This is a genomic window from Candidatus Pantoea deserta, from assembly GCF_003813865.1.
GTDB lineage: Bacteria > Pseudomonadota > Gammaproteobacteria > Enterobacterales > Enterobacteriaceae > Pantoea > Pantoea deserta.
Genome location: NZ_RMVG01000007.1, coordinates 1 through 56763, shown reverse-complemented (window position 1 = coordinate 56763; position 56763 = coordinate 1). Strand labels below are relative to the sequence as shown.

Below are 56763 nucleotides of genomic sequence, written 5' to 3'. Positions count from 1 at the left end.
CTGAGGAGAACAATGATGCCAGCCCAATTTTATCAGCAGATCCGCCAGCAGCTGGATACGGCGCATCAGAAAGGCCTGTTCAAGGAAGAGCGTATCATTACCTCCGCTCAGCGCGCCGACATTGACGTCGGTCAGGGCGAACACCTTATTAATTTCTGCGCTAACAACTACTTAGGTCTGGCTAACCATCCGGCTTTGATTCAGGCCGCCAAAGAGGGTATGGATTCGCACGGCTTCGGTATGGCCTCGGTGCGCTTTATCTGCGGCACGCAGGATACGCATAAGCAGCTGGAGAAAAAGCTGGCGGCCTTTCTCGGTATGGAAGACGCCATCCTCTACTCCTCATGTTTTGACGCTAACGGCGGCCTGTTTGAAACGCTGCTGGAGGCGGAAGACGCCGTTATTTCCGACGCGCTGAACCACGCCTCGATTATTGACGGCGTGCGGTTGTGCAAGGCTCAGCGCTATCGCTATGCCAACAACGATATGCAGGCGCTGCGCGCCTGTCTGGTGGAGGCGCGGGAAAAAGGCGCGCGCCATCTTCTTATCGCCACCGATGGCGTCTTTTCCATGGACGGCGTGATCGCTAATCTGCGCGCCATCTGCGATCTCGCCGATGAATTTGACGCGCTGGTAATGGTGGACGACTCACATGCGGTAGGTTTTGTCGGCAACTCCGGACGCGGCACCCACGAATATTGCGAGGTGATGGGCCGTGTCGACATTATCACCGGTACGCTGGGCAAAGCGCTGGGCGGCGCATCCGGCGGTTACACCGCCGCGCGCGCGGAGGTCATTGAGTGGTTACGCCAGCGCTCCCGTCCCTATCTCTTTTCCAATTCGCTGGCGCCCGCCATCGTTGCCGCCTCTCTTCGCGTGCTCGATCTGCTGAGCGAAGGCGATGGACTGCGCCAGCGCCTGTGGGATAACGCACGCTTTTTCCGCGAGAAGATGACGGCAGCCGGATTTACCCTGGCCGGCGCCGATCACGCCATCATTCCCGTGATGCTGGGCGAAGCCAGCGTGGCGCAGGAATTTGCGCGTCGGCTTCAGCAAGAAGGCATTTACGTTACCGGCTTTTTCTACCCCGTCGTACCGCGCGGTCAGGCGCGCATCCGCACGCAGATTTCGGCGGCGCATACCCTACAGCAGCTGGAACGCGCGGTCGCCGCCTTTACCCGCATCGGCCAACAGCTTGGCGTCATTACCTGAGGAGTCCCGAATGAAAGCCTTAGCCAAACTTCACGCCAGGGAAGGCATCTGGATGGTGACCGACGCGCCGATCCCGGAGCCAGGCCACAATGATTTACTGATTAAAATCCGCAAAACCGCTATCTGCGGCACCGATATCCATATCTACAACTGGGATGACTGGTCGCGCAAGACGATTCCGGTGCCGATGATTACCGGACATGAATACGTAGGCGAAGTGGTGGCGATCGGTCAGGAGGTGCGCGGCTTTACTATCGGCGATCGCGTCTCTGGCGAGGGGCATATCACCTGCGGCCACTGCCGTAACTGCCGCGCCGGACGCACTCATTTATGCCGCAACGCCCTTGGCGTCGGCGTTAATCGCCAGGGCTGCTTTGCCGAATATCTGGTGATCCCGGCGTTTAACGCCTTCCGCATTCCCGATAATATTTCCGACGAGCTTGCCGCCATTTTTGATCCCTTCGGCAACGCGGTGCACACCGCGCTGTCGTTCGACCTGGTGGGCGAAGATGTGCTGATTTCCGGCGCAGGCCCGATCGGCATTATGGCCGCCGCGGTCTGTAAGCACGCCGGCGCGCGCAACGTCGTCATCACCGACATCAACGATTATCGCCTTGAACTGGCGCGTTCGATGGGTGTGACCCGTGCGGTAAACGTGTCGCAGCAAGATCTGCGCGGCGTCATGAACGAGCTGGGCATGACAGAGGGTTTCGATGTGGGGCTGGAGATGTCCGGCGCGCCGCCGGCGTTCCGCACGCTGCTGGAGGTGATGAATCACGGCGGTCGAATTGCGCTGCTGGGTATTCCGCCGGGCGAAATGGCGATTGACTGGAATCAGGTGATTTTCAAAGGCCTGTTTATCAAAGGCATCTATGGACGCGAAATGTTTGAAACCTGGTACAAGATGGCCGCGCTTATTCAGTCAGGACTCGATCTCACACCGATTATTACGCACCGCTATCATATCGACGATTTTCAGCAGGGCTTCGACCAGATGCGTTCCGGACTTTCAGGGAAAGTGGTGCTGAGCTGGGACGAAAAGCCGGCATAACGACGGCAATAAACGGCTGCGCGGGCTATCAGCGCCACGGCAGAGATGGCTTCGCCTGCCCCTGCCGTCCGCTTCTCAGACTGCGCTGCCGTCTGCAAAATCTGTCGCTGTCAGCGCCAGATACTGCTCGCACACCGCCTGGGTATCAAACGCCGAGAAGTCGATTTGCGTCAGGTCAGGCGGCTGCCGGTAGATCTCCAGCATCGCATTCGCCAGGGAAACGGGATTCAGATCGGCCAGCCCGCGCGCCAGCTCGCCCTGAAGCAGGGAGACCGGGCCGCCTGGACAGCGCGTGCTGACCACTGGCGTGCCGCACAGCATCGACTCGATCAGCACATTGCCAAAGCCTTCACTGTCGGAACTGACTACCAGCAGGCTGGCGCGCGCCATCCAGGCATAGGGATTGTCAGAAAAGCCCTGAAAAATTACGCGCTGCTCAATACCCAGCGCCTGCGCCTGCGCACGCAGCGCTGCGGTTTTTTCCGCGCTTCCCTTACCCAGCAGCACCAGCGGTATAGCCAGACCGGTAAGCGCATAGGCCTGAAGCAGCCGGTCATGGCGTTTGGTTTCATGAAAGCGGCCCACGTGCAGTATATAGTCGCCGGCCGGCGGCGTAAGCGGCGCCTGCGCCAGCGACTTAATGGCCGCAATGTCGAACGGGTTAGCGATTACCGCTTCCCGACGCGGGCTGACGGCAAACGCCTTTTTTAAATCCGCCAGCACATAGGCGGAGACGCCGATAACGTTGCGCTGCTGATAGACTCGCTGGATCTTGCGCGCCTTAAGCCAGCGCGACAAGCCGCTGCGGTGTCCCAGGTAGGAGGCGGAAAAGACGCCGTGCAGACAGAACCAGGTGTTATCCGCCTTCAGCGTGGCGCAGCGTCTGACAATACGATCGGTCTTGTGCAGATGGGAGACGACCAGATCAAACTCGCCGCCGCTGCCTACGGCCGCCAGGACTGCCTTATCCAGCTGACGCGCCCGTCGCTGCAGCTCGGTGAGCTTACGCAAGGGATGACGGCAGCGATCCTCGATAACCTGATAATCCACGCTCGCAGGCAGCGCGTACTCACACACCTTGCGCAGCGAAAAAAGCGAAACGCGGTGTCCGGCCGCCAGCAGCCCCGCTACCAGCGTTATCACCACTTTTTCCGCGCCGCCGCCGGGCAGACCATCGATCACCATCAGGATGCGTTTCGACAAAATATTTCCTTATTGACTGAGAAAAGTCCGCCATCTGGACGCCTTAAGCCCGGCTATAGTACGAAAGCGCTGACCCGCAGTAAATCATGTGACGCCAGCGCAACAGCAACGTAACACTTTGCTTTGCGCCAGCTGTCGGCCAGGCGTACTATTGCGCCTTTGCTGGGCGTTCAGGAAGACACTATGACACAGCCATCATTCCTTATTACTATCGATACTGAAGGCGATAACCTCTGGCGCAATCATCGCGCCATTACGACGCGCAATACGGCTTTTCTGCCGCGCTTTCAGTCGCTGTGTGAACGCTTTGGCCTGAAGCCGACCTGGCTCACTAACTACGAAATGGCGATCGATCCGGCTTACGTTGAATTTGCCCGCGATGTCATTGCGCGCAACCAGGGCGAAGTCGGTATGCATTTGCACGCCTGGAACAGCCCGCCGGAAGCGCCCTTGACCGATGACGACTGGCGCTGGCAACCCTATCTGATTGAGTACCCTGACGACGTGCTGCGCGCTAAAGTCATCTTTATGACGCAGCTGCTGGAAGAGACCTTCCAGACTAAAATGCGCAGCCATCGCGCGGGCCGCTGGGCTTTTGACGAACGCTACGCGGCGGTGCTGACGGAACTGGGTTATCTGGTCGACTGCTCCGTCACCCCGCGCGTTAACTGGCGCTTTAACCGTGGCGCTCCGCAGGGCAACGGCGGCACGGACTACACTCATTTTCCCCGCCACGCCTATTTTATCGATCCCGGCGATATTTCTCGCGCGGGCGATTCGCCGCTGCTGGAAGTGCCGATGAGCATTCAGTATAAATATTCTCCGCTAATGAGCGCCTTCAAGCAGGGCATCTATAAGCTACGCGGCAAACAGCGCAGCCCGGCGGTTTACTGGTTGCGTCCATCCGGCGGCAATGTGGCAAACATGAAGCGCGTTATCGAACAGTCGCTGGCGGAGGGACAGGATTATGTCGAGTTTATGCTGCACTCGTCAGAATTTATGCCGGACGGCAGCCCGACGTTTAAAAATGAGCAGGATATTGAACGTCTCTATGAGGATCTTGAGGTCCTCTTCAGCTGGGTCGGCCCGCGTTTCAAGGGACGCACGCTTACGGAATATCATGCCAGCTTCACGCAGAAAGGCCGGTAAGAGCGCATCGGCCAGCGCCCGACTGGCCCGCGATGAAGAAAAGATTGCCTTTTTTTATTAACCGCATGAAATGCATCTAAAAAAGCGTATCAGTCGCCATAATCAGCCGGACGTTGCACACCTCCTTGTTCTGACTATGGCTGACGATAAAAAATGTCGTCAGACTCTCTAAAGCACTAACGAAAAAAACAGAGCTTATGCATTTATCTTCAACTTCACCGCTGCTCAGCATCATCTCTCCCATGTACAACGCGGGCGAGATGTTTGACGTGTTTATGCGGTCGCTGCTGGCGCAGACGCTGACCTCGCTGGAAATCATTATCGTCGACGACGGCTCCACCGACGGTTCTGGCTCCCGCGCCGACGCCTGGGCGGCGCAATATCCTCATATCCAGGTGATTCATCAGGAAAATGGCGGGGTGTCGCGCGCGCGCAATGCCGGACTGCGTGTCGCTCGCGGTAAATACGTTACCTTTCCTGACGCTGACGACACCATGCAGCCAGACATGTATAAAACGCTGGTCGAGATGGCGGAGCAGGATAATCTGGACGCCGCGCAGTGCAACGCCGAATGGTTTTTTCAACGCGATCAGCGCACCCGGCCCCTGATCCCGCTGGATCGGCTGCGCAGCACCCCGGTGCTGAACGGGGCCGAATGGCTTCATACCGCGCTGAAAACGCGACGCTATCTGCACGTGGTCTGGCTGGGCATCTATCGCCGCTCGCTGATCGAGCAGAAGCAGCTGTGGTTCGAACCGGGGCTGCATCATCAGGATATTCCCTGGACCACGGAATTTATGCTCAACGCGCAGCGCGTCCGCTATACCGAACAGATCTTTTACCGCTACTACCTGCACGATGCCTCCATCAGCAACCGCAAACGCACCGGACAGCGCAACGTCGAGTATCAGCGCCACTACTTAAAAATCGCCCGGATGCTGGAAGAGATAAACGCACGCTATAAACAGAGCGTAAAAATTTATCCGACCTTTCACGCGCAGATTACCCATGAAGCGCTCAGCGTCTGCCACTGCGTGCGCCGCGAACCCGATCCCGCCGCGAAGCAGGCGATTATCCATGACATCTTCGCCAGCAAAACGCATCTGCGTATGCTGCGCAACGCGCGCGGCATCAAACAGTGGTATCAGCTGCTGCTGTGGCTGAGCCGGCTCTGGCGCTGGCGCGACAAATAACCGCCGCCGCAGGTTTCACCCCTGAAGGGTTTGCCCTACAATCGCCTCACTGAAAATTACAGGCATTTGTGTATGGCAAACCCGACTCACGCAGACGTTACCCCACACAATATTTTGCTAATCAAGCTTCGCCATCATGGCGATATGCTGCTGACGACGCCGGTGATTAACGCGCTGCGCCAGCGCTATCCGCAGGCCAACATTGATGTGCTGCTCTACAAAGAGACGCGGCCGATGCTGGAGGCGCATCCGGCTATCCGCCAGCTGCACATTATCGACCGCAAATGGAAGCAGGAAGGCAGCTGGCGCAAATTCCTGCATGAACGCGACCTGATCGCCGCCGTTCGCGCCAGCCGCTACGATATTGTTATCAATCTTGCCGACCAGTGGCGCAGCGCGCTGATTACCCTGTTGAGCGGCGCGCCGCTGCGCATCGGCTTCGCTTTCAATAAGCGCGACAACTTTTTCTGGCGGCTGTGCCACACCAGCCTGGTGCCGACCACGAATCACCAGCAGCTGCATACGGTTGAGCAGAATATGACCGCTCTTACGCCGCTCGGCATCCCGGCGCAGGGCGCGCGCGCCTCTATGCACTTCAGCGCCAGTGACGCGCAGAAAGTCGATGCACTGCTGGCGGAACGGGGCGTTGACGCCGATTTCATCGTGGTTCAGCCCACGTCGCGCTGGAACTTCAAGTGCTGGGAAGAGGAGAAAGTCGCCGCGACTATCGATCGGCTGGCGCAGGCGGGCCGCAAAGTAGTGCTTACCGCCGCGCCCGACAAGCACGAGATGGAGATGATTGCACGTATCGAAGCGCTGTGTACGACGCCGCATCGGGTATCGCTGGCGGGCCAGCTCACGCTGCCGCAGCTGGCCGCGCTGATCGCCCGCGCCCGGCTGTTTATCGGTGTCGACTCTGCGCCGATGCATATGGCCGCCGCGCTTGATACCCCCTGTGTCGCGCTGTTCGGTCCCACCAAGCTTCAGTTCTGGCGCCCCTGGGGCGACCATAACCAGGTGATTTGGGCAGGCGACTACGGTCCGTTGCCCGATCCTGACGCCATTGATACCAATACCCGCCAGCGTTATTTGAGCGCCATTCCGATCGACGATGTGGTCAAGGCCGCAAGGAATTTCTTACATGACTAAATTACGCCTGGCGATTGTCCGGCAAAAATACCGTCCCGACGGCGGCGCGGAGCGTTTTATCTCGCGCGCGCTGGAAGCGCTCGGCAGCGAGCAGCTGGATCTCAATATCATTACGCGCAGCTGGCAGGGCACGCCGAATCCCGACTGGCGTCTGCATATCTGTAATCCGCCTAAACTGGGCCGAATCTCGCGCGAACGCGGCTTCGCCCGCGCGGCGCGCGCCTGCTGGGAAAAAGAGCGCTTCGACATTGTTCAGAGCCATGAGCGCATTGCCGGCTGCGACATTTTTCGCGCCGGTGACGGCGTGCATCGCGTCTGGCTGGAACAGCGCGCGCGCATCGTTTCGCCGTGGCAGCGCCTGAGCGCCGCGATCAGCCCCTACCACCGCTATGTGCTGCGGGCGGAAGCGGAGATGTTCAACGCCTCCTCGCTGAAAGCCGTAATCTGCAATTCCGAGATGGTGAAGCGCGATATTTTGCGCTGTTTTTCGCTCAGCGCGGACAAAATTCACGTTATTCATAACGCCATCGATGCGCAGCGTTTTCAACCCGCCAGCGAGGCGAGCCGCCAGGCGACGCGTCAGCAGCTACAGCTGCCGGACGCGGCCACGGTGCTGATCTATGTCGGCTCCGGCTTTGAGCGTAAAGGCCTGAAAGCGGCGATTGAGGCGCTGGCGCGCAGCGACCGCTACCTGATCGTCGTGGGCCAGGACAAACAGCTGTCACGCTATCAACAGCTGGCGAATCAGCTGAACTGTCTGGATCGCCTGCGGTTTGTCGGCGTCCAGCAGGATGTGCAGCCCTTTTACCACGCCGCCGACGGGCTACTGCTGCCGACGCTTTACGATCCCTTTCCGAATGTCGTTCTGGAGGCGATGGCCTGCGGCCTGCCGGTAATCACCAGCACCGGCTGCGGCGGCGCGGAATTTATCAGCGCGGGTCAGGAAGGCTTCGTTTGCGATGCGTTAGATATCAACGCGCTAAACCAGGCTATTATGGCGATCCCCTCGCTTTCAACGGATTCACGTTTAGGCGAAGCCGCAAGGCGCAGAATCGAACCTTATGGACCGCAGCGGCTGGCGCACTCTCTGACATCGCTTTACCAGCAGGTGCTGGCGCGACGCTGACAAAGTGATGAGCGCGTCTGGGCTTTCTGGTAACATAGATTGATTTATGTGAAATTTTTTCTGCCAGGCTGTCGAAACGATAACTATGACAACCCTCTATACCGTTCTGCTCTACCTTATTCAGCCGCTTATCTGGCTGCGCCTCTGGCTGCGTGGACGCAAAGCGCCGGCGTACCGTAAACGCTGGGCAGAACGTTACGGCTACTGTACGGGCAAAGTAGAGCCGGACGGCATCGTGCTGCATTCGGTTTCGGTCGGCGAGACGCTGGCGGCGATCCCGCTCGTTCGCGCGCTGCGTCATCGCTATCCTACCCTGCCGATTACGGTGACGACCATGACGCCGACCGGATCTGAGCGCGCGCAGTCGGCGTTCGGCAAAGATGTCCATCATGTTTATCTGCCCTACGATCTGCCGGGCGCCATCAACCGTTTCCTTGACACGGTAAACCCGCGCCTGGTGATTATCATGGAAACCGAGCTGTGGCCTAACATCATCCGCATTCTGCATCAGCGTCAGATTCCGCTGGTGATCGCCAACGCGCGCCTCTCTGAGCGTTCCGCGAAAGGCTATCGCAAACTGGGCGGCTTTATGCGCAATCTGCTGCAAAGCATCACCCTGATTGCCGCGCAAAATGCAGAAGACGGCGACCGTTTTCTGGCGCTGGGCCTGAAACGCTCGCAGCTGGCCGTCACCGGCAGCCTGAAATTTGATATTTCCGTGACGCCTGAACTGGCCGCCAGAGCGGTAACGCTGCGCCGTCAGTGGGCGCCGCGCCGTCCGGTCTGGATCGCCACCAGCACCCATGAAGGCGAAGAGGCCATCGTGCTGGACGCGCATCGCCGTTTACTCCAGACCTTTCCCGATCTGCTGTTGATTCTGGTGCCGCGTCATCCGGAGCGCTTCAGCGACGCGCGCGACCTGACGCAGAAACGCAACTTCAGCTTTATCTTGCGCAGCAGCGGGGAGATCCCTTCTGGTTCGACTCAGGTCGTGATTGGCGACACCATGGGTGAACTGATGCTGCTCTACGGTATCGCCGATCTCGCCTTTGTTGGCGGCAGCCTGGTGGAGCGCGGCGGGCACAACCCGCTGGAACCGGCCGCGCATGCTATTCCCGTGCTGATGGGTCCGCATATCTGGAACTTTAAAGATATTTGCGGCAAGTTGCAGGAAGCGCAGGGGCTGATTACCGTGACCGACGTTATCTCGCTGGAGAAAGAGGTCACCAACCTGCTACAGGATGAAGATTACCGCCTCTACTATGGCCGCCATGCGGTCGAGGTGCTGCACCAGAATCAGGGCGCCTTACAGCGTCTGCTACAGTTACTCGAACCTCATCTACCGCCACGGGCCCATTAATGACCGCTCGCCAACGTCTTTCTGTGGTGATGATCGCCAAAAACGAAGCGGCACTGCTGCCAGCCTGCCTCGATTCGGTTAGCTGGGCGGACGAAATTATTGTGCTGGATTCGGGCAGCAGCGACGATACCGTCGATATTGCTCGTCAGGCTGGCGCGCAAGTATTCCACGCCGAGGCGTGGGCGGGTTTTGGCAAGCAGCGCCAGCGCGCGCAGCGCTATGCCAGCGGCGATATGATTTTGATGATCGATGCCGATGAGCGCGTGACGCCGCCGCTGCGCGCCAGCATTGAGGCAGTGCTGGCGCAGCCGCCTTCCGGCACGGTGTACAGCCTTAGCCGCAGCAACCTGTTTCTCGGTCGTTTCATGCGCCACAGCGGCTGGTATCCGGACCGCGTGATGCGCCTCTATCCGCGCGCGCTGAACTACAACGATAATCTGGTGCACGAGTCGCTGGATACCCAGGGCGCACCTGTGGTCAGGCTGGAGGGCGATCTGCAACATCTGACCTGCCGCGATCTTATTGCCTTCCAGCAGAAGCAGCTGGCCTACGCGGCCGCCTGGGCGCAAGAGCGCCATCAGCGCGGCAAGCGCTGCGGTCTCTTCTCAGTTTTTACCCACTCGCTGGGCGCTTTTCTGAAAACGTTCCTGCTGCGCGCCGGTTTTCTCGACGGCAAACAGGGCTGCCTGCTGGCCGTAGTTAACGCGCAGTACACCTTCAACAAATATTCCGCGCTCTGGGCGCTGAATCATGCCGCAGACAAAGGCCGTTTATGAGCACGAAAGCGATTTATCCCGGCACCTTCGATCCCATTACGCTCGGCCATCTCGACATCGTCACCCGCGCCGCGCAGATGTTTGACCAGCTGGTGCTGGCCATCGCCGCCAGTCCGAGCAAGAAGCCCATGTTTAGCCTGGAAGAGCGCGTCGACCTGTCACGTCAGGTGGTGGCCCATCTGCCAAACGTCGAGGTGGTGGGATTCAGCGATTTGATGGCCAACTTCGCGCGCGCGCAGCAGGCTAACGTGCTGGTGCGCGGTCTGCGCGCGGTATCGGACTTTGAGTATGAACTGCAACTCGCTCATATGAACCGCCATCTGCTGCCGACGCTGGAGAGCGTGTTTCTGATGCCGTCGGAGGGCTTCTCCTTTGTATCCTCTTCGCTGGTGAAAGAGGTCGCGCGCCACGGCGGCGACGTGAGCGCGTTTCTCCCCGCGAACGTGCATCAGGCTTTATTACAAAAGCTGGGCTGATCAGTGCTGGCAGTTGGGGCACCAGAAGGTGCTGCGCTGTCCGTGCTTACCGCTGACAATCGGCGTGCCGCAGGCGCGACAGGGTTCGCCCGCGCGGCCATACACCTGCAACTCCTGAGCAAAATAGCCGGGTTTGCCGTCGCTCTGTAAGAAGTCGCGCAGCGTGGTGCCGCCCTGCTCTATCGAGCGCAGCAGAACGGCTTTAATGGTGGCAGCCAGCAGCTGTGCCTCTTCATTGCTCAGACTCATCGCTGGCCGATCGGGCAGGATCCCGGCAGTGAACAGGGATTCGCTGGCGTAAATGTTGCCGACGCCGACCACCACTTTGTTGTCCATCAGCCACTGTTTTACGACGGTACGCTTGCCGCGCGACTTCTCATACAGATAGTCGCCGCTGAAGGCATCGCTGAGCGGTTCCGGTCCCAGATGCGCCAGCACGTTGCTGCCTTCAGGGTCAGTGCTCCACAGCCAGGCGCCGAAGCGGCGTGGATCGGTGTAGCGCAGCACCTTGCCGTTGCTCATTACCAGATCGACGTGGTCATGCTTCGCGGCGTGCTGCTCTTCAGGCAGCACGCGCAGACTGCCGGACATGCCGAGATGGATAATAATCCAGCCGTGCGGCAGCTCCAGCAGCAGATATTTGGCGCGGCGCTGCACGCTCAACACCGGCTGGTCGCTGAGCGCATGGATCTCCTGCGACACCGGCCAGCGCAGACGGGAATTGCGCACCACCGCATGTAAAATTTTTTCGCCGACCAGATGCGGTTCAATGCCGCGTCGGCTGGTTTCGACTTCAGGTAACTCCGGCATGTTCTCTCCTCAGGAGCAGCAAAAACAAAAAACCCGGCCGGAGCCGGGTTTTTCGCAGAACACCAAAATTATTTAATTTTGGCTTCTTTGTAGATCACGTGCTGACGTACAACCGGATCGAACTTTTTCAGTTCCAGCTTCTCAGGTTTAGTACGTTTGTTCTTCGTGGTGGTATAGAAGTGACCTGTACCAGCAGAGGAAACCAGCTTGATCTTCTCACGAATACCTTTAGCCATGATTCAGTTCCTTAGTACTTCTCACCACGGGCGCGGATTTCGGCCAGAACCGTATCGATGCCCTTTTTATCAATAACACGCATACCTTTAGCAGATACACGCAGAGTAACGAAGCGCTTCTCGCTCTCAACCCAGAAACGGTGTGAGTGCAGGTTCGGAAGGAAACGGCGTTTCGTCGCGTTCATTGCGTGGGAACGGTTGTTACCGGTCACCGGACGCTTTCCAGTTACCTGGCAGACTCGTGACATGTCTATTCTCCAAAAATCAAATCAGCTCGAGCTTTAAAAACTAGGTCTTGGCCGCCTCGTCAGGCTCATAGCCCGCCAGGCGAGTTCCATGTGAACCCGCTAAGCTGGCCCAAACGCCAAACCCGAGATTCTCAAAGGTGGCGTAGTATACGCCGCTCAGCGCAAGTGCTCAAGTCCCGAACAGATAAAGATCCCTGAAGATCGCGCAAAAACCCGCCACCCGCACCTGGCGGAGGCGCCTTTTACAGCCAGCCCCGTTCTGCGAAAGAGACATATTCACCGCGACCGATCACCAGATGATCGAGCAAGCGGATGTTCAGTAAGGTACAGGCCGCGCTCACCTTATGCGTAATGTGGCGGTCGGCGCGACTGGGTTCCGCCATGCCGGAGGGGTGATTATGGGCCAGAATAACCGCCGCCGCGTTGACTTTTAACGCCTCGCGCACAATTTCGCGCGGATGAACCTCGACGCTGTTAATAGACCCCATAAATATTTTTTGCGCCTGTAACACGCGGTGCTGGTTATCAAGAAACAGCGCCATAAAAATTTCACGCTCCTGATGCGCCAGTACGCTTTGCAGATAGTGTCGCGTGATCTGAGGATTGGCCATAACATCCTCCTGCGCCATCTGGCTGGCGAAAAAGCGCCGCGCCAGTTCGGCAATGGCGTGCAGCTGCGCCAGCTTGGCCTCGCCGATACCCTTTATTTCTTTAAAAGCTTCCGGAGCGGCGCTCATGATGTGATAAAGCGAACCGAACCGCTGAAGCAGCTGCTGCGCCAGCGTCATCACATTCATGCCGACGGTACCCGTGCGCAAAAAGATTGCCAGTAGCTCGGCATCGCTCAGCATTTCCGCGCCCGTTGACCGAAGCTTTTCCCTTGGTGTGATACTGTCCATAAATGCCTCCTGCCGTTGACGACATCATGGTTTAATGCTGTATACTTAACCAGTATTTCATGACCAGTTTACGAGGCGGCTCGCAAAGCAAAGGGTGAAAAGGTGTCGGGTCAGTTTTATGATACAGTCCTGCCACCCGGCCGCGCCTGACGCGGCATCCAGCAATATGAGGCGAATAACATGATGGGATTAGCCGGAAAAAAAATTCTGCTCGGCGTAAGCGGAGGCATTGCAGCCTATAAGTCACCGGAGCTGGTGCGCCGCCTGCGCGAACGGGGCGCCGAGGTGCGCGTGATGATGACGCCCGCCGCGAAAGCCTTTATTACGCCGCTCAGCCTTCAGGCCGTTTCCGGCTATCCCGTTTTTGAAGACCTGCTCGATCCGGCCGCGGAAGCGGCGATGGGTCATATCGAACTGGCGAAATGGGCAGACCTGGTGTTGCTGGCGCCGGCGTCGGCTGATTTGATTGCCCGCCTCAACGCCGGCATGGCTAACGATCTGGTGACGACCGCATGCCTCGCCACCGCCGCGCCCATTGCCGTGGTGCCCGCGATGAATCAGCAGATGTATCGCGCCGCCGTAACCCAGCACAACCTGCAACAGCTCCAGGCTCGCGGGCTGTTGATTTGGGGACCCGACAGCGGCAGTCAGGCGTGCGGCGATGTCGGTCCGGGCCGCATGCTCGATCCGCTGGCGATTGTTGACCATGCGGCGCAGTGGGCATCCCCCGTCAACGATCTGCAACATATCAACATTATGATCACCGCCGGTCCTACGCGTGAGGCGCTCGACCCGGTACGCTACATCAGCAATCACAGCTCCGGCAAAATGGGTTTCGCCATCGCCGCCGCCGCCGCGAAGCGGGGAGCGAGAGTGACGCTGGTGTCAGGCCCGGTCGCTCTGCCGACTCCGCCCGGCGTAACGCGGATTGACGTTACCTCTGCGCTGGAAATGGAAGCGGCCGTCATGGCTGACGCAGCGCAACAGCAGATTTTTATCGCCAGCGCCGCCGTCGCGGACTATCGCGCAGCCACCATCGCGGCGGAAAAAATGAAAAAACAGGGCGGTACAGACGATGCCGTCACGCTACAGCTGGTGAAAAACCCGGATATTGTGGCAGGCGTCGCCGCAATGAAACAGGACCGTCCTTATGTGGTTGGATTTGCCGCTGAAACCCAGAATGTGGAAGAATACGCCCGACAAAAACGAGTACGTAAAAACCTGGATCTGATTTGCGCCAACGACGTGGCAAAAGCCGGTCAGGGATTTAACAGCGACACCAATGCGCTTCACCTTTTTTGGCAGGAGGGAGAAAAACGCTTACCGCTCAGCGATAAGTGGCTCCTTGGCCAACATTTATTAGACGAGATAGTCCGCCTTTATGATGAAAAAAATCGACGTAAAGATTCTTGATGCGCGCGTAGGCGCGGAATTTCCGCTGCCCACCTATGCCACCACCGGCTCCGCTGGGCTGGATTTACGCGCCTGCCTGGATAGCGCTCTGGAAATCACCCCCGGCATGACGACGCTGGTGCCAACCGGCCTGGCCATTCATATCGGCGATCCCGGCCTTGCCGCCGTTATCCTGCCGCGCTCCGGCCTGGGCCACAAGCACGGCATCGTGCTGGGCAATCTGGTCGGCCTGATTGATTCCGATTACCAGGGCCAGCTCATGGTCTCCGTGTGGAACCGCGGCCAGCAGAGCTTTACGCTGCAACCAGGCGATCGTCTTGCACAGCTGGTTTTCGTCCCGGTCGTTCAGGCTGAGTTCAACCTGGTGGAAGATTTTGACGCCAGCGCCCGTGGGGAAGGCGGTTTCGGTCACTCAGGCCGCCAGTAACGCCCGTTTTTACTTAACCATCTGTTTATTTCTTACCAGCCTTAAGTCCTGCGCTTATGGCTGATAAGAAGGTGTGCCTGTTTAAGGTGAATTTCAGGGGTTTTTAGGTCATGGCAGAGAAAAAAATCGCCAAACGGAACCGTCGCGAAGAAATTTTGCAGGCGTTGGCGCAAATGCTGGAATCCAGTGACGGCAGCCAGCGCATCACCACCGCTAAGCTGGCGGCCAACGTCGGCGTTTCTGAAGCGGCGCTCTATCGCCACTTCCCAAGCAAAACGCGGATGTTCGACAGCCTGATTGAATTTATTGAAGACAGTCTGATTACTCGCATCAATCTGATCCTGAAAGATGAAAAAGAGACGATGGCGCGCCTGCGTCTTATCGTGCAGTTGATTCTGGGTTTTGGTGAGCGTAATCCGGGGCTGACGCGTATTCTTACCGGTCACGCGCTGATGTTTGAGCAGGATCGTTTGCAGGGGCGCATTAATCAGCTGTTTGAGCGTATTGAAGCGCAGCTGCGTCAGGTGATGCGCGAACGTAAAATGCGCGAAGGCGAAGGCTTTGGGACGGATGAAGCCTTGCTGGCGAGCCAGCTGCTGGCTTTTTGCGAAGGCGTGCTGTCGCGCTACGTGCGTTCAGAGTTTCGCTTCCGCCCCACCGCGGAATTTGAAACCCGCTGGCCGCTGCTGGCCGCTCAGCTGGTCTGATTCGCCGCCTGCTCGCGCGCCAGACGGGATCCCCTTTCCCGGCGGCGGGAAAGGGAAGGTACTGCGATTAAATACCGTACTCTTTCTGGTAGGCGCGCACCTTAGCCAGGTGATCGGCCATTTCCGGCTTCTCTTCAAGATAGCTGATCAGGTCTTTTAGCGTGATGATGGCGGTGACCTGACATTTATAATCGCGCTCCACTTCCTGAATGGCCGAGATGTCGCCCCGGCCGCGCTCCTGGCGATCGAGAGAAATCAACACGCCTGCCAGCGTGGCTTTATGCGCATTAATGATGTCCATAGACTCGCGGATTGCCGTTCCGGCGGTAATCACATCATCAACCAGCATCACGCGGCCCGCCAGCGGGCTCCCCACCAGCAGCCCGCCTTCACCGTGATCTTTCGCCTCTTTGCGATTGAAGCAGTAAGGCACGTCGCGGTCGTGATGATCGGCCAGCGCCACGGCGGTGGTTGTCGCAATGGGAATGCCTTTATAGGCCGGGCCGAACAGCAGATCGAAGTCTACGCCGCCGTCAACTAACGCTTGCGCGTAAAAACGGCCCAGCAGCGCCAGATCGCGGCCGCTGTTGAACAGACCGGCATTGAAGAAATAGGGGCTTTTCCGCCCTGATTTCAGGGTAAACTCGCCGAACTTCAGCACCTGTTTGTTCAGGGCAAATTCAATAAACTGACGCTGCCAGGCTTTCATCTCTCACTCCTCTTCACAAAAAAAAGGCGACTCTCTGGTCGCCTGTTAAATCAGTTGTTCAGCGCCGCTTTCTGCGCCTGAATCAGTTCTTCAATGCCGCCGCGCGCCAGCGCAAGCAGCGAAAGCAGTTCTTCATGGCTGAAGGGTTCGCCTTCTGCGGTACCCTGCACCTCGATCATACGGCCATCTTCCAGCATTACGACGTTCATGTCGGTTTCCGCCGCGGAATCCTCGACATACTCCAGATCGCAGCGCGCTTCGCCCTCTACGATACCCACGGAGATGGCCGCCACCATGCCTTTCATTGGGTTGGCCTTCAGCTTGCCGTCAGCCACCAGCTTATTCAGCGCGTCGGCCAGCGCGACGCACGCCCCGGTAATAGACGCGGTGCGCGTGCCGCCATCCGCCTGAATCACGTCACAGTCCAGCGTGATGGTAAATTCGCCCAGCGCTTTGAGATCGACGGCCGCGCGCAGCGAGCGGGCAATCAGACGCTGGATTTCCAGCGTACGTCCGCCCTGTTTGCCTTTTGCGGCCTCACGCGCCATACGGCTATGGGTAGAGCGCGGCAGCATGCCATATTCGGCGGTAACCCAGCCTTGTCCCTGACCTTTCAGGAAACGCGGAACGCTCTCTTCCACGGTCGCGGTGCAGAGCACTTTAGTTTCGCCGAACTCTACCAGCACCGAGCCTTCGGCGTGTTTAGTGTAGTTTCGGGTCAGGGTGACAGGACGCACCTGCTGTGCGCTTCGGCCTGCTGGACGCATGGTAATCTCCGGCTGAAATGAATTGGCTGCGCATTATACGGACTTCCTCGCCGCCTGTCTTGCTGACGGGATTTCGCCACGGCAGATGAATTTCTGCGATGCCTGTGGCTAAATGCGCCTTCCTCACTCACTGAAAATAAAAAGATGACTTCAATTCTTCATTTCCTGCTGGCGCTGGTGGTGATTTTCGCCCTTGCGCTGCTGGTCAGTCATGACCGCAAACAGATACGTCTGCGTTATCTCCTTCAGCTCATCGTGGTGGAAGCCGCGCTGGGCTGGTTTTTTCTCCACTCGGCCAGCGGCCAGGCGGCAATTGGCGCCTTTAGCGGCTTTTTCGAAAAGCTGCTGACCTTCGCTGCTCAGGGTACCGATTTTGTTTTCGGTAATATGAGCAAGCAGGGCCTGGCCTTTATCTTCCTCGGCGTGCTCTGCCCTATTGTGTTTATTTCAGCCCTGATCGGTATTCTGCAACACTGCCGCATTCTGCCGCTGCTGATCCGCCTGGTCGGCACCTTGCTTTCGCGCGTAAACGGCATGGGCAAGCTGGAGTCGTTCAATGCCGTCAGTACGCTAATCCTGGGTCAGTCAGAAAACTTTATCGCCTATAAAGGTATTCTGGCCGATATTCCGCCTAAACGCCTTTACACCATGGCCGCAACGGCAATGTCTACCGTGTCGCTGTCGATCGTCGGCGCCTATATGACGATGATTGAGCCGAAGTACGTGGTCGCGGCGCTGATGCTCAATATGTTCAGTACTTTTATTATTCTCTCCATTATTAATCCCGGCAAAGCACAGGATGAACAGGCGATTCAACTCGACAAGCTGCACGAAGAGCAAAGCTTCTTTGAGATGCTCGGCGAGTACATTCTGGCGGGCTTTAAGGTGGCGATGATTATTCTGGCGATGCTGATCGGCTTCATTGCGCTGATTGCGGCGGTCAATGCGCTATTCAGCGCGCTGTTTGGCTACAGCTTTCAGCAGGTGCTCGGCTACGTCTTCTACCCTTTTGCCTGGCTGATCGGCATTCCTGCCGCCGATGCGTTACAGGGGGCCAGCATTATGGCGACCAAGCTGGTGGCCAATGAGTTTGTCGCGATGATTGAGCTGCAAAAGGTCGCGGCAGGCATGACGCCGCGCGGACTGGGTATTCTTTCCGTGTTCCTGGTGTCCTTCGCCAATGTCGCCTCTATCGGCATTGTGGCTGGCGCGATTAAAGGGCTGAACGAACAACAGGGCAATGTCGTTTCCCGCTTCGGCTGGAAGCTGGTCTATGGTTCAACGCTGGTGAGCCTGCTGTCAGCGGCCTTTGCCGGCCTGTTTATCTGACCTTTCTACGGCGGCGTTAGCCGCCGTTTCCCTCAAAACCCGACGCAGACCGGCGCATCGACGCGCATAACCGACTCCTGACCAAAGCGCTGTCTGTAGAGCGTGCGCAGCGCTTCTATATCATCATTCACGCTTCTTTCCGTGCCGTGGATCAGCAGCAGCGCTTTGCTCTGCTCCCGCGCCAGTCTGCCGCTCTTCTCCAGCCACTGGCCGTTAGCGTCGTATACGCTCAGTCCGGCTTTAAAGCGCGGCGTTACCTCTTGATCCAGAAACTGCTGCCAGTCTGACGCGCTTACCGTTCCGCCCTGAGGCTTGCTGAGGCCGAACCACAGCGTAGTTTGCATCATCATCTCCCCGCCTGCACAGACAGGAACAGGTCTGGTGGGCGGCGCTGGCGGGCGCGGCGCCTGGCAGCCAGCCAGCATAACGGCCAGCGCCACGGTCAGGACAACAGAGCGGAACATCGGCAATACCCCTATAAAATCAGTCAGCAGCCATCATAAGTGCCTGTCTGCCAAAGCGGAAATGTTTCGTTAATTACAGGCGCTAACGCTTATGCCTGTTAGCGTGCGGTCGGTCTCGCTATACTTGCTGCATTATTTCTGACAAAGAGTAGCCGATTATGATCCGCAGTATGACCGCTTACGCCCGCCGTGAAGCCAAAGGCACCTGGGGCAGCGCCGCCTGGGAGCTACGTTCCGTCAACCAGCGCTACCTGGAAACCTATATCCGCCTGCCGGAGCAGTTCCGTAGCCTGGAGCCGGTAATCCGCGAGCGTATTCGTCAGCGCCTGACGCGCGGCAAGATTGAATGCAACCTGCGCTTTGACGCCGATCCCAGCGCACAGGGCGAACTGATGCTAAATGAAACCCTTGCCCGTCAGCTGGTGCAGGCGGCCAACTGGGTGAAGATGCAGAGCGACGAGGGCGCCATCAATCCCATGGAGATTCTGCGCTGGCCGGGCGTGATGTCTGCGCAGGAGCAGGATCTGGATGCGATTAACGCTCAGCTGCTGAGCGCGCTGGACGGCGCGCTGGATGACTTTATTCTGGCGCGCGAAAGCGAGGGCGCCGCGCTGAAGGCGCTGATTGAACAGCGTCTTGAAGGCGTTACGCAAGAAGTGGCGAAAGTGCGTGCCCAGATGCCTGACATCCTGAAGTGGCAGCGCGAGCGGCTGGTGACAAAGCTGGAAGAAGCGGAAGTTCAGCTGGAGAATAATCGTCTGGAGCAGGAGCTGGTAATGATGGCGCAGCGCATCGACGTGGCGGAAGAGCTGGATCGCCTCGAAGCGCATGTAAAAGAGACCTACAATATCCTGGGCAAAAAAGAAGCCGTGGGACGTCGCCTTGATTTTATGATGCAGGAATTTAATCGCGAGTCGAATACGCTGGGATCAAAATCGATTAATGCCGACGTGACCGCTTCAGCGATTGAGCTGAAGGTGCTGATTGAGCAGATGCGTGAGCAGATTCAGAATATTGAATAAGGCCGCCCGTTGTCGCATTCAGTCGTAGAAAATTGCTCTGGCCCGCTAATTGCGGGCTTTTTTATTGCATCGCCTGTGATTGCATAGCATCTTGTGATTTCTTTCTGCCCAGGGCTGCATCCCGGTGACACACTGACGCTTCACCGCATACTCTCCTCGATCAACAGTACAACGGACGATTACACCAGAAGCATCTTTCCGTAGACTCAGGCCGAAAAGGAGACGCATTTTGCCTGTGGTGAACGGCCATATAGCGCCTAAAAAACAGGACATTTAAGGCGAGTAATTTCCCTTTGTCACGCACCGCCAGCGATCACCCTGTCCCCTCTAACACTGGCGATCGGGTCAGGCTTACCCGCTATCAGGCAGCCGCTAAGATCAGCACACGCAGCCACAATAACCCAACGCTCAGCACTCCAGGTCAGTACACTCGCCCATGCTATTCAGCCATTTTCAGACACGCCTTTGCGAGCAAAGCCAGGGTTCAAAAAGATACTCCTGAAAATTTCGGGCCGTTAATGTGTCTGCAGGCGTCTTTTCTCTCTCGTCTCCAGGATACCTTTTAGAACATCTGCGCGAGCCAGGCAGGTCAGTCTTTCGTAAAGAAGCATAAATATTCATGTCTTGATATGAGTACGCGGCAGAAAAAGGCCCAACCAAACCAAAAAGTTAACAATTCAACTTATTGTTTTGCTGCGATAAAAAACACTTTTTGCTTTTCCCGTCGGGATAATCACTGGCTCAATGAAACATCTCTATCCAAATGATTTCAGGGTTTTACTTTTCATGCCGGCACTTTTTGCTAATCTGCCGGTCCGATTGAGGACTAGCTGTAGCGCCTGGGGAACTTAGGGAAGTGCTTCTTTATGCGATACATACATTCATCACATAAAGGTGCGCTATGAAAAAAACCGGAGCTTTTTGCCGTTCATTGCTGCATCCGCGCTATTGGTTTACCTGGCTTGGTCTGGGTATTCTGTGGCTGCTGGTTCAGCTCCCCTATCCTGTCCTGATGCGTCTTGGCGCTAATGCCGGAACGCTTTCTCGTCACTTTCTGAAGCGCCGCGAGCGTATTACGCGACGCAATATCGAACTCTGCTTTCCCGGTATCGCTGAAAGCGAAATTGAACGCATGATCGCAGGTAACTTTGCTTCGCTGGGCATGGCGCTGGCTGAAACCGGCATTGCATGGTTCTGGTCCGATCGCGCAGTAAAAAAACTGTTCGAAGTTTCCGGTATGCACCATCTGCAATCCGCGATGAAGCAGAAGCGCGGCGTCATGGTCATCGGCGTGCATTTTATGTCGCTGGAACTGGGCGGACGCATTAGCGGTCTGTGTCAGCCGATGATGGCGATGTATCGCCCGCATAATAACCGGGCAATGGAATGGGCGCAGACAAAAGGTCGTATGCGTTCAAATAAGGCGATGATTGACCGTCGTGATCTGCGCGGTATGGTCCATGCGTTGAAAAAAGGCGAATCGGTCTGGTTCGCGCCAGATCAGGATTATGGTCCGAAAGGCAGCGTATTCGCGCCGCTGTTCGCCGTTGAAAAAGCGGCGACCACCAACGGAACCTTTGTGCTGTCGCGGCTGGCTAATCCGGCAATGCTGACTATCGCGCTGATCCGCAATCCTGATAACTACGGCTATCAGCTGATTATCGATCCGGAACTGGAGAATTATCCACACAGCGATGAAGCCGCCGCCGCCGCCTATATGAACAAAGTGATTGAAAGCCAGATTTTGCGCGCGCCAGAGCAGTATCTGTGGCTGCATCGCCGCTTCAAAACGCGTCCGCCAGGCGAAGCTTCGCTCTACGTTTAATCTGCTCCGTATCACAATGCCCTGTTGTGATGCGGTTTTAGCCTTTTGCGACTGGCATCCAGCCGCGGATTGCTGAATGATGAGGTTTCATCTGTTTGTGCAGGAACCTCGTATGGATATGAATCAACAGTGGCAACGTCCTTTGCTCGACGATCGCCTGACACCCTATATTGAGATCGACGCCGCGAGGCTGGAAGATAACCTGCAGACCATGCAGGACAAAGCCAGTCGCGCAGGCGTTAAGCTCCGTCCTCATATCAAAACGCATAAAAGCCTTTATATTGCCCGTCGCCAGCGTCTGCTGGGCGCGTGCGGCATAACCGTCTCTAAGCCAGCGGAAGGTGAGGTATTTATTCGCGGCGGCGAGCGCGACATTTTACTGGCCTATCCCGTCGTCCGCGCGGAGAGCGTAGCCTCCCTGCTAAAACTGGCGGCGCAACATCAGGCAAAGGTCACGCTGATTGTCGATGCGCCCCATGGCGTAGCCGCTATCGCTGAGACTTCTCGTCAGCAGCCCGACGCGGACGTGGCGGTGGCGATTAAAGTGGATGTCGGGCTACACCGTATTGGCGTCGATCCGCACCGCGACGACGCCGTTGCGCTGGCGCAGGCTCTTCAGGCGACGCAGCTGCGTTTTGCCGGTCTGGTGTCTCATGCCGGTCATGCCTATGGCGCAGGAAACCCTGAAGCAATAGCAGAGATCGCGCAGGAAGAGGCGCGGCTAATGCAGCGGGTGCAGCGTAAGTTAAGGGAAGCGGGCTTTACCGATTGTCCGCTTTCCGTGGGGGCCACGCCGACTGCGCTGGCCGCGCCTGTGGCTGCGGGAACCGATGAAATTCGTCCTGGCAATTATGCTCTGCTCGATCTTACCGCCTGCCGACTCGGCCTGAGCCGCGTTAACGATCTGGCGCTTAGCGTGATCGCGCGCGTTGTGGCGGTGAATGACCGTTTCGCCATTATAGATGCCGGCTCCAAAATGCTCAGCTCGGATAAAGGCCCGCACGGAACCAATGCCAGCGGCTTCGGCATCGCTGTAGATGAGAGCGGCGTATGTTATGAGATCGCCAAACTGTCCGAAGAGCATGGTTTTTTGATCTGGCAAGACAACGCGCCTCGCGTCGGTAGCGTGCTGCGTATCTACCCTAATCACAGCTGTGCAGTCATGGCGCAGTCAGACAGCTATGTATTGCGTCATGCGGATGGACGAGCAGAGGTTCAGCCGGTGGACGCGCGCGGCTGCTTTCTCTGACGACTTTATGGCAGGCCATCCGGCCTGCCACTCTGCTGAAATTGCATCTGCGCCACACTTATCGCCGCGTAACATTTTCCCCTTACGTGCAACATGCTTTAATGCCTTTTTAACCACGTTTCGGAGGTAGCATGTTGTCGTCACAGGTTGTCAGCCAGACCATTGCACGTAACTGGTTAGATTTATACGAAACCATCTGGAAACCGGAATATTTTGCCAAATGGGCTTCCGGGTTAAGCAGCGGTACGCTGGAGCAGGAAGGCAGTTACTGGCGCGCCCGCCGACCTGACGGCTCGGTAAAAATCCGCTTTACGCCTCACAATCCGTTTGGCGTGATGGATCACTGGATTGACAGCGGCTTTGGCAAAGAGATTTACATGCCCATGCGAGTGATCGCCAATGAGCAGGGCGCCGAAATTATTATGGTGGTTTATCGTCAGCCGCTGATGTCCGATGATAAGTTTTCTCAAGATATTGAATGGGTCAGAAGCGACCTTGCTCGCCTTAACTGCCTGCTGACGCAGTAAAAATCGCCAAAAAGGCCGTTGGCTTTAGTTTGCGCTGGGCCTTGTCGCTCAGAAAAGTGAAAAAAGTTCGGAAATAAAATATTAGCTTTTCCTTCTCCGTTTTAAACCTTCTTCACCTTTTACAACAGTTTCGTTAAAGCCTGGCGGCCGGGAAAAATCCTGGATCGCCAGCTCTGGCGTTTATCCTCAACGCCTGCATGGCCTGCTTCCTGGATGCGCAGATGTTTTTTCACCGCCCGACTTCCTCACTTTACTGCACAACGATTAATAAACCTTTATGGTCGAACGTAAAAAAATCTCATGCAAATAATGAATCCATTTATTTCTGCGGCAGCGTTATCGGACTTTTCTCATGGTGTTAAATTAAAAAAAACGAGGTATAAATCATTTACACACACAGCAACACCTAAAAATAAAAACATCAGATAAATATAAAAGGGACCCCTCAACCATGACTTTGCTTTCTGAAAAAGAACTTGTTGAGATCGCAGGAAGGATGCTGGCAGGAGAATATAAAACAATAAAAGGATTTACCCAGGATCTGGCCACTTTTCTGCTCAACACAGAGAAGACGGCCTTTTCTAGGGTTAATAAAAATACCGGGGAAATTATTTTTGTATCGGAAATCCATCGCATTGAATCACTATTAACGGGTGAAGTCTGGCGTCAACGTTCAGGACGCCTTTCGGGCAGATGGCATTAATCCTCTGGGTGAGATAGATCGCTATTTCACTCGTCACAGTTTATTCGGTACATGTACCTAACGAGCATATCATGGCGACACGCGAACGAAGTGTTATTAGCGCTAAATGGTCGATTCTCTCTTCGATCAAAATTATCGGCATCGGCGTACTACAGCTTTCTCTTCTGGCTCAGATACTGCAAGCTAATGAGCTGAATTTACTGGCTATTGCTGTTGTCGGGCTGTTGATTATCGATACCCTTGCCGATCGCGGCTACTCCAATGCGCTGATCCGAAGCGGTAACTTATCAGTGCGCGACCAGTCGATACTCTACTGGGGTAATATGCTGCTGAGCCTGCTGATTTTCGCCATGATGTTTATCGGCAGCGACATCATCGGTAAATTCGTGCAGCAACCCGAACTGGCTATTATGGTGGAAATGGTCTCTGTTATTTTTATTATTATCCCTCAGGGACAGCACTACCGCGCTATTTTACAGCGTGAGAAGCAATATACGCGCATTGCCTTCACTGAAACCGTATCCGTGCTTTTTGGCCTGGGCGTGACGCTGTTTACCGTCTGGCTGACGCCGTCGGTGCTGTGCGCCATCTGGGGATACCTTGCGATGGTGTCGGTGCGCATGTTGATTTATTGCTATTACGGCCGTTCAGGCTTTCAGCCGGAATATCGTTTTAACCTGAAAGAATACAGCCGTATTCGCGCAAGAACTCAATAATAAAAACAAGTCTGTATGGTGGGCTCTGGGCATCTGAAGAGATGCATTCGCGTGCTGGCGACAGCACGCTTTTTTCTTATTACTGATTATTATTTCCTTCACAGCAGGCCAGACGTTCTCCGGTCCGCTTATCCATTAGCCTTTCTGTTTTGACGCCGGGCAAAACGCTCCCCGCCCAGACGAATATCGTGCAATTCGTTTTTCTTATCTCACCCGCCCTGTCGCCATTGTTCTTTTCGCGCCTTGCTGGCCTGTTTGCCCGCTTCAGCATAAGTTAAACTGATGCGAAGCGCTCACCTGAGAAATTCTCAGTAGCTGATACGTTCTGAACCTCGTAGCCTTGCCGCCCACCCTCTGGAGCCTGCTATGTTATTAACCGTCCTCTATATCATTGGCATCACGGCAGAAGCCATGACAGGCGCGCTCGCCGCCGGGCGACGCAAAATGGATCTGTTCGGCGTCATTATCATTGCCTCAGTGACGGCGATAGGCGGCGGCTCGGTGCGCGATATTCTGCTGGGACATTACCCTCTGGGCTGGGTCAAACACCCTGAATACATCATGATCGTTGCCGCAGCGGCGGTGCTGACGACCTGGCTTGCCCCGCTGATGACGCACCTGCGTAAAGTCTTTCTGGTGCTCGATGCGCTGGGTCTGGTGGTTTTTTCAATTATTGGCGCGCAGGTCGCCCTGGACAGTGGTCATGCGATGATTATCGCCGCGATCGCCGCCGTTATTACTGGCGTATTTGGCGGGGTGCTGCGAGATATGTTCTGCAACCGTATCCCTCTGGTATTCCAGAAAGAGTTGTATGCCGGTATCGCCTTTGCGTCTGGCTGGATCTATATCCTGCTGCTAAAAACCTCGCTGGCGCACGAAGCCGTCGTCATTATTACCCTGCTGTTCGGCTTTCTGGCACGCCTGCTGGCGCTGCGCTTTCGTCTCGGCTTGCCGGTATTTAACTATCCCCATCCTGAGCACTGAGGCTCTCTGGAATGCCCTGCTGTCGTAGAAAGAGCATCAGCTTTTGAATACTGGCATCCTGCAACATCGCGTGAATACGCCGGGCCAGCACCGCGCCCACGCCGGGCAGTGCCTGCCAGTACTGCGGCTCGCGCTGCTGGATCTCCTGCCATGTCGCATCCGGTAAGGCGTTTAGCGCGCCGCGCGGCAGCGGGATGCCGAGCGCATATATCCAGCGACGCAGCGGCTGCCGCCGCGTCAGGTTAAACCTGTGCCACAGCTGCTGCGCGCGCGTCGGGCTAATGCCGGAGGCCAGCGCGATCTGCTCAGGCGTTAGCGTCAGCCAGGAAAAAAGGTGATCCAGCCTGCCCGTATCCAGCAGGCGCAGCCAGGTGCTGCGCTGCACGCCGGCAATATCCAGTACCGATTTCTGGCTTAGCCAGCTCAGACGCGCCAGCAGCTGCTGCCGACACTGCGGCGTGAAACTCAGACAGCTGAGCGGCGTAAAACGCTCGGGATCGGGCGGCAGCGGGTAGTGACGTTCTCCCACGCGCCACAGCACTCTCTCCAGCCGTGGAATCCCCTGTCCAGCCAGGCTAATGGCAACCTGATCTCCAGCAATAACATCCCAGCTTCGCCATCGCCGCAGCGATCCCAGACTGACCCGCCGGACGGTCTTATCGTCAAGCTGCACCGGCTGGAGATTCAGTACCACAGCAATGTTGCCGGTACGGCCTACGTTAAACTCAACCGAACGCACTTCGCTGGTAACATCCGGCGGACTAAATTTCCACGCCACCGCCCAGTCGCCTTCGCCAGGTCGCCACGCCTTACCTGGCGGGCGCGCTGCCTGATGTACCACGACGCCATCGGTCACAAAAGGCAGCGCCGCGTTGAACCAGCGATCTCGCCAGGCCGCGACCGCCTCTTCATCGCTGACAGGCTGACTCCACTGCTGCGCCAGTCCGAATCCCCAGACGGCAAGCTGTTGCAGACGCGCCTCCATGGCGGCAGGACCATCCGGCCAGCCCCAGATAAACAGGCCGATTTGAGCCAGCAGCGGACCCGGCGTCTGGCTCATTAACGCCCCGGCAACCTGCGGCCGCGCATTCTTTCCGCCGTCGCGTGACTGCTGGTGATCGGTCATCTTCAGGAATAGCTCGCCCTGGAGGACGACACGGGGTGCATGGCTGCTGATTTTTAACGGAATCGCCGGGATCCAGGCCGCCTTCGCCAGCCAGGACTCACCGCGCAGGCCGTCGCCCCGGCTAATCAGCGACGTCAGCCGCCCCGCCTCGTAAACCAGCGTAACGGCAACGCCGTCGATTTTCGGCTGAACCCATAAATCCTGTCGGTCTTGCATCCAGTACGCCAGCTCCAGCTTATCGCGCAGCTTTTTAACGCCGGTATGGGCGACCGGATGGTCCACCTTGCCGTTCGCGGGCAGCTGCGGCGCATAAGCCGGCTGCGCGGCGCTGAAGCAGCGCCGCCAGATAGTGAGACGCTGCAACAGGCTATCGTAATCCGCATCGCTGACCTGATTTTCTCCTGCGCGATAATAGGCGTCATCCCAGCGTTGCAGCTGCTGCTGTAGACGCGTGATTTCGCTGGCGGCGCGGGCAGGCGTCCATACCGGACAAAGCCCATGCGCCGGACCGATAATCAGCAGCAGCAGCCCCAGAAGCAGGCGTAATTTCTCTTTCATGGCGGGCCTCCTTGACGTTTTGCCTATTGAAACGACCTGTAAAAGGCAAAGCGACTGCTAAAGGCCCAAAACGGAACAGGCTATGCAGCAAAAGAGGTGAATTGCAGGCTGGCGCGCAAGAGTCTGCGCATCATGCCGCAAAAGATTTAGCGCGACGCGACGCGCAAACGCTGCGTGACGGCGCTAAGCCGTGTATACTGTGCAGGAAATCGACTCCGCTCTTTACTCAATTCAAGAAGACCATGGCTCAAGGCACGCTTTTTATTGTTTCCGCCCCCAGCGGCGCGGGTAAATCCAGCCTGATTCAGGCGTTACTGAAGACACAACCGCTGTACGATACGCAGGTGTCCATTTCTCACACCACACGCGGTATGCGTCCCGGCGAAGTCCATGGCGAACACTACTACTTCGTGTCGAAGGATGAGTTTGAAGCGATGATCGCGGCAGACGCTTTCCTTGAGCACGCAAAAGTCTTCGACAACTATTACGGCACGTCGCGTAAAGCTATCGAGCAGGTGCTCTCTACCGGCGTCGATGTGTTTCTGGACATCGACTGGCAGGGCGCCCAGCAGATCCGCGCCAGAATGCCCGCCGCGCGCAGTATCTTTGTACTGCCGCCTTCGCAGGATGAGCTTGATCGCCGTCTGCGCGGCCGCGGTCAGGATAGCGAAGAGGTGATTGCCCGTCGTATGGCGCAGGCGGTCTCCGAGATGAGCCACTATGCCGAATACGACTATTTAATTATTAATGATGATTTCGATCTGGCCTTGTCCGATCTGAAAACCATTATCCGCGCTGAACGCCTGCGCATGGGGCGTCAGAAGGCGCGCCATGATGCTTTAATCAGCAAACTATTGGCAGTCTGAAGTCAGTTTCAGTATTATGCCCAGTCATTTCTTCATCTGTGGAGTAGCACACCTATGGCACGCGTAACCGTTCAGGACGCAGTAGAAAAAATTGGTAACCGTTTTGACCTGGTGTTGGTCGCTGCACGTCGTGCACGTCAGATGCAGGTAGGCGGCAAAGATCCGCTGGTTCCGGAAGAGAACGATAAAGCCACCGTTATCGCCCTGCGCGAAATCGAAGAAGGCCTGATCACTAACCAGATTCTGGACGTGCGCGATCGTCAGGAACAGCAAGAGCAGGAAGCCGCTGAATTACAAGCCGTTACCGCTATTGCTGAAGGTCGTCGTTAACAGCAACCTACAGGCCACCCTTGTATCTGTTTGAAAGCCTCAATCAGCTGATTGAAAAATACCTGCCGGAGGAGCAAATCAAGCGCCTCCAGCAAGCGTACCTTGTCGCACGTGATGCTCACGAGGGACAGACACGCTCCAGCGGCGAACCCTATATCACACATCCCGTTGCCGTCGCCTGTATTCTGGCGGAGATGAAGCTCGACCATGAAACGCTGATGGCCGCGCTGCTGCACGACGTGATCGAAGACACGCCCGCCACCTATCAGGATATGGAGCAGCTGTTCGGCAAGAGTGTCGCCGAGCTGGTGGAAGGGGTTTCAAAGCTGGATAAGCTGACCTTCCGCGACAAAAAAGAGGCGCAGGCAGAGAACTTCCGCAAGATGATTATGGCGATGGTGCAAGACATCCGCGTCATTCTGATCAAGCTGGCCGACCGCACGCACAATATGCGCACGCTGGGCGCGCTGCGCCCGGACAAGCGTCGTCGCATCGCGCTGGAAACCCTGGAGATCTACAGTCCGCTGGCGCATCGCCTGGGTATCCATCACCTGAAAACCGAGCTGGAAGAGCTGGGTTTTGAGGCGCTCTACCCTAATCGCTATCGCGTGATTAAAGAGGTGGTGAAAGCGGCGCGCGGCAACCGCAAAGAGATGATTCAGAAGATCCTGTCAGAAATCGACGGGCGTCTACAGGAAGCGGGCATTCCCTGTCGCGTCAGCGGGCGGGAAAAACATCTCTACTCTATCTACCGCAAAATGACGCTGAAAGAGCAGCGCTTTCACTCCATCATGGATATTTACGCTTTCCGCGTCATCGTGAAGGATGTGGATACCTGCTATCGCGTACTGGGTCAGATGCACAGCCTGTACAAACCGCGTCCAGGCCGTATGAAAGATTATATCGCTATCCCCAAAGCCAACGGCTATCAGTCGCTGCATACCTCGATGATTGGCCCGCACGGCGTGCCGGTTGAGGTGCAGATCCGTACCGAAGATATGGATCAAATGGCGGAAATGGGGGTCGCCGCGCACTGGGCCTATAAACAGGCGGGCGAAAGCGGCACCACCGCGCAGATTCGCGCTCAGCGCTGGCTGCAAAGCCTGCTGGAGCTACAGCAGAGCGCGGGCAGCTCCTTTGAATTTATCGAAAGCGTAAAATCCGATCTCTTCCCGGATGAGATCTATGTCTTTACGCCGGAAGGCCGCATCGTTGAACTTCCCGCTGGCGCGACGCCGGTGGATTTCGCCTATGCGGTGCATACCGATATTGGCCACGCCTGCGTGGGCGCGCGCGTAGACCGTCAGCCCTATCCGCTGTCGCAGCCGCTCACCAGCGGTCAGACCGTAGAAATTATTACTGCGCCAGGCGCGCGACCCAACGCGGCCTGGCTCAACTTTGTCGTCAGCTCCAAAGCGCGCGCCAAAATTCGTCAGCTGCTGAAAAATCTCAAGCGCGAAGACTCGGTTAACCTGGGGCGTCGCCTGCTGAGCCATGCGCTCGGCGGCAGCCGCAAGCTGGCCGAGATCACGCCAGAGAATATCCGGCAGGAGCTGGACCGCATGAAGCTCACCTCGCTGGACGATTTGCTGGCCGAAATTGGCCTGGGCAACGCCATGAGCGTGGTGGTGGCGAAGAACCTGTTGCAGTCCAGCAACGCGACGCCGCCGAGCACCAGCAAGCGCGGCAAGCTGCCTATCAAAGGCGCGGATGGCGTGCTGATTACCTTCGCGAAATGCTGCCGACCCATTCCCGGCGATCCGATTGTGGCGCACGTTAGCCCCGGCAAAGGGCTGGTGGTGCATCATGAATCCTGTCGTAATATTCGCGGCTACCAGAAAGAGCCGGAAAAATTCATGCCGGTAGAGTGGGATAAGGTCACCGATCAGGAGTTCGTGGCGGAGATTAAGGTGGATATGTTCAACCACCAGGGCGCGCTCGCTAACCTGACGGCGGCAATCAATACCGCAGGCTCCAACATCCAGAGTCTGAATACCGAAGAGCGCGATGGCCGTGTTTACAGCGCCTTTATCCGCCTGACCGCGCACGATCGCGTCCATCTGGCGAATATTATGCGTAAAATCCGCGTAATGCCGGACGTAATCAAAGTCCACCGTAATCGTAATTAGCCATGAACGCCCAACGCTTTGCTCGTATTCAGGAGATGCTGGCGCTCCGCCAGCACGATCTCACCGTCTGCATGGAACAGGTGCACAAGCCGCACAACGTGTCGGCGGTGATCCGCACCGCAGACGCGGTAGGCATTCATGAAGTCCATGCCGTCTGGCCCAGCGAGCGTATGCGCACCATGGTCTCGGCGTCCGCTGGCAGCAACAGCTGGGTAAAGGTAAAAACCCACCGCAATATCGCCGAGGCGGTGACGCATCTGAAAGATCGCGGCATGCAGGTGCTGGCAACGAACCTGTCGGCGAAAGCGGTCGACTTTCGCGACATCGACTATACCCGCCCCACCTGCATTCTGATGGGACAGGAGAAGACCGGCATTACCGCCGAAGCCCTGGCTCTGGCCGATCGCGATATTATTATTCCTATGGTCGGTATGGTGCAGTCGCTCAACGTTTCTGTCGCCTCCGCGCTGATCCTGTATGAAGCGCAGCGCCAGCGGCAGAACGCCGGACTCTACCAGCGCCAGCACAGCCTGCTGGATGAGGACGAGCAGCAGCGTCTGCTGTTTGAAGGCGGCTATCCGGTACTGGCGCGCGTGGCCAGGCAGAAAGGTCTGCCCTACCCCCACATTAACGCCCAGGGCGAAGTGGAAGCCGACGCTGACTGGTGGGCCACGATGCAGGCCTCAGGGAAAAAGAAATGAAAGGCCGCCTGCTGGATGCCATTCCGCTCAGTACCCTGACCGGCGTCGGTGCCAGCCAGGCGGCAAAACTGGCTAAGCTTGGCCTGCACACGATTCAGGATCTGCTGCTCCATCTCCCTTTACGCTACGAAGACCGCACCCAGCTTTATGCCATCAACGATCTGCTGCCCGGCATCTGGGCCACGGTAGAGGGCGAAGTGTTGCAGTCTGACGTTACCTTTGGCCGACGTCGCATGCTGGTGTGTCAGATCAGCGACGGCAGCGGCGTGCTGACTCTGCGCTTCTTCAACTTTAATGCCGGGATGAAAAACAGCCTCTCGCCAGGCCGCCGCGTCACCGCCTATGGTGAGATTAAACGCGGTCAGCGCGGCGCGGAAATTATTCATCCTGAGTATCGCGTTCAGGGCGAACAGAGTCCGGTCACGCTGGAAGAGACCCTGACGCCGGTCTATCCCACCACCGAAGGCATTCGCCAGGCCACGCTGCGCAGTCTGACCGATCAGGCGCTGACGCTGCTGGAGAGCGTGCCGATTGCCGAACTGCTGCCGCAGGAGCTGGCTCAGGGCCTGATTAGCCTGCCGGAAGCGCTACATACGCTGCATCGTCCGCCGCCGGACCTGCGTCTGAGCGAGCTGGAAAGCGGACGCCATCCGGCACAGCGTCGTCTGATACTGGAAGAGCTGCTGGCGCACAATCTCAGTATGCTGGCGGTGCGTGCGGGCGCCCAGCGCTACTACGCGCTACCGATGGCGCCTCGCCACACGCTGAGCCAGAAGCTTCTGGCGGCGCTGCCCTTCTCGCCTACCAATGCGCAAAAGCGCGTAGTGCAGGAGATTGAGCAGGATCTGGCCAATGATTTCCCGATGATGCGTCTGGTACAGGGCGACGTCGGCTCCGGTAAAACCCTGGTGGCCGCGCTGGCCGCGCTTGACGTCATTGCGCACGGCAAACAGGTGGCGCTGATGGCGCCGACGGAGCTGCTGGCAGAGCAGCACGCTAATAACTTCCGCAGCTGGTTTGCCCCGCTGGGAATTGAAGTCGGCTGGCTGGCTGGCAAGCAGAAAGGCAAAGCGCGTCAGGCGCAGCAGGAGGCGATCGCCAGCGGCCAGGTCGCGATGGTGGTGGGCACCCACGCGCTCTTTCAGGAACAGGTACAGTTCAACGGGCTGGCGCTGGTGATTATCGACGAACAGCACCGCTTCGGCGTGCATCAGCGGCTGGCGCTGTGGGAGAAAGGGGAAGAGCAGGGCTTCCATCCGCACCAGCTGATTATGACCGCGACGCCGATTCCGCGAACGCTGGCGATGACCGCCTACGCCGATCTCGATACCTCGACCATTGACGAGCTGCCGCCGGGCCGTACCCCCGTTACCACCGTGGCGATTCCAGACAGCCGCCGCGACGAGATTATCGCGCGCGTGCGGCACGCCTGCCAGGAGGGTCGTCAGGCATACTGGGTGTGCACGCTGATCGAAGAGTCCGATCTGCTGGAGGCGCAGGCGGCGGAAGCAAGCTGGGAAGCGCTAAAAGCCGCGCTGCCCGATCTGAATATCGGCCTGGTGCATGGCCGCATGAAGCCTGCGGAAAAACAGGCGGTGATGGCGGCTTTCAAAGCCAATGAGCTTCAGCTGCTGGTTGCGACGACGGTTATTGAAGTCGGGGTTGACGTGCCCAACGCCAGTCTGATGATTATTGAAAACCCGGAGCGTCTGGGTCTGGCGCAGCTGCATCAGCTGCGCGGACGCGTCGGACGCGGCGCGGTGGCGTCCCACTGCGTACTCCTCTATAAAGCGCCGCTGAGCAAAACCGCCCAGCGTCGTTTACAGGTATTGCGCGACAGCAACGACGGCTTTGTGATTGCCCAGCACGATCTGGAGATCCGCGGACCCGGCGAGCTGCTGGGCACCCGCCAGACCGGCAACGCCGAATTTAAGGTTGCCGATCTGCTACGCGATCAGGCGATGGTGCCGGAAGTGCAGCGCGTCGCGCGACATATCCACCAGCACTATCCTGAGCAGGCGAAGGCGCTGATCGAACGCTGGCTGCCGGAAACCGCTCGCTACACCAACGTCTAATCTCTTCCTCTTCTCTTTTGCCGCGCCAGCAGGCGTCGCCGCATTAAGATAAAGCGTGGCAAACGATTGCTTTCAGCGATAAGCGGTTTAAAATCCCCTCCTTCACAGACCGGGAAGCCTTGTTATGTCCGTTAATCAACCAGACGCCTCACTCACTACGGCAGCCGCGCCGCGCCAGAGTGAACTGATTTACCGCCTTGAAGACCGTCCGCCGCTGCCGCAAACCCTGTTTGCCGCGGGTCAGCATCTGCTGGCGATGTTCGTGGCGGTGATTACCCCCGCACTGCTGATCTGTCAGGCGCTGGGCCTGCCTGCGCAGGACACGCAGCACATTATCAGCATGTCGCTGTTCGCCTCCGGCGTGGCATCGGTTTTACAAATCAAAACCTGGGGACCGGTGGGTTCGGGTCTGCTGTCGATTCAGGGCACCAGCTTTAACTTTGTGACGCCGCTGATCATGGGCGGCATGGCGCTGAAAAACGGCGGCGCGGACGTGCCGACCATGATGGCGGCGCTGTTCGGCACCCTGATGGTGGCGTCCTGTACAGAGATGGTGCTGTCGCGCGTGCTGCATCTGGCTCGCCGCATTATTACGCCGCTGGTTTCCGGTGTGGTCGTAATGATTATCGGCCTGTCGCTGATTCAGGTCGGGCTGACCTCGATTGGCGGCGGCTTCGCCGCGATGAACGATCACAGCTTCGGCGCGCCGAAAAACCTGCTGCTGGCGGGCGTGGTGCTGGCGGTAATCATTGTGCTGAATCGCCAGCGCAATCCCTATTTGCGCGTCGCGTCGCTGGTGATCGCAATGGCTGTCGGCTACGTCGCCGCCTGGCTAATGGATATGCTGCCGCAAAGCGCGGCGCCGGTCAGCCAGCCGCTGATCGCCGTCCCGACGCCGCTTTATTACGGCCTGGGGTTTGACTGGAATTTGCTGATCCCGCTGATGCTGGTGTTTATGGTGACCTCGCTGGAAACCATTGGAGACATTACTGCGACGTCAGACGTTTCGGAACAGCCGGTCAGCGGCCCGCTCTATATGAAACGCCTGAAAGGCGGCGTACTGGCGAATGGGCTGAACTCCTGCGTTTCCGCCCTGTTTAACACCTTCCCTAACTCCTGCTTTGGGCAGAACAACGGCGTGATCCAGCTGACCGGCGTCGCCAGCCGCTATGTGGGCTTTGTGGTTGCGCTGATGCTGATTGTGCTGGGTCTGTTCCCGGCAGTAAGCGGTTTTGTGCAGCATATTCCGGAGCCGGTGCTGGGCGGAGCGACCATCGTGATGTTCGGCACCATTGCCGCCTCCGGCGTGCGCATCGTGTCGCGTGAACCGCTTAACCGCCGCGCGATTATGATTATCGCCCTGTCGCTGGCGGTTGGACTGGGCGTGTCGCAGCAGCCGCTCATTCTGCAATTCGCGCCGGACTGGCTCAAGACGCTGCTCTCTTCCGGCATCGCCGCAGGCGGCATTACCGCTATCGTACTGAACCTGATTTTCCCGCAGGAAAAGTAACCTCTTCGGCGGGCTGCGGCCCGCCTCTGCTATTTATTCAGATTTTCATCCAGGCTGTTGAGCTACAACGGTAATTCAGGCATAACAACCACTGACCGGAAAGATGGCGGGATGGATGCGATGAAATTTATTGGAAAATTTTTCCTGACGATACTGTTGCTACTGCTGCTTGGCCTGGTAGTTATCTACGTTTTATTGCAGACGCAATGGGGCGCAGGCTGGGTCAGCCGCACCGTAAGCGATAAAACCGCCTGGCACCTCTCGCTGCGCAAAATCGAACATAATTTTTCGTCGCCGTCGCATTTTGTGCTGGATAACTTTAGCTTTGGCCACGACGGGCAGCCCGCCGTGGTGGTGGCAAAACGCGTCGATCTCGGCCTCGCCCTGTTGCAGTTCAGCGATCCGCTGCATTTTGCCAGCATCGAGCTGCGTGATGGCGTCGTCAATCTGGCCAATCTCACCGCTGACCATGTTTTGCCGGTTCAGGCCGGTCGCCTTCAGTTAACCAGTATGCGCGTCGACAGCCCGAACACGCCGCTGCCGCTTGAGGCTCGTCAGGTCAACGGCGGCATCATGCCGTGGAAGCCCAGCGCGCAAAGCATGCTGGGCAGCGATGCGCAGTTTCAGATGAGCGCGGCGGAGATGAAGGTGAACAAGGTGCCTGGCGCAAACGTGCTGATTCAGGGCAGCGTGACGCAGGGGCGCATGCTGTTCAGCAACGTCGGTGCCGATCTGGCGCGCGGTTCAATGACCGGCAGCGCCGAGCGTGATGCGCAGGGCAACTGGCTGATACGCCAGCTGCGCCTCAATGATATTCGTCTGCAAACCAGCCAGAGCCTTGCGGACTTCCTGCGTCCGATTCAGCAACTCCCGTCCGTCACCGTCAATCGCCTGGATATGACCGATGCGCGGCTTCAGGGCCCCGACTGGGCGGTCACCGACCTCGATTTAACGCTGAAAAATCTGACCCTGCAAGGCAACAGCTGGCGCAGCGATGACGGTTCGCTGTCGCTGAATGCCAGCAATTTTATTAACGGCCGCTTTGAGCTGAACGATCCCATCGTCAATGTCGGTTTATCGCCGCAGGGCGTCGCGCTTACCCAGTTCAGCTCGCGCTGGGCGAACGGCGTGATCCGCGCTGACGGCAGCTGGAGCCGCAGCGACAATCGCCTGACGCTTAACAATCTCGCCGTCGCCGGACTGGAATATACCCTGCCGGAAAGCTGGCGCGATCGCTGGCAGGCGGCGCTGCCCGCGTGGCTCGACACCGTGGAAATCAAACGCTTTACCTCTAATCGCAACCTGATTATCGATATTAACCCGGCCTTTCCGTTCCAGATGACCTCGCTGGACGGCAGCGGCGAAAACCTGCTACTGGCGCGGCAGCATCAGTGGGGGATCTGGTCAGGCAAACTGAGCCTTAACGCCTCGGAAGCCACCTTTAACCGCACCGATCTGCGTCATCCCTCGCTGTCGCTTAATGCGGACGACCGGCAGATCCAGGTAACCGAGCTGAGCGCCTTTAGCGGCAACGGCTTGCTGGAAGGGTCGGCCAGCGTCGGGCAGCAGGCGGATCGGCCGGTGGCGCTGACGCTGAAAGGTCAGGCGGTGCCCGCCAACGTGATGCAAAACTGGGGCTGGCCCGCTCTGCCGGCGAGCGGCGCCAGCAATTTTCAGCTCCAGCTCAACGCATCCCTGAAGGCTGGCGCGCCATTAAAACCTTCAGTGAATGGCTCGCTCTCGCTGCGCACCGATGAGCAGCAGATCCAGCAGCAGATGCAGGCGGGTGAGGTTAGATAAACAGATAACGGGCCGCGGACGCGGCCCGGATGATTTAATTGATACGCGCCCCGGATCCGCCCTCTTCCAGCGGCTCGTCGGGATCGGCGGGCAGCACGATATAGACCCCTTCAAACACCGCGCCCAGCTCTTCATTGCCAAACAGCTCCACCTCAAGACGCACGCGCGCTTTGCGCCCGCGCGCCAGACGATCAAGATCGCCGCTCATCGAGCCAATATCGGCAATCGCCCCCGGACGCCCGGTGATCGCTTTGCTGTAGCGAATATGCGCATCCGCAAGAATAATGGTGCCGCCAAGATGGCGCTCGCGCAGCAGTAGCCAGATCAGCCCCCAGCCGGTCAGCGTCGCCAGCGAAAAAAGGCTGCCTGCGAACAGCGTATGGTGCGGGTTCTGGTTGCCGGTTTCCGGCATGGTGGTGATAAATTTCTGCCCGGTGAACTGCAAGATGCGCACGCCCATCTTTTCGCTGAGCGGGATATTGTCATACCAGGCCTGCTGTAGCTGACCGCACCAGTCGGCGCGGTGCAGGATATCGTCCAGCGTCACTACCGGCTTGATCATCAGAAAATGGCGCACCGGCGTGGTTTGCGGCGCGGTGATCTCGCCCTGATTGACGTAGCCCAGCTTGGCAAAAAACTCCACCGCATCTTCGCGCGCGGCGCAGGTGACGCGCTTAACGCCCTCCTGACGCGCCACCGATTCCAGCGTCATCGCCACCAGCGTGCCTAACCCTTTGCCCTGCACCGACGGATGCACGGCAAGGAAGCGAATCGAGGCTTCGTTGTCAGCGTTAATATAGAGGCGTCCGGCCGCCACCGGCTGTCCATGCTCATCGACCACCATCTGATGGTGCGCCAGCGCGTCCCAGCCGTCCCGCTCCGATCCCTGAGGCTGGCGCAGCGGCTTACGTAACATTTCCCAGCGGAACTGGTAGTACATATCCAGCTCTTCCGCCGTCTGTGGTACCCGAAGATGATACATAAAATGGTTCTCTCGTTCAGAGCCTGCGTGGCCGATCCCGTGCCGCTCGGCTGCCGGCCTCAAACCTGCAACCAGAAGGTGACAGGACCATCGTTGACCAGCGCAACCTGCATATCGGCGGCGAAACGGCCGTTGGCGGTGGCCACGCCCTGACGGCGACAGCAGTCGCTGAAGTATTCATACAGCCGGTTCGCCTCGTCGGGCGCGGCTCCGCCGGAAAATGACGGACGCATTCCTTTTTGCGTATCGGCCGCCAGCGTAAACTGCGACACCACCAGCAGGCTTCCGCCCGACTGCTGGACATTAAGGTTCATTTTCCCCTGCTCGTCGCTGAAAATCCGGTAGCCCAGCACCTTTTCCGCCAGGCGCTCGGCGCGTTTCTCATCGTCGCCTTTTTCTACCCCCAGTAATACCAGCAGGCCGGGGCCTATTTCACCGACCACCGCGCGATCCACGCTGACGCTGGCATTAAGCACTCGTTGAATCAACGCAATCATGCAACCTCTCGTTCTCTTTCACTTTCCCGTTGTTTTAGCTGTCGATAATCATCCAGCGTGGCGGTAATTTCCGCGCCTAACAACACAATACACCAGGTCCAGTAGACCCAGAGAAACAGAATAGGAATCACCGCCAGCACGCCGTAAATCAGCTGGTAGGAAGGAAACATCGTGACATAGAGGGCAAAGCCCTTTTTCCCCAGCTCAAACAGCGCGCCCGCCACCAGCGCGCCAATCAGCGCATCGCGCGGCGGTACGCGGCGCGTCGGCACAATACTGTAAAGCAGCCAGAAAGCGAACCAGGAGAGCAGCAGCGGGAAAACGCGCAGTACCTGATCGATCACGCCATAGACGCTGCTGTCGCTGATCCAGCGCAGCGACAACAGATAAGAGCTGATCGCCAGGCTGGCGCCCGCCAGCAGCGGTCCCAGCGTCAGAATCATCCAGTAAACGGCAAAGGAGTAAACCAGCGGCCGCTTTTTATGGCTGCGCCAGATGGTGTTAAGCGACGTATCGACCGAATGCATCAGCAGCAGCGCGGTAATGATCAGCCCAATCGCGCCCAGCGCGGTCATGCGATGCACGTTGGCCACGAACTGGTCGAGATAGCGCTGCACCACATTGCCCGTTGCCGGAACGAAATTAGTAAAGATAAAGTTTTTCAGCTGTACGCTGACTTCAGCAAATACCGGAAACGCCGAGAACAGCGCGAAAACCACGGCAATCAGCGGCACCAGCGCCAGTAATGACACAAAAGCCAGATTGCCGGCCTGCGTTGTCATATTGTCGTCGTCGATGCGTTTCCACAGCAGTTTCAGCCACAGCCAGAAGGCGTGGCAGGTCGATTTAAAAGGATGCAACGTCATCATTCAGCGATGGCTTGCCAGCCAGTCCGGCACCGTTTTGTTATCCATAACCTGTATGCTTTTGATGCCCAGCGCCTGAGCCGCCGCGATATTATCGGCGTTGTCATCGAAGAAAATCGCCTGGTCTGCGCGATAACCTTCCTGCTGCAACACGTGTTCATAGATGCGGGCTTCGGGCTTGCGCATCCCCAGCTCCTGCGACAGATAGACCTTATCCGCCGCTGCCCGGACCTCAGGATACTGGGTCGGCCAGAACTCGGTATGCAGCTTGTTGGTGTTAGACAGGATCACCACACGATGCCCGTTGGCGCGCAGCTGGTTCATCAGCGCCAGCGTATCGGCGCGCGCGTCCATAAAAAGCGCCTGCCAGCCCGCGACAAACTGCTCGTAGCTCAGCGCGATGTCCAGCTGTTCACACAGCTCTGCCGCAAAGTGCTCATCGCTGATCTCCCCACGCTCGTGCTGCTCAAACGCCTCGCCCATCTGGAAACGGCTTTGCAGCAGCGCCAAAGGTACGCGGCCGAGATCGCTCCAGACCCCCAGCACGCGGTTGAAATCAATATCAACAATCACATTGCCTAAATCGAATATATACAACATGTCGTTACTCCTCTGATTCCCTGGATCCTTCACTCTAGCGGCAAAAACAGGGGCTGAACAGGTAACAGGCAGGAGAAAAATGCGTTATGGAAGGTGGCGCATGGCGGCCTGGCGCGCGCAGCGTGCGGGTTGGGCTATCACGGCAGGAAAAACAGCAGCAGAAAGAGAGCGACAAAAAAAAGCCCCGATAAACGGGGCTTTTTCAAGGACGAAACGTCTTACTCTTTCGGACCGCGTGACGCGCGTTTGCGGTCGTTCTCGGTCAGGTGACGTTTACGGATACGGACCGACTGCGGCGTAACTTCTACCAGCTCGTCGTCGTCGATAAATTCGATGGCCTGCTCAAGGGTCATTTTCACCGGCGGCACCAGCGTCGTCGCTTCGTCTGTACCGGAAGCACGCATGTTGGTCAGCTTCTTGCCGGTCAGGCAGTTTACGGTCAGGTCGTTAGAACGGCTGTGAATACCGATGATCTGGCCTTCATAGACTTCTGCGCCGTGACCCAAGAACAGTTTGCCGCGATCCTGGAGGCCGAACAGGGCGAAGGCAACGGCTTTACCCTGACCGTTAGAGATCAGTACGCCATTCTGACGCTGACCCACTTCGCCCGGACGAATGTCGTCGTAGTGGCTAAAGGTGGAGTACAGCAGACCAGTGCCTGACGTCATGGTCATGAATTCGTTACGGAAGCCGATCAGACCACGGCTTGGGATAACGTAGTCAAGACGCACGCGGCCTTTGCCATCTGGATCCATGTTTTTCAGATCGCCCTTACGCTCGCCCATGGCTTGCATTACAGCGCCCTGATTGTTCTCTTCGATATCCAGCGTGACGTTCTCGAACGGCTCTTGTTTGCGGCCATCGATTTCACGGAAGATAACTTTCGGACGTGATACGGCCAGCTCGAAGCCTTCACGACGCATGTTTTCGATCAGTACCGACAGGTGCAGTTCACCACGGCCAGAGACGCGGAATGCATCAGCATCTTCCGTTTCTTCAACGCGCAGCGCAACGTTGTGCACCAGTTCTTTGTTCAGGCGCTCAAGGATCTGACGCGAGGTCACATACTTGCCTTCCTGACCGCAGAACGGCGAGGTGTTGACGTTGAAGAACATGGTAACCGTCGGCTCATCAACGCTCAGCGCAGGCAGCGCCTGGACGTTTTGCGGATCGCAGATGGTATCGGAGATGTTCAGCTCGCCCAGACCGGTGACAGCGACGATGTCGCCCGCTTCCGCCAGATCGGTGTCGATACGCTCCAGACCCAGGTGGCCCAGCACTTTACCGACTTTGCCGTTGCGGGTTTTGCCTTCGCTGTCGATGACAGTAACCTGCTGGTTCGGCTTGATTTTACCGCGCTTAATGCGGCCAATGCCGATGACGCCCAGATAGTTGTTGTAGTCCAGCTGTGAGATCTGCATCTGCAACGGCGCGTCGACTTCAACCTGCGGCGGGGAAACGTGATCCACGATCGCCTGATACAGCGGGGTCATATCTTCAGCCATGTCGGTGTGATCCAGACCGGCGATGCCCTGTAGCGCAGAGGCGTAAATAATCGGGAAGTCGAGCTGCTCGTCAGTCGCGTCCAGATTAACGAACAGGTCGAAGACCTGGTCAACAACCCAGTCAGGACGTGCGCCCGGACGGTCGATTTTGTTGATAACGACGATCGGCTTCAAACCGTGAGCAAAAGCTTTCTTGGTCACGAAGCGGGTTTGCGGCATAGGGCCATCCATCGCATCGACAACCAGCAGCACCGAATCCACCATGGACATGACGCGCTCTACTTCACCGCCGAAGTCGGCGTGTCCCGGGGTATCAACGATGTTGATACGATAGTCATTCCATTTGATGGCGGTGTTTTTCGCGAGGATGGTAATCCCACGCTCTTTCTCCAAATCATTGGAGTCCATCACACGCTCAGTCGCTTCGGTACGCGCGTCAAAGGTACCGGACTGTTGCAGCAGCTTATCAACCAGGGTGGTCTTACCATGGTCGACGTGCGCGATGATGGCGATGTTACGCAAATTTTCGATCACAACTTTGCCTCAGGCATTAGAAATAGCGCGCTATTGTACACGGATTAAGCGGGATACTGAACACGATCACACTTTTCAATAGAAGTTTATTGCACTGGCGGAAATTTGCGCTGGATACGGTGCAAGTAATGCACTACGTTGAGGTAACGCACCATAAAGGTGCGTAAAAGTGATCGAAAAGCACGCTTTTGGTGCAGCTTATCCAGACTGGTGCAGCCTGCTGGCGTCAAAAAGGTGCGTACAGGCGTGATTTAGCCTGGCTGAATAAAGTTGGCACAAAATTCGCTTTGTTCTGTTTAAGCGAAAACAGCAGTTGCACAACGGTTGCAGAGCTTGCCGAGATCGGTTGGGTGGGGATGGCGGTCAGACACATTACATTCCAGACGACGCAGCCTCTCACCACGATGATAATGACCCATTCCAGGAGAGTTGAGTATGTCCGCTGAACACGTTCTCTCGATGATGAACGAGCACGAAGTTAAGTTTGTTGACCTGCGTTTTACCGATACCAAAGGTAAAGAACAGCACGTTACTATCCCTGCTCACCAGGTTAACGCTGACTTCTTCGAAGAAGGCAAAATGTTTGATGGCTCCTCTATCGGCGGCTGGAAAGGCATTAACGAATCAGACATGGTGCTGATGCCGGACGCTACCACGGCGGTACTGGATCCGTTCTTCGAAGACCCGACGCTGATTATCCGTTGTGACATCCTTGAGCCAGGCACCATGCAGGGCTACGATCGCGACCCGCGTTCTATCGCCAAGCGCGCTGAAGAGTATCTGCGCTCTTCCGGCATCGCCGACACCGTGCTGTTTGGACCGGAGCCGGAGTTTTTCCTGTTTGACGACATCCGTTTTGGTTCTTCCACGTCGGGTTCGCACGTTGCTATCGATGACATCGAAGCCGCATGGAACACCGGCAAAGAGTACGAAGGCGGCAACAAAGGCCACCGTCCGGGCCTGAAAGGCGGCTACTTCCCGGTACCGCCGGTCGACTCTTCGCAGGACATCCGTTCTGCTATGTGTCTGACCATGGAGCAGATGGGTCTGGTCGTTGAAGCCCATCACCACGAAGTGGCGACAGCAGGTCAGAACGAAGTGGCTACCCGCTTCAATACCATGACCAAAAAAGCTGACGAAATTCAGATCTATAAATATGTCGTGCACAACGTTGCGCACGCCTACGGCAAAACCGCGACCTTTATGCCGAAGCCGATGTTTGGCGATAACGGTTCAGGTATGCACTGCCACATGTCGCTCTCTAAAGGCGGCGTAAACCTGTTCGCAGGCGACAAGTACGGCGGCCTGTCTGAAACTGCCCTGTTCTACATCGGCGGCATCATCAAGCACGCGAAAGCGATCAATGCCCTGGCGAACCCGACCACTAACTCCTACAAGCGTCTGGTTCCTGGCTACGAAGCGCCGGTCATGCTGGCCTACTCTGCACGTAACCGCTCTGCTTCAATCCGTATCCCGGTTGTCGCCAGCCCGAAAGCACGCCGTATCGAAGCGCGCTTCCCGGATCCGGCTGCCAACCCGTACCTGGCCTTCACCGCGCTGCTGATGGCGGGCCTGGACGGCGTGATCAACAAGATCCACCCTGGCGATGCGATGGACAAAAACCTGTACGATCTGCCGCCGGAAGAAGAAGCGGAGATTCCAAAAGTTGCAGGTTCGCTGGAAGAAGCGCTGAACGCACTGAATGACGATCGCGAGTTCCTGACCCGCGGCGGCGTGTTCACCGACGATGCCATCGATGCCTACATCGAACTGCGTAAAGCTGAGAACGACCGCGTTCGCATGACGCCGCACCCGGTTGAGTTCGAACTGTACTACAGCGTTTAATCTTTATTCTGCACAGGGCGCGTTGCCGCAGCAGGCGGCAACCGGACAGTTCCGAGGCTGCTGACGCAGCGGCGACGCGCAAGACGCAGAAGATTTTTTGTTGCCGTGGAAACTTTAGCCCATCTCCGGATGGGCTTTTTTCGCCGCGAAATCATCGTTCAGCCGCCTGAAAACCGGCGCGGAAAGGTATAATGCACTAAAACAGTGCAGAGGAACGCTGTATGGCAACTGGCTCTTTGCCCGATGCAGGGCAAATTCTCAACTCCCTGATAAACAGTATCCTGCTGGTGGATGACGAGCTGGTTATTCACTATGCCAATCCGGCGGCACAGCAGTTACTGGCGCAAAGCTCACGCAAACTGTTCGGCACGCCGCTTCCTGATTTAACCGGCTACTTCTCGCTGAATATTGAGGTGATGCGCGAGAGTCTTGAGGCTGGCCAGGGTTTTACCGACAGCGAGGTGACGCTGGTGGTGGATGGCCGCGCGCATGTGATGGCGCTGACGGCGCAGCGTCTGCCCGACCGTTTTATTTTGCTGGAGATGGCTCCGATGGATAATCAGCGACGCCTGAGCCAGGAGCAGCTTCAGCATGCGCAGCAGGTGGCGGCGCGCGATTTGGTGCGCGGGCTCGCTCATGAGATTAAAAATCCGCTGGGCGGACTACGCGGCGCGGCGCAACTGCTGTCGCGCGCGCTGCCCGATCCCTCGCTGAACGAATATACCAAAGTCATTATTGAGCAGGCGGACCGTCTGCGTAATCTGGTCGATCGCCTGTTGGGTCCACAGCAGCCGGGTATGCATATTACCCAGAGCATCCATCAGGTGGCGGAGCGCGTGGTTAATCTGGTGTCCATGGAGCTGCCGGAAAACGTTGCGCTGGTGCGCGATTACGATCCCAGCCTGCCGGAGCTGCCGCACGACCCCGATCAGATTGAACAGGTGCTGCTTAACGTGGTGCGCAACGCGCTCCAGGCGTTAGGCGACGAAGGCGGCACCATTATCCTGCGCACCCGCACCGCTTTTCAGCTGACGCTGCACGGCACCCGCTACCGTCTGGTTGCGCGCATCGACGTCGAAGATAACGGGCCGGGCATTCCGGCGCAGTTACAGGATACGCTGTTCTACCCAATGGTAAGCGGACGCGAAGGCGGCACCGGCCTGGGTCTCTCTATCGCCCGTAGCCTGATCGATCAACATTCAGGAAAAATTGAATTTAACAGTTGGCCTGGACACACCGAGTTCTCGGTTTATCTGCCTATTCGCCAGTGAGGTTTCTATGCAACGAGGGATAGTCTGGATCGTCGATGACGATAGCTCCATCCGCTGGGTGCTTGAACGCGCGCTCACTGGAGCCGGTTTAAGCTGTGCCACTTTCGACAGCGGCAATGAGGTGCTGGACGCGCTCTCGACGAAAACCCCAGACGTTTTACTGTCAGATATTCGCATGCCGGGCATGGATGGACTGGCTCTGCTGAAACAGATTAAACAGCGCCATCCTATGCTGCCGGTCATCATTATGACGGCGCACTCCGACCTGGACGCAGCGGTCAGCGCTTACCAGCAAGGGGCTTTCGATTACCTGCCGAAGCCCTTTGATATTGATGAGGCGGTGGCGCTGGTCGATCGCGCGATTAGCCACTATCAGGAGCAGCAGCAGCCGCGAAACCAGCCGGTCAGCGGTCCTACGACCGACATCATTGGCGAAGCGCCAGCGATGCAGGATGTGTTTCGTATTATTGGCCGTTTGTCGCGCTCATCGATCAGCGTGCTGATCAACGGCGAGTCGGGCACCGGGAAAGAGCTGGTGGCTCACGCGCTGCATCGCCACAGCCCGCGCGCTAAAGCGCCGTTTATCGCGCTCAATATGGCGGCGATCCCTAAAGACCTGATTGAGTCCGAACTGTTTGGCCATGAAAAAGGCGCGTTTACCGGCGCGAATCAGATCCGTCAGGGCCGTTTTGAGCAGGCTGATGGCGGTACGCTGTTTCTGGACGAGATCGGCGATATGCCGCTTGACGTGCAGACACGTTTACTGCGCGTGCTGGCGGACGGTCAGTTTTACCGCGTCGGCGGCTATGCGCCGGTAAAAGTCGACGTGCGTATTATTGCGGCCACCCATCAGAATCTGGAGCTGCGGGTGCAGGAAGGCAAGTTCCGCGAGGATCTGTTCCATCGCCTGAACGTAATCCGCGTGCATCTGCCGCCGCTGCGCGAGCGCCGTGAAGACATTCCGCGTCTGGCGCGCTACTTCTTACAGGTCGCCGCGCGCGAGCTGGGGGTCGAGGCAAAAATCCTTCATCCGGAAACCGAGACCGCGCTGACGCGTCTGCACTGGTCCGGCAACGTGCGCCAGCTGGAAAATACCTGTCGCTGGCTGACAGTGATGGCGGCCGGTCAGGAAGTGTTGATCCAGGATCTGCCTCCTGAACTGTTCGAATCCAGCACCCCGGAAAATCCGGTTCAGTCGCTGCCGGACAGCTGGGCGACGCTGCTGGCGCAGTGGGCCGACCGCGCGCTGCGTTCCGGTCATCAAAATCTGCTCTCTGAAGCGCAGCCGGAGATGGAACGCACCTTGCTGACTACGGCGCTGCGTCATACGCAGGGACATAAGCAGGAAGCGGCCAGGCTACTGGGCTGGGGACGCAATACGCTAACGCGGAAGCTGAAAGAGCTGGGAATGGAGTGATCATGACAGGGGTCAAAAAGGCGTTTTTTTGTGCAATTTGCCACGCTGACCCGCTTTACACGCCGAAGCCGTTCAGTATCATACGGGCGGCTATCGGGAGATGAAGCTATGATCGAATCCTTCTTTCACATGATGTCGCACAGTATTGCCGCTATCAGCAGCCTGGCTGGCCACTCGCCGCAGACGGCTTTCGCTGCCGTGCTGTGCGCCATCATGGTTAATTTGTTTCACTAACAAAACGGGAGCTTTTGCTCCCGTTTTTGTCTTATATCACGCGGGAAAACTGCTGCTGACGCGCTTTGTGGCGTAAATAGACATCAAAGCACATACAGATATTACGGATCAGCAAACGCCCGATGCCGGTAACCTGCAACTCATCGGCGCGCAGCACCGCCAGCCCGTCATTGATTAACGGCTGTAACAGCGCCAAATCTTCCGCAAAGTAATCGTTGAAGCGAATCGGGTATTGCGCTTCGATAGCGCCAAAATCAAGCGAGAAATTGCAGATAAGCGTCTTGATGACATCGCGACGCAGGCAGTCGTCTTCCGTCAGCGTCACGCCGCGCCATAGCGCCTCGCCGCGCGTCGCCACCGCCTCATACCAGCGGTTTAGCTCTTTCTCATTCTGCGCGTAGCTGTCGCCGATCATGCTGATGGCGGAAACGCCCAGCCCAAGAAGATCGCTGTCGCCCTGTGTGGTATAGCCCTGAAAATTGCGGTGCAGCAGACCAGCGCGCTGCGCCTGAGCCAGCTCATCCTGCGGCTTCGCAAAGTGGTCCATACCGATAAAATCATAGCCCTGCTGCGTCAGCGTCGCGATGGTCTGCTGAAGGATTTCCAGCTTCTGCTGCGCCGACGGCAGCTCCTGCTCTTTGATTTTGCGCTGCGCCGCAAAGAGCGCAGGCAGATGGGCGTAGTTAAACACGCTCAGGCGATCCGGATTGAGGGCGATGACGCGCTGTAGCGTATAAGCAAAGCTCTCTGCCGTTTGCAGCGGTAAACCATAGATCAGGTCGATACTGGTGGAACGGAAGCCCTGTTCGCGCGCCCGCGCCATGAGCGCAAAGATAGCCTCTTCATCCTGCACCCGGTTCACGCGCTCCTGCACCGCCTTGTTGAAGTCCTGCACGCCCATGCTCAGCCGGTTAAAGCCAAGCTGGCGCAGATGCGAGACCGTATCTGGATCGATTTCACGCGGATCGATCTCGATCGACATCTCCAGATCGTCCGCCAGACTAAAGTTTTCTTTCAGCAACGCCACCAGCCGGGAAAGCTGCGCAGGGTTAAGAAAGGTTGGCGTTCCCCCGCCCCAGTGCAGCTGCGTCACGCGGCGATCGCGGAACAGCGGCGCGCGCTGGCGAATCTCCAGAGCCAGCGCATCCAGATAGCGGTCAGCTTTATGCAGCTGACGCGTAACGACCTTATTGCAGCCGCAGAAGTAGCAGAGTTTATGGCAGAACGGAATATGAACGTAGAGCGAGAGCGGGCGTTCAGGGTAACGGGCGACGGCGCGCTGAAAGTCTGTCTCACTGTAGCTCTCGCTAAATTCGAGCGCGGTAGGGTAAGAGGTGTAACGCGGACCCGCATAATTGTATTTTTCGATGAGCCGCTGATCCCAGGAGACGGGTTGCAAAGACATGCTTACTCCTTCCGGTGACGTCTGAGAGAAGGTCGCGATGCAGAAGAGAGGAAAGGTGGGCGGGACTGAACCCGACGTAAACGTGACTTCAGACGCGACAGGCGTCGTAGTTTAGCCAATAACAGGATGAGATAACATGTCAGCAGCAGCGCTAAAATTGATCCAGGCCAAAACATAATGATTTACCTGTCTGGCGCGGCATGCACCGAAGCGCATGCCGATCAAAAACTCAGTTGCCTTTCAGCAGGCGATACATATCTTCTTCGGCCTGCTCGTCTTCCGCTTCGTCATCCATATTGATGCCGAGCTGCTCCATCAGTTCGTCAATGCGATCCAGGGTTTCATCCAGCCACGCCTGCTCTTCCGCCGACAGCGTGTCGCCGTTTTCCATGCGATCCAACAGCGCATCCAGACGCTCGCTGTTTTCCAGCTGCGCCAGCTCCTCTTCCGGGCTGAGACGCACTTTTGCCGCCACGGGCTTAACGACTTTTTTCACCGGGGCGCTGACGGTTGCGCCATCGGCCACCAGCGGAACCGGTTTTTTACTGCCGATGCGTGGGTCTTTGGATTTATTACCCTGACCTGCTTTGCTCACGCTGACGTCAGGGTTGGCACGGCTGCCTGATGCGTTGCCACGATGTTTTTTGTCACGCTTGCGATCGCGTGCGGCCTGATTGAGTTCTTCACGCGTTTTGCGTTTTGCTTTGTTGGCTGGTTTACCGTGCGCGCCGCGTACAGGTTGCTTCATGATGTTCGGTCTCAGTGTTTTTTAATCAGTATATACCCGTCTCTCTTAACGCTGCTTTTTTGTCGGCGAGGCGCACCAGAAAGTACGTATCTTCTTCTCAGGCTCTCGGGATAACGGAGGGTACAGAATTGCGGCGAAATCTAGCAGAAAGCAGACAAAGAAAAAAGGCGACAGCGTAATGCTGTCGCCTTATTTCGCACCTTCCGCAGAAGGAACTCTAAATTCAGTCCTTATTGGCTCGCAACGTCCCGGTCGATCCCGCGCCTGCTCAACTCCTGAGCGAATCCCTGTCCTTGTCTGGTCTCACATCCCTGACCCTTTCCATTCCACTGCTCCCGGTCATCCCGACACTCCTGAGCACATCATCCTGATGGGTGCTGCCGTGCACTGCCCAATAATGTAGACCAACCTGCGAAAGCCACAACCCAACAGCGGCATCATTTGCTTATTTAAACGGCTGAATAATTTTAATTTATTGATTATAAATAATTTTAATTTTTCAATTTTTTATTAAAAACCGCTTTAGCTGCCAGTTTCGATGGCAAATATCTCACAAAACCGCACCCGTTGACGTCATCGGGTACTTTTGCGCCATAATGCGTATAATCAGCGGCAACGCCCGAACTGGTTCCTGGAGTAAAACTTTGTCTGCACTGAATTACCACGTCACCCACTTTATCCTTAGCGCCCCGGATATCCGCCATCTGCCTGCCGATACCGGCATTGAGGTCGCCTTCGCCGGACGTTCAAACGCCGGAAAATCCAGCGCGCTCAATACGCTGACCAATCAAAAAAGCCTGGCGCGCACCAGTAAAACGCCAGGACGCACACAGCTTATCAACCTGTTTGAAGTCGCTGACGGCAAACGCCTGGTGGATTTGCCTGGCTACGGCTACGCCGAAGTGCCGGAAGAGATGAAACGCAAATGGCAGCGCGCGCTGGGCGAATATCTGCAAAAACGCGAAGCGCTGAAGGGCCTGGTGGTCTTGATGGATATTCGCCACCCGCTGAAAGATCTCGATCAGCAGATGATTCAGTGGGCGGTCGAGAGCCAGATTCCGGTGCTGGTGCTGTTGACCAAAGCCGATAAGCTTGCCTCTGGCGCGCGCAAAGCGCAGCTCAATATGGTGCGTGAAGCCTCGCTGGCCTTTATGGGCGATGTGCAGGTTGAGATGTTTTCGTCGCTGAAGAAGATGGGCGTCGACAAACTGCGCCATAAGCTGGACAGCTGGTTTAATGAGTTAGCGCCAGCAGAAGAGACTGCCGTCGACGAGTAACAGCGGCACAGGCGTTTCGCTGCGAAAGCCCAATAAAAAACGCCCCAGTCATATAATGACTGGGGCGGCTAATATTCAGCCAAATCCGATTACGTGAAGTAAAAGGTCTGAAAGATAGAACATCTTACCTCTGTACCCTACGCCTCGAACTTTACCTGATTTTTTCTGACGCACAAAGGGTTTTTTGTAGTTAATTTTCACCAAACAGCATGATTTTTCATGCGTTCATCACAAAAATAACCTCTGACTGTAGTTTAATTACCAAAAAAATGCTTAACCGATAAGTAGTTAGAAATCAGGCGAATCGGCCTGCTGGCTGAATCGGTTAAACCTACTTTTTTCTTATGCTGAAAGCCGACCGATGATGCGCTTCTGTCACCGGCCTGCGTCACCTCAATCAGTGCGCCTGATCCCAGTTATCTCCGACACCTACCTCGACCAGAAGCGGGACATCCAGCTTCACGCTGTTCTCCATTAAGTCCTGGATCTGCTTGCTGGCGGACTCGACGACGTCGCCGCGCACTTCAAACACCAGCTCATCGTGCACCTGCATAATCATCCGGACATCATCCGTGTTTCGCTGTTGCAGCCAGTCGTCTACCGCAATCATAGCGCGCTTGATAATGTCGGCGGCCGTTCCCTGCATAGGCGCATTGATCGCCGCGCGCTCAGCCGCTTTACGGCGCATAGCGTTGCTGGATTTGATGTCCGGCAGCCACAGGCGACGACCGTCCAGGGTTTCAACATAGCCTTTGCTGGCCGCCAGCTGGCGAGTATTTTCCATATAGCGCAGCACGCCAGGATAGCGTTCGAAATAGAGATCCATATATTTCTTCGCCTCGCCCGCGCCGATATTCAGCTGGCGCGACAGGCCGAACGCGCTCATGCCGTAGATCAGGCCAAAGTTGATCGCTTTGGCGCTACGGCGCTGCTCGCCGCTGACCTTATCCAGCGCCACGCCAAATACTTCAGCCGCCGTGGCGCGGTGAATGTCTTCGCCGTGAGCGAAGGCGTCCAGCAGGCCTTTGTCCTGCGACAGATGCGCCATAATGCGCAGCTCAATCTGCGAGTAGTCAGCCGCCACGATGCGGTTACCTTTGCCGGCGATAAAAGCCTGACGTATACGGCGGCCCTCGTCATTGCGGATCGGAATATTTTGCAGGTTAGGATCGGTGGACGACAGGCGACCCGTTGCGGTTACCGCCTGATGATAGGAGGTATGCACGCGACCGGTCAGCGGATTGATCATCTGCGGCAGTTTGTCGGTGTAGGTAGATTTAAGCTTCGATAAACCGCGATGCTCAAGGATCACTTTCGGCAGCGGATAGTCGAGCGCCAGCTCCGCCAGCACCTCTTCGCTGGTCGACGGCGCGCCGCCTGGGGTTTTCTTCGTCGGCTTGATGCCCTGCTTTTCAAACAGGATAGTTTGCAGCTGTTTGGTTGAAGAGAGGTTAAAAGGCTCGCCTGCCAGCTCATGCGCCTTCTGCTCCAGCTCCGCCAGCCTCAAAGTCAGCTCCTGCGAGTGCTGCGCCAGGATGTTCTGGTCGATTAGCACGCCATTACGCTCAACGCGCGAGATAACCGTCAGCAGCGGCATCTCAATCTCTTCAAAGACCTTCTTCGGACCGCTCTCTTTTTCCAGCTCTGCCCACATTTTCAGGTGCAGCTGAAGCGTGACGTCCGCGTCTTCCGCCGCGTAATGCGCCGCCTGTTCCAGCGCGATCTGATTAAAGGTCAGCTGGTTTTTGCCCTTACCGGCAATCTCTTCAAAGGTTACGGTCTTATGATTCAGCCAGCGAGCCGACAGGCTATCCATATCGTGCTTGCCCGCCACGCTGTTGAGAAGATAGGACTCCAGCATGGTATCGAATCTGATGCCGCCCAGCTCAATATCGTAGTTTTTCAGCACGCCGCGATCGTATTTCAAATTCTGGCCCACTTTAAACGCCTTGCTGTCTTCCAGAATCGGCTTGAGCTGGGCCAGCACCTCACGGCGATCCAGCTGATCGGGCGCATCAAGGTAATCATGGCCGACCGGCAGATAGGCGGCTTCGCCCGGCGCAACCGCCAGCGCAATGCCGACAATGTTGGCGCTGAGCGTATCAAGCGAGTCGGTTTCAAGATCAAAGGCGAACAGTTCGCTCTGCTTCAGCTTTTCGAGCCAGACGTCAAAGGTGGCCTGATCGAGGATAGTCACGTAACCGTCGGCGTTGAGTATGCTGGTTGCCTCTGGCTTAGGCTGGGGTTCATCGGGCAGCGCCTGCTGGGCTTTAACATTGCTCTTTTTGCCCTGTAGCCATTTGCCGTCCTGAAGATCGGCCAGCCAGCGTTTAAATTCATAGCGGCCAAAGAGCGCTTGCAGCGCGGCGACATCCGGCTCGGCGACCGTCAGCTCGTTACAGGTCAGCTCAAGCTCGACGTCGGTTTTAATCGTGGCCAGCTGGTACGAGAGAAAGGCTACGTCGCGGTTTTGCTCCAGCTTCGCCGCCATGGTTTTTGCGCCGCGGAAAGAGAGATCGGCCACCTTGTCCAGGTTATCGTAGATTGACCGCATACCGCCTAAGCCCTGCAACAGCGCCTGCGCCGTTTTTTCACCCACGCCCGGTACGCCCGGAATGTTATCTGAGCTGTCGCCCATCATTGCCAGAAAGTCGATGATCAGCCCTGGCGGCACGCCGTACTTCTGCTCTACCTCTTCCGGACCCAGAATGGTGTTGGTCATGGTGTTGATCAAGGTAATGTTCGGCGTCACCAGCTGCGCCATATCTTTATCACCGGTGCTGATCAGGACGGCGCGGCCCTCTTTCTCTGCCTGTAGCGCCAGCGTGCCGATCACATCGTCCGCCTCAACGCCGCTTACCGCCAGCAGCGGCAGTCCCATCGCCTTAACCATCTCATGCAACGGCGCCGTCTGGGCGCGCAGATCGTCGGGCATCGGCGGGCGATGGGATTTGTAGTTCTCAAACAGCTCATCCCTGAAGGTTTTGCCTTTAGCGTCAAATACCACGGCAACATGGCTGGGATTGTATTGCGTCAACAGACTTTTCAACATGTTGAGCACACCATACATTGCGCCAGTTGGCTCGCCTGCGCTATTGGTGAGCGGCGGAAACGCATGATAAGCGCGGTAAAGGTAGGATGAGCCATCAACCAGAATCAGGGGGTTTTCTGCAATTTGCGCCATAAGTCTGTGTAATCTTCGTTGCCATGGATTGGACTATAAGGATGCCACAGCTTGAGCAGAATGTTGAACGCAGGGCGTCAGAGGCGTGACTTTTTCATGGATTCAGGGCGCGGATCGCAAGGATCTTTCTGTGGATAACTTTGTGCGCAAAAATCATAACGCGGGGCGGATTAAGCAAGCCGATAAAGCTAAAATTTATTAAGCTTATATTTTTCAGATAGTTAAATTATTACCGTGACCCAATATTCCTTTCTTCACAGGCAGTAGCTTATGTGGATATTAAATCAGAAAAGATGCAAATGGACTATTTAGCTAATTTATTTCGCCCATAAAAAAACGCCGATGGCGTCGGCGTTTTCGGCATCAGGGGGCGGATTACTTTTGGCTGACCAGGAACTTCACAACGTTCGCATATTCCGCGACGAAGTTATCCATAGAGCTGGTATCAAGACCGCCGTTGTTAATCATGTATTTGCCGTTAACGAACATGGCCGGAACGCCGCGCAAATCAACATCTGCCGCCGCTTTTTGCTGCTGCGCGACCAGCGCTTTTACAGCAAAGCTATTCCAGGCAGCGTCATATTCCTGAGCAGAGATACCCGCAGCATTGATAAAGGCTGATTTCAGGCTGTCTGGATCGGTAATAGTCTGGGTTTTCTGGATACCATCAAAGAGAGGAGCGGTAACTTTATCTTCCACGCCCAGCGCCATCGCCACAGCCCATGCGTGCGTGACCACCGGGCCGAAATCGCCGCCCAGAAAATCGACATGGTATTTCGTCACTTTGGTATCAGCAGGTAAATTCTTTTTCACGGCATCGCCAACGTGGTACACACGCTCGAACTGATAGCAGTGCGGACAAAAGAAGGAGAAGAACTCCAGCACCTGCGGTTCGCCAGCAACCGGCTTCTGAAGGCTGACGTATTGCTGACCATCGGTAAACTGGGCAGCAGAGGCGCTAAACGCCAGCACTAAACCAACCAGTGCAAACCAAATCTTTTTCATTGTGAAAAATTCTCCTGACTTCTCTATTTAAAATTGCGGGGTCAACTGTAGCGGCGGTTCCTGCAACAGCTTCTCCTGCTCGGTAAATTGCGAAATCTGCCTGCGCCAGAAATCCTCATCCGTCATCCAGGGAAACGCGCGAGGAAACGCCGGATCCTGCCAGCGGCGCGCCACCCAGGCCAGATAATAAACCATGCGCATAGCGCGTAAAGGCTCAATCAGTGACAATTCATTAATATCAAAATCACTGAACTCAGTATAAGCCTCTAATAAAATATCCCACTGAATACGCTGTTCCTGACGATCGCCGTTAACCAGCATCCAGAGATCCTGCACCGCTGGTCCATTGCGCGCATCATCGAGATCGACAAACAGCGGCCCGTCGCGCCACAAGATGTTGCCCGGATGACAGTCGCCATGCAGACGCAGCGGCTGCCATTCGCGATGCCAGCGCTGCTGCAAGGCGCGCCCCAGATTATCCAGCGCCTCTGTAAGCGCCGTTCTCAGAGATGCAGGCACCAGTTCGTTACTCGCCAGCTCCGCGCGCGGCTGATGCAGATATTCATCCAGATCCATGGTAGGGCGATGCTGGAAACGCTGCTTGCGGCCGGTCTGATGGATCCGCCCAAGGAAGCGGCCTACCCACTCCAGCTGCTCATCGTTGTCTGTTTCGTACTGACGGCCGCCCAGGCTGGGGAAAACGGTGAAAAAGAAGCCGCCATGCGTATGCAGGGTTTTTCCCTGCAACGCCAGCGGCGCCGCAACCGGCACTTCATCGGTCAGCAAATCATGGGTGAACTGATGTTCCTCCTCAATTTGCACCGCGCTCCAGCGCTGCGGCCGGTAGAACTTCACGACATAACGCTGCCGATCTTCATCACTAAACTGATAGACGCGGTTTTCATAGCTGTTAAGCGCGGTGAGTCCAGACTCAACCCGAAGTCCTGTTTCCCATAGCGCATCAAGAATGGCATCAGGATTGAGCGTCTGGAAATTAAAAGCGGCATCCATGGAATCACCCGTGACTGTCTTTACAAGAAGCCGGCAAGCATAGCATTAGTTATCGTCTTTAATCACACCGCGCGCGCGCAGCAGCGCGGTTTTGAAATCCGTTTCATAATCTTTTTGATGGCCAGGGATCTCCGCGTGCTTGTCGGCGCCGCGCATTTTCAAATGATAAATCAACACGTCGTCGGTTAATTCACTTAATGGGCCACGGAAACCAGATTCCTGCGCCAGTTTTTGTAAAAATTGCATCAGGTTAAGATCGGGTTCCTGTTGCCAGGCAGGCTGCAACAGTTCAATCAGTTCATTCAGACGATGGTATTTCATCGGCGATTCCTTATAACGTGGTTGTTATCAGCCTTCAGACAGGAGTACTGGCATGGCAGCATTAACCGGCATTATTCTGGCCGGCGGACAAGGGCGTCGCATGGGCGGCCAGGATAAAGGCATGGTGCTGTTTGACGGCATTCCGCTTTATCAGCATGTTCTTCAACGGCTCAGGCCGCAAGTGGACATTGTCATGATAAGCGCTAACCGTAACCATGATCGTTATCAGTCAGGCGGCTTTAGGGTGATCCCTGATACCCTGCCGGACTTTCCCGGCCCACTGGCAGGAATGCTGAGCGGTTTACTCGCGGCAGAGACGGAATGGGTCGTGTTCTGCTCCTGCGATACGCCCTTTGTGCCAACGGATTATGTTGAACAGCTGTGGCGCAATAAAGAGAAGGCGACAGCTGTCTGGGCGCGTTCAGCCGAACGCGATCATCCCGTGCTGGCTTTACTACACCGCAGTCTGGCGCAGCCGCTTGCTGGCTATTTGCAGCGAGGAGAGCGGCGTTTGATGCAGTTTTTGCGTGAGCAGGGCGGACATGCGGTTCTGATGAAGCAGGATGAAGCGGCTTTCCGCAATCTGAATACGCCAGAAGATCTCAGAGAGGAAGGGTAGATGACGCTGCCGTTACTGGCTATCGCCGCATGGAGCGGAACCGGGAAAACAACCCTGCTACAGCAGGTTATTCCGCTGCTGAAAAAGAGAGGTCTTCGTCCCGGATTAATAAAGCATACCCATCATCAGATGGAGATCGATACGCCGGGAAAAGACAGCTATCTGCTGCGAAAAGCCGGTGCCGATCAGGTTATTGTCGCCAGTTCGCAACGCTGGGCGCTGATGTGCGAGACGCCGCAACGCGCTGACGTGGATCTGCATTATCTGGTCAGCCGTATGGATCCGGCCTTGCTGGATGTGGTGTTAGTCGAAGGGTTCAAAGATGAGCCGGTGCCAAAGATTGTTCTGTGGCGCGCGGGCGTTAAAGATGAGGTTTTGCCTCTAATGGACGGCCACGTTATTGCTGTTGCCAGCGACAGTCATCTCGATGTCGCCGTTCCTTTGCTGGATTTAAACCAGCCTGAAGAGATTGCCGTCTTTATCGCGCAGTGGCTGGAAAAGCGGTCAACAAATGCGGGAGATTAGGCAGGTTTAGTTTTGCCGCCCGCAGAACGCAAAAAGCCCCGGCCGTCGGGCCAGGGCTGCGCGATAAGCAGACGTAAAAAAGCCCCCTGCTC

The 56763-nt window shown here is 56.8% G+C and carries 54 protein-coding genes and 1 pseudogene; 34 read left to right on the top strand and 21 right to left on the bottom strand.

Annotation, left to right across the window (positions count from 1 at the left end; genetic code table 11):
* Positions 1 to 15 precede the first annotated feature (15 nt).
* Entirely contained in the window at positions 16 to 1212 is a 1197-nt protein-coding gene (locus BBB56_RS11035; protein WP_123801145.1) for a glycine C-acetyltransferase, read from the top strand.
* Between the two features lie 10 nt (positions 1213 to 1222).
* Positions 1223 to 2263 carry an L-threonine 3-dehydrogenase gene (gene tdh, locus BBB56_RS11030; RefSeq protein ID WP_123801009.1) on the top strand — a complete coding sequence of 347 codons (1041 nt, stop codon included), beginning with the start codon at positions 1223 to 1225 and terminating at the stop codon, positions 2261 to 2263.
* Between the two features lie 75 nt (positions 2264 to 2338).
* Here tdh and BBB56_RS11025 read toward each other — a convergent pair whose 3' ends face one another.
* Entirely contained in the window at positions 2339 to 3466 is a 1128-nt protein-coding gene (locus tag BBB56_RS11025) for a glycosyltransferase (RefSeq protein WP_233593024.1), read from the bottom strand.
* 183 nt (positions 3467 to 3649) lie between these two features.
* Between BBB56_RS11025 and BBB56_RS11020 the strand changes: the two genes are divergently transcribed.
* The 7 genes from BBB56_RS11020 to coaD all read left to right on the top strand — a co-directional run bounded on the left by BBB56_RS11020 (position 3650) and on the right by coaD (position 10695).
* Entirely contained in the window at positions 3650 to 4615 is a 966-nt protein-coding gene (locus tag BBB56_RS11020; protein WP_123801008.1) for a polysaccharide deacetylase family protein, read from the top strand.
* 197 nt (positions 4616 to 4812) lie between these two features.
* Positions 4813 to 5808, top strand: coding sequence for a glycosyltransferase (locus tag BBB56_RS11015; RefSeq protein ID WP_123801007.1), 996 nt, complete (start codon positions 4813 to 4815; stop codon positions 5806 to 5808).
* A gap of 72 nt (positions 5809 to 5880) precedes the next feature.
* Positions 5881 to 6957 carry a putative lipopolysaccharide heptosyltransferase III gene (gene rfaQ / locus BBB56_RS11010; RefSeq protein ID WP_123801006.1) on the top strand — a complete coding sequence of 359 codons (1077 nt, stop codon included), beginning with the start codon at positions 5881 to 5883 and terminating at the stop codon, positions 6955 to 6957.
* The gene (locus BBB56_RS11005) at positions 6950 to 8083 is read left to right on the top strand and encodes a glycosyltransferase family 4 protein (RefSeq protein ID WP_123801005.1); all 1134 of its coding nucleotides are present in this window, start codon (positions 6950 to 6952) and stop codon (positions 8081 to 8083) included. The genes rfaQ and BBB56_RS11005 overlap by 8 nt, the downstream gene beginning before the upstream one ends.
* 85 nt (positions 8084 to 8168) lie before the next feature.
* Positions 8169 to 9443 (top strand): lipid IV(A) 3-deoxy-D-manno-octulosonic acid transferase, encoded by a 1275-nt coding sequence (gene waaA / locus BBB56_RS11000; RefSeq protein WP_123801004.1) that lies wholly within the window; start codon positions 8169 to 8171, stop codon positions 9441 to 9443.
* Positions 9443 to 10219, top strand: a complete 777-nt coding sequence (locus tag BBB56_RS10995) for a glycosyltransferase family 2 protein (protein WP_123801003.1) — start codon at positions 9443 to 9445, stop codon at positions 10217 to 10219. The genes waaA and BBB56_RS10995 overlap by 1 nt, the downstream gene beginning before the upstream one ends.
* The gene (coaD, locus tag BBB56_RS10990; protein WP_123801002.1) at positions 10216 to 10695 is read left to right on the top strand and encodes a pantetheine-phosphate adenylyltransferase; all 480 of its coding nucleotides are present in this window, start codon (positions 10216 to 10218) and stop codon (positions 10693 to 10695) included. The genes BBB56_RS10995 and coaD overlap by 4 nt, the downstream gene beginning before the upstream one ends.
* Here coaD and mutM read toward each other — a convergent pair whose 3' ends face one another.
* From mutM to radC, 4 genes are all read right to left on the bottom strand, one after another.
* Complete coding sequence (gene mutM / locus BBB56_RS10985; RefSeq protein WP_123801001.1) at positions 10696 to 11505, bottom strand: bifunctional DNA-formamidopyrimidine glycosylase/DNA-(apurinic or apyrimidinic site) lyase; 810 nt, start codon at positions 11503 to 11505, stop codon at positions 10696 to 10698.
* 68 nt (positions 11506 to 11573) lie between these two features.
* Complete coding sequence (gene rpmG, locus BBB56_RS10980) at positions 11574 to 11741, bottom strand: 50S ribosomal protein L33 (protein ID WP_001051798.1); 168 nt, start codon at positions 11739 to 11741, stop codon at positions 11574 to 11576.
* 11 nt (positions 11742 to 11752) lie between these two features.
* Positions 11753 to 11989 carry a 50S ribosomal protein L28 gene (rpmB, locus tag BBB56_RS10975; protein ID WP_010616494.1) on the bottom strand — a complete coding sequence of 79 codons (237 nt, stop codon included), beginning with the start codon at positions 11987 to 11989 and terminating at the stop codon, positions 11753 to 11755.
* 242 nt (positions 11990 to 12231) lie between these two features.
* On the bottom strand, positions 12232 to 12888 hold the full coding sequence (gene radC, locus BBB56_RS10970; protein WP_123801000.1) for a RadC family protein: 657 nt from the start codon (positions 12886 to 12888) through the stop codon (positions 12232 to 12234).
* A gap of 180 nt (positions 12889 to 13068) precedes the next feature.
* Here radC and coaBC point away from each other — a divergent pair, with 180 nt between their 5' ends.
* The 3 genes from coaBC to slmA all read left to right on the top strand — a co-directional run bounded on the left by coaBC (position 13069) and on the right by slmA (position 15435).
* The gene (gene coaBC, locus BBB56_RS10965) at positions 13069 to 14301 is read left to right on the top strand and encodes a bifunctional phosphopantothenoylcysteine decarboxylase/phosphopantothenate--cysteine ligase CoaBC (RefSeq protein ID WP_123800999.1); all 1233 of its coding nucleotides are present in this window, start codon (positions 13069 to 13071) and stop codon (positions 14299 to 14301) included.
* Positions 14270 to 14728 (top strand): dUTP diphosphatase, encoded by a 459-nt coding sequence (dut, locus tag BBB56_RS10960; protein ID WP_123800998.1) that lies wholly within the window; start codon positions 14270 to 14272, stop codon positions 14726 to 14728. The genes coaBC and dut overlap by 32 nt, the downstream gene beginning before the upstream one ends.
* Positions 14729 to 14838: 110 nt before the next feature.
* Complete coding sequence (gene slmA, locus BBB56_RS10955; protein WP_123800997.1) at positions 14839 to 15435, top strand: nucleoid occlusion factor SlmA; 597 nt, start codon at positions 14839 to 14841, stop codon at positions 15433 to 15435.
* Positions 15436 to 15502: 67 nt separating this feature from the next.
* Here the strand turns inward: slmA and pyrE are convergent, their stop codons facing one another.
* Positions 15503 to 16144 (bottom strand): orotate phosphoribosyltransferase, encoded by a 642-nt coding sequence (gene pyrE, locus BBB56_RS10950; protein WP_123800996.1) that lies wholly within the window; start codon positions 16142 to 16144, stop codon positions 15503 to 15505.
* Between the two features lie 50 nt (positions 16145 to 16194).
* Positions 16195 to 16911, bottom strand: coding sequence for a ribonuclease PH (rph, locus tag BBB56_RS10945; RefSeq protein WP_033754298.1), 717 nt, complete (start codon positions 16909 to 16911; stop codon positions 16195 to 16197).
* A 144-nt stretch (positions 16912 to 17055) separates the two neighbouring features.
* Between rph and BBB56_RS10940 the strand changes: the two genes are divergently transcribed.
* Complete coding sequence (locus BBB56_RS10940; protein WP_123800995.1) at positions 17056 to 18240, top strand: NupC/NupG family nucleoside CNT transporter; 1185 nt, start codon at positions 17056 to 17058, stop codon at positions 18238 to 18240.
* Between the two features lie 32 nt (positions 18241 to 18272).
* Here BBB56_RS10940 and BBB56_RS10935 read toward each other — a convergent pair whose 3' ends face one another.
* Positions 18273 to 18704: a DUF3574 domain-containing protein gene (locus BBB56_RS10935; protein ID WP_123800994.1), complete on the bottom strand. Its 432-nt coding sequence runs from the start codon at positions 18702 to 18704 to the stop codon at positions 18273 to 18275.
* Positions 18705 to 18862: 158 nt separating this feature from the next.
* On the opposite strand from BBB56_RS10935, the gene BBB56_RS10930 reads away from it, so the two are divergent.
* From BBB56_RS10930 to BBB56_RS10900, 7 genes are all read left to right on the top strand, one after another.
* Positions 18863 to 19726, top strand: a complete 864-nt coding sequence (locus tag BBB56_RS10930) for a YicC/YloC family endoribonuclease (RefSeq protein ID WP_123800993.1) — start codon at positions 18863 to 18865, stop codon at positions 19724 to 19726.
* 901 nt (positions 19727 to 20627) lie between these two features.
* On the top strand, positions 20628 to 21551 hold the full coding sequence (gene lpxP, locus BBB56_RS10925; protein WP_123800992.1) for a kdo(2)-lipid IV(A) palmitoleoyltransferase: 924 nt from the start codon (positions 20628 to 20630) through the stop codon (positions 21549 to 21551).
* Positions 21552 to 21663: 112 nt separating this feature from the next.
* On the top strand, positions 21664 to 22800 hold the full coding sequence (locus BBB56_RS10920; protein WP_123800991.1) for an alanine racemase: 1137 nt from the start codon (positions 21664 to 21666) through the stop codon (positions 22798 to 22800).
* Between the two features lie 131 nt (positions 22801 to 22931).
* The gene (locus BBB56_RS10915; RefSeq protein ID WP_123800990.1) at positions 22932 to 23327 is read left to right on the top strand and encodes a polyketide cyclase; all 396 of its coding nucleotides are present in this window, start codon (positions 22932 to 22934) and stop codon (positions 23325 to 23327) included.
* Between the two features lie 451 nt (positions 23328 to 23778).
* Positions 23779 to 24030, top strand: coding sequence for a hypothetical protein (locus BBB56_RS10910; RefSeq protein ID WP_123800989.1), 252 nt, complete (start codon positions 23779 to 23781; stop codon positions 24028 to 24030).
* A gap of 71 nt (positions 24031 to 24101) precedes the next feature.
* The gene (locus BBB56_RS10905) at positions 24102 to 24746 is read left to right on the top strand and encodes an oligosaccharide flippase family protein (RefSeq protein ID WP_123800988.1); all 645 of its coding nucleotides are present in this window, start codon (positions 24102 to 24104) and stop codon (positions 24744 to 24746) included.
* A gap of 366 nt (positions 24747 to 25112) precedes the next feature.
* Positions 25113 to 25730 carry a trimeric intracellular cation channel family protein gene (locus BBB56_RS10900; protein WP_033754272.1) on the top strand — a complete coding sequence of 206 codons (618 nt, stop codon included), beginning with the start codon at positions 25113 to 25115 and terminating at the stop codon, positions 25728 to 25730.
* On the opposite strand, the pseudogene ligB reads toward BBB56_RS10900, so the two are convergent.
* A pseudogene (ligB, locus tag BBB56_RS10895) lies at positions 25671 to 27414 on the bottom strand (NAD-dependent DNA ligase LigB); the annotation flags it as partial. The gene BBB56_RS10900 and the pseudogene ligB sit on opposite strands and share 60 nt — an antisense overlap.
* 242 nt (positions 27415 to 27656) lie before the next feature.
* On the opposite strand from ligB, the gene gmk reads away from it, so the two are divergent.
* From gmk to BBB56_RS10860, 7 genes are all read left to right on the top strand, one after another.
* Positions 27657 to 28280, top strand: a complete 624-nt coding sequence (gmk, locus tag BBB56_RS10890; protein WP_123800986.1) for a guanylate kinase — start codon at positions 27657 to 27659, stop codon at positions 28278 to 28280.
* A gap of 54 nt (positions 28281 to 28334) precedes the next feature.
* Complete coding sequence (gene rpoZ / locus BBB56_RS10885; RefSeq protein ID WP_013511051.1) at positions 28335 to 28610, top strand: DNA-directed RNA polymerase subunit omega; 276 nt, start codon at positions 28335 to 28337, stop codon at positions 28608 to 28610.
* A 20-nt stretch (positions 28611 to 28630) separates the two neighbouring features.
* Positions 28631 to 30739 carry a bifunctional GTP diphosphokinase/guanosine-3',5'-bis pyrophosphate 3'-pyrophosphohydrolase gene (spoT, locus tag BBB56_RS10880; RefSeq protein WP_123800985.1) on the top strand — a complete coding sequence of 703 codons (2109 nt, stop codon included), beginning with the start codon at positions 28631 to 28633 and terminating at the stop codon, positions 30737 to 30739.
* A gap of 2 nt (positions 30740 to 30741) precedes the next feature.
* Positions 30742 to 31440 carry a tRNA (guanosine(18)-2'-O)-methyltransferase TrmH gene (trmH, locus tag BBB56_RS10875; RefSeq protein ID WP_123800984.1) on the top strand — a complete coding sequence of 233 codons (699 nt, stop codon included), beginning with the start codon at positions 30742 to 30744 and terminating at the stop codon, positions 31438 to 31440.
* A complete protein-coding gene (gene recG, locus BBB56_RS10870) occupies positions 31437 to 33515 on the top strand; it encodes an ATP-dependent DNA helicase RecG (protein ID WP_123800983.1) in 2079 nt (692 codons plus the stop codon). The genes trmH and recG overlap by 4 nt, the downstream gene beginning before the upstream one ends.
* Before the next feature lie 124 nt (positions 33516 to 33639).
* Positions 33640 to 35025, top strand: coding sequence for a nucleobase:cation symporter-2 family protein (locus tag BBB56_RS10865; RefSeq protein ID WP_123800982.1), 1386 nt, complete (start codon positions 33640 to 33642; stop codon positions 35023 to 35025).
* A 120-nt stretch (positions 35026 to 35145) separates the two neighbouring features.
* The gene (locus BBB56_RS10860) at positions 35146 to 36825 is read left to right on the top strand and encodes an AsmA family protein (protein WP_123800981.1); all 1680 of its coding nucleotides are present in this window, start codon (positions 35146 to 35148) and stop codon (positions 36823 to 36825) included.
* 34 nt (positions 36826 to 36859) lie between these two features.
* On the opposite strand, the gene fabY is transcribed toward BBB56_RS10860, so the two are convergent.
* The 5 genes from fabY to typA form a co-directional block, all read right to left on the bottom strand.
* Positions 36860 to 37807, bottom strand: a complete 948-nt coding sequence (gene fabY, locus BBB56_RS10855) for a fatty acid biosynthesis protein FabY (protein ID WP_123800980.1) — start codon at positions 37805 to 37807, stop codon at positions 36860 to 36862.
* A gap of 59 nt (positions 37808 to 37866) precedes the next feature.
* Positions 37867 to 38304 (bottom strand): D-aminoacyl-tRNA deacylase, encoded by a 438-nt coding sequence (dtd, locus tag BBB56_RS10850; RefSeq protein ID WP_123800979.1) that lies wholly within the window; start codon positions 38302 to 38304, stop codon positions 37867 to 37869.
* Positions 38301 to 39170 (bottom strand): virulence factor BrkB family protein, encoded by an 870-nt coding sequence (locus tag BBB56_RS10845; protein WP_123801143.1) that lies wholly within the window; start codon positions 39168 to 39170, stop codon positions 38301 to 38303. The genes dtd and BBB56_RS10845 overlap by 4 nt, the downstream gene beginning before the upstream one ends.
* A 3-nt stretch (positions 39171 to 39173) precedes the next feature.
* Entirely contained in the window at positions 39174 to 39770 is a 597-nt protein-coding gene (yihX, locus tag BBB56_RS10840) for a glucose-1-phosphatase (RefSeq protein WP_123800978.1), read from the bottom strand.
* Between the two features lie 218 nt (positions 39771 to 39988).
* A complete protein-coding gene (typA, locus tag BBB56_RS10835; RefSeq protein WP_123800977.1) occupies positions 39989 to 41809 on the bottom strand; it encodes a ribosome-dependent GTPase TypA in 1821 nt (606 codons plus the stop codon).
* Between the two features lie 435 nt (positions 41810 to 42244).
* Between typA and glnA the strand changes: the two genes are divergently transcribed.
* The 4 genes from glnA to BBB56_RS23445 all read left to right on the top strand — a co-directional run bounded on the left by glnA (position 42245) and on the right by BBB56_RS23445 (position 46576).
* On the top strand, positions 42245 to 43654 hold the full coding sequence (glnA, locus tag BBB56_RS10830; RefSeq protein WP_123800976.1) for a glutamate--ammonia ligase: 1410 nt from the start codon (positions 42245 to 42247) through the stop codon (positions 43652 to 43654).
* A 221-nt stretch (positions 43655 to 43875) separates the two neighbouring features.
* On the top strand, positions 43876 to 44925 hold the full coding sequence (glnL, locus tag BBB56_RS10825) for a nitrogen regulation protein NR(II) (RefSeq protein WP_123800975.1): 1050 nt from the start codon (positions 43876 to 43878) through the stop codon (positions 44923 to 44925).
* Positions 44926 to 44932: 7 nt separating this feature from the next.
* Entirely contained in the window at positions 44933 to 46342 is a 1410-nt protein-coding gene (gene glnG, locus BBB56_RS10820) for a nitrogen regulation protein NR(I) (protein ID WP_123800974.1), read from the top strand.
* A 108-nt stretch (positions 46343 to 46450) separates the two neighbouring features.
* Complete coding sequence (locus BBB56_RS23445; RefSeq protein WP_148085443.1) at positions 46451 to 46576, top strand: YshB family small membrane protein; 126 nt, start codon at positions 46451 to 46453, stop codon at positions 46574 to 46576.
* A 31-nt stretch (positions 46577 to 46607) separates the two neighbouring features.
* Here BBB56_RS23445 and hemN read toward each other — a convergent pair whose 3' ends face one another.
* Both hemN and yihI read right to left on the bottom strand, forming a co-directional pair.
* Complete coding sequence (hemN, locus tag BBB56_RS10815) at positions 46608 to 47981, bottom strand: oxygen-independent coproporphyrinogen III oxidase (RefSeq protein WP_123800973.1); 1374 nt, start codon at positions 47979 to 47981, stop codon at positions 46608 to 46610.
* Positions 47982 to 48210: 229 nt separating this feature from the next.
* Positions 48211 to 48729 carry a Der GTPase-activating protein YihI gene (yihI, locus tag BBB56_RS10810; RefSeq protein WP_123800972.1) on the bottom strand — a complete coding sequence of 173 codons (519 nt, stop codon included), beginning with the start codon at positions 48727 to 48729 and terminating at the stop codon, positions 48211 to 48213.
* A gap of 644 nt (positions 48730 to 49373) precedes the next feature.
* Between yihI and yihA the strand changes: the two genes are divergently transcribed.
* Positions 49374 to 50006 carry a ribosome biogenesis GTP-binding protein YihA/YsxC gene (gene yihA / locus BBB56_RS10805; protein WP_123800971.1) on the top strand — a complete coding sequence of 211 codons (633 nt, stop codon included), beginning with the start codon at positions 49374 to 49376 and terminating at the stop codon, positions 50004 to 50006.
* A 75-nt stretch (positions 50007 to 50081) separates the two neighbouring features.
* Here the strand turns inward: yihA and spfP are convergent, their stop codons facing one another.
* The 5 genes from spfP to BBB56_RS10785 form a co-directional block, all read right to left on the bottom strand.
* Positions 50082 to 50129 carry a small protein SpfP gene (gene spfP / locus BBB56_RS24035; RefSeq protein ID WP_071892919.1) on the bottom strand — a complete coding sequence of 16 codons (48 nt, stop codon included), beginning with the start codon at positions 50127 to 50129 and terminating at the stop codon, positions 50082 to 50084.
* Between the two features lie 274 nt (positions 50130 to 50403).
* Complete coding sequence (polA, locus tag BBB56_RS10800) at positions 50404 to 53190, bottom strand: DNA polymerase I (RefSeq protein WP_123800970.1); 2787 nt, start codon at positions 53188 to 53190, stop codon at positions 50404 to 50406.
* A 375-nt stretch (positions 53191 to 53565) separates the two neighbouring features.
* A complete protein-coding gene (dsbA, locus tag BBB56_RS10795; protein ID WP_123800969.1) occupies positions 53566 to 54195 on the bottom strand; it encodes a thiol:disulfide interchange protein DsbA in 630 nt (209 codons plus the stop codon).
* A gap of 27 nt (positions 54196 to 54222) precedes the next feature.
* Positions 54223 to 55206: a serine/threonine protein kinase gene (locus tag BBB56_RS10790; RefSeq protein WP_123800968.1), complete on the bottom strand. Its 984-nt coding sequence runs from the start codon at positions 55204 to 55206 to the stop codon at positions 54223 to 54225.
* 45 nt (positions 55207 to 55251) lie between these two features.
* Complete coding sequence (locus tag BBB56_RS10785) at positions 55252 to 55527, bottom strand: YihD family protein (RefSeq protein WP_123800967.1); 276 nt, start codon at positions 55525 to 55527, stop codon at positions 55252 to 55254.
* A gap of 52 nt (positions 55528 to 55579) precedes the next feature.
* Between BBB56_RS10785 and mobA the strand changes: the two genes are divergently transcribed.
* Both mobA and mobB read left to right on the top strand, forming a co-directional pair.
* Complete coding sequence (mobA, locus tag BBB56_RS10780) at positions 55580 to 56146, top strand: molybdenum cofactor guanylyltransferase MobA (protein ID WP_123800966.1); 567 nt, start codon at positions 55580 to 55582, stop codon at positions 56144 to 56146.
* The gene (mobB, locus tag BBB56_RS10775) at positions 56147 to 56671 is read left to right on the top strand and encodes a molybdopterin-guanine dinucleotide biosynthesis protein MobB (RefSeq protein ID WP_123800965.1); all 525 of its coding nucleotides are present in this window, start codon (positions 56147 to 56149) and stop codon (positions 56669 to 56671) included.
* The last annotated feature ends 92 nt before the right edge of the window (positions 56672 to 56763 follow it).

What these genes read in the sequence shown, in the direction of transcription:
- BBB56_RS11035 (WP_123801145.1), top strand. Translation starts at nt 16, where the DNA reads ATGCCAGCCCAATTTTATCAGCAGATCCGCCAGCAGCTGGATACGGCG.
- tdh (WP_123801009.1), top strand. Translation starts at nt 1,223, where the DNA reads ATGAAAGCCTTAGCCAAACTTCACGCCAGGGAAGGCATCTGGATGGTG.
- BBB56_RS11020 (WP_123801008.1), top strand. Translation starts at nt 3,650, where the DNA reads ATGACACAGCCATCATTCCTTATTACTATCGATACTGAAGGCGATAAC.
- BBB56_RS11015 (WP_123801007.1), top strand. Translation starts at nt 4,813, where the DNA reads ATGCATTTATCTTCAACTTCACCGCTGCTCAGCATCATCTCTCCCATG.
- rfaQ (WP_123801006.1), top strand. Translation starts at nt 5,881, where the DNA reads ATGGCAAACCCGACTCACGCAGACGTTACCCCACACAATATTTTGCTA.
- BBB56_RS11005 (WP_123801005.1), top strand. Translation starts at nt 6,950, where the DNA reads ATGACTAAATTACGCCTGGCGATTGTCCGGCAAAAATACCGTCCCGAC.
- waaA (WP_123801004.1), top strand. Translation starts at nt 8,169, where the DNA reads ATGACAACCCTCTATACCGTTCTGCTCTACCTTATTCAGCCGCTTATC.
- BBB56_RS10995 (WP_123801003.1), top strand. Translation starts at nt 9,443, where the DNA reads ATGACCGCTCGCCAACGTCTTTCTGTGGTGATGATCGCCAAAAACGAA.
- coaD (WP_123801002.1), top strand. Translation starts at nt 10,216, where the DNA reads ATGAGCACGAAAGCGATTTATCCCGGCACCTTCGATCCCATTACGCTC.
- mutM (WP_123801001.1), bottom strand. Translation starts at nt 11,505, where the DNA reads ATGCCGGAGTTACCTGAAGTCGAAACCAGCCGACGCGGCATTGAACCG.
- rpmG (WP_001051798.1), bottom strand. Translation starts at nt 11,741, where the DNA reads ATGGCTAAAGGTATTCGTGAGAAGATCAAGCTGGTTTCCTCTGCTGGT.
- rpmB (WP_010616494.1), bottom strand. Translation starts at nt 11,989, where the DNA reads ATGTCACGAGTCTGCCAGGTAACTGGAAAGCGTCCGGTGACCGGTAAC.
- radC (WP_123801000.1), bottom strand. Translation starts at nt 12,888, where the DNA reads ATGGACAGTATCACACCAAGGGAAAAGCTTCGGTCAACGGGCGCGGAA.
- coaBC (WP_123800999.1), top strand. Translation starts at nt 13,069, where the DNA reads ATGATGGGATTAGCCGGAAAAAAAATTCTGCTCGGCGTAAGCGGAGGC.
- dut (WP_123800998.1), top strand. Translation starts at nt 14,270, where the DNA reads ATGATGAAAAAAATCGACGTAAAGATTCTTGATGCGCGCGTAGGCGCG.
- slmA (WP_123800997.1), top strand. Translation starts at nt 14,839, where the DNA reads ATGGCAGAGAAAAAAATCGCCAAACGGAACCGTCGCGAAGAAATTTTG.
- pyrE (WP_123800996.1), bottom strand. Translation starts at nt 16,144, where the DNA reads ATGAAAGCCTGGCAGCGTCAGTTTATTGAATTTGCCCTGAACAAACAG.
- rph (WP_033754298.1), bottom strand. Translation starts at nt 16,911, where the DNA reads ATGCGTCCAGCAGGCCGAAGCGCACAGCAGGTGCGTCCTGTCACCCTG.
- BBB56_RS10940 (WP_123800995.1), top strand. Translation starts at nt 17,056, where the DNA reads ATGACTTCAATTCTTCATTTCCTGCTGGCGCTGGTGGTGATTTTCGCC.
- BBB56_RS10935 (WP_123800994.1), bottom strand. Translation starts at nt 18,704, where the DNA reads ATGTTCCGCTCTGTTGTCCTGACCGTGGCGCTGGCCGTTATGCTGGCT.
- BBB56_RS10930 (WP_123800993.1), top strand. Translation starts at nt 18,863, where the DNA reads ATGATCCGCAGTATGACCGCTTACGCCCGCCGTGAAGCCAAAGGCACC.
- lpxP (WP_123800992.1), top strand. Translation starts at nt 20,628, where the DNA reads ATGAAAAAAACCGGAGCTTTTTGCCGTTCATTGCTGCATCCGCGCTAT.
- BBB56_RS10920 (WP_123800991.1), top strand. Translation starts at nt 21,664, where the DNA reads ATGGATATGAATCAACAGTGGCAACGTCCTTTGCTCGACGATCGCCTG.
- BBB56_RS10915 (WP_123800990.1), top strand. Translation starts at nt 22,932, where the DNA reads ATGTTGTCGTCACAGGTTGTCAGCCAGACCATTGCACGTAACTGGTTA.
- BBB56_RS10910 (WP_123800989.1), top strand. Translation starts at nt 23,779, where the DNA reads ATGACTTTGCTTTCTGAAAAAGAACTTGTTGAGATCGCAGGAAGGATG.
- BBB56_RS10905 (WP_123800988.1), top strand. Translation starts at nt 24,102, where the DNA reads ATGGCGACACGCGAACGAAGTGTTATTAGCGCTAAATGGTCGATTCTC.
- BBB56_RS10900 (WP_033754272.1), top strand. Translation starts at nt 25,113, where the DNA reads ATGTTATTAACCGTCCTCTATATCATTGGCATCACGGCAGAAGCCATG.
- gmk (WP_123800986.1), top strand. Translation starts at nt 27,657, where the DNA reads ATGGCTCAAGGCACGCTTTTTATTGTTTCCGCCCCCAGCGGCGCGGGT.
- rpoZ (WP_013511051.1), top strand. Translation starts at nt 28,335, where the DNA reads ATGGCACGCGTAACCGTTCAGGACGCAGTAGAAAAAATTGGTAACCGT.
- trmH (WP_123800984.1), top strand. Translation starts at nt 30,742, where the DNA reads ATGAACGCCCAACGCTTTGCTCGTATTCAGGAGATGCTGGCGCTCCGC.
- recG (WP_123800983.1), top strand. Translation starts at nt 31,437, where the DNA reads ATGAAAGGCCGCCTGCTGGATGCCATTCCGCTCAGTACCCTGACCGGC.
- BBB56_RS10865 (WP_123800982.1), top strand. Translation starts at nt 33,640, where the DNA reads ATGTCCGTTAATCAACCAGACGCCTCACTCACTACGGCAGCCGCGCCG.
- BBB56_RS10860 (WP_123800981.1), top strand. Translation starts at nt 35,146, where the DNA reads ATGAAATTTATTGGAAAATTTTTCCTGACGATACTGTTGCTACTGCTG.
- fabY (WP_123800980.1), bottom strand. Translation starts at nt 37,807, where the DNA reads ATGTATCATCTTCGGGTACCACAGACGGCGGAAGAGCTGGATATGTAC.
- dtd (WP_123800979.1), bottom strand. Translation starts at nt 38,304, where the DNA reads ATGATTGCGTTGATTCAACGAGTGCTTAATGCCAGCGTCAGCGTGGAT.
- BBB56_RS10845 (WP_123801143.1), bottom strand. Translation starts at nt 39,170, where the DNA reads ATGACGTTGCATCCTTTTAAATCGACCTGCCACGCCTTCTGGCTGTGG.
- yihX (WP_123800978.1), bottom strand. Translation starts at nt 39,770, where the DNA reads ATGTTGTATATATTCGATTTAGGCAATGTGATTGTTGATATTGATTTC.
- glnA (WP_123800976.1), top strand. Translation starts at nt 42,245, where the DNA reads ATGTCCGCTGAACACGTTCTCTCGATGATGAACGAGCACGAAGTTAAG.
- glnL (WP_123800975.1), top strand. Translation starts at nt 43,876, where the DNA reads ATGGCAACTGGCTCTTTGCCCGATGCAGGGCAAATTCTCAACTCCCTG.
- glnG (WP_123800974.1), top strand. Translation starts at nt 44,933, where the DNA reads ATGCAACGAGGGATAGTCTGGATCGTCGATGACGATAGCTCCATCCGC.
- BBB56_RS23445 (WP_148085443.1), top strand. Translation starts at nt 46,451, where the DNA reads ATGATCGAATCCTTCTTTCACATGATGTCGCACAGTATTGCCGCTATC.
- hemN (WP_123800973.1), bottom strand. Translation starts at nt 47,981, where the DNA reads ATGTCTTTGCAACCCGTCTCCTGGGATCAGCGGCTCATCGAAAAATAC.
- yihI (WP_123800972.1), bottom strand. Translation starts at nt 48,729, where the DNA reads ATGAAGCAACCTGTACGCGGCGCGCACGGTAAACCAGCCAACAAAGCA.
- polA (WP_123800970.1), bottom strand. Translation starts at nt 53,190, where the DNA reads ATGGCGCAAATTGCAGAAAACCCCCTGATTCTGGTTGATGGCTCATCC.
- dsbA (WP_123800969.1), bottom strand. Translation starts at nt 54,195, where the DNA reads ATGAAAAAGATTTGGTTTGCACTGGTTGGTTTAGTGCTGGCGTTTAGC.
- BBB56_RS10790 (WP_123800968.1), bottom strand. Translation starts at nt 55,206, where the DNA reads ATGGATGCCGCTTTTAATTTCCAGACGCTCAATCCTGATGCCATTCTT.
- BBB56_RS10785 (WP_123800967.1), bottom strand. Translation starts at nt 55,527, where the DNA reads ATGAAATACCATCGTCTGAATGAACTGATTGAACTGTTGCAGCCTGCC.
- mobA (WP_123800966.1), top strand. Translation starts at nt 55,580, where the DNA reads ATGGCAGCATTAACCGGCATTATTCTGGCCGGCGGACAAGGGCGTCGC.
- mobB (WP_123800965.1), top strand. Translation starts at nt 56,147, where the DNA reads ATGACGCTGCCGTTACTGGCTATCGCCGCATGGAGCGGAACCGGGAAA.